This is a genomic window from Chlorogloeopsis sp. ULAP02 (genome assembly GCF_038404745.2).
In the GTDB taxonomy this organism is placed as follows: domain Bacteria; phylum Cyanobacteriota; class Cyanobacteriia; order Cyanobacteriales; family Nostocaceae; genus Chlorogloeopsis.
This window is the reverse complement of sequence record NZ_JAYKTT020000017.1, coordinates 1-57,671: the sequence shown is the minus strand read 5'-3', so window position 1 is coordinate 57,671 and position 57,671 is coordinate 1. Positions and strand designations below refer to the sequence as shown.

46 protein-coding genes and 1 pseudogene (1 of these 47 running past the window's edge) are annotated in these 57,671 nt (G+C 40.4%); 31 read left to right on the top strand and 16 right to left on the bottom strand.

All coding sequences use genetic code 11. The features are described 5' to 3' along the window. From U2718_RS08750 to U2718_RS08700, 11 genes are all read left to right on the top strand, one after another. A protein-coding gene (locus U2718_RS08750) for an aromatic ring-hydroxylating dioxygenase subunit alpha (RefSeq protein ID WP_341997342.1) crosses the window boundary here: on the top strand, nt 1–212 show its 3' portion. It extends 874 nt beyond the left edge of the window; 212 of the gene's 1,086 nt are visible here — the last part of the coding sequence; the start codon falls outside the window, past its left edge; it ends in the stop codon at nt 210–212. A gap of 76 nt (nt 213–288) precedes the next feature. Then, nucleotides 289–1,254, top strand: a complete 966-nt coding sequence (locus U2718_RS08745) for a ferritin-like domain-containing protein (RefSeq protein ID WP_341997340.1) — start codon at nt 289–291, stop codon at nt 1,252–1,254. 200 nt (nt 1,255–1,454) lie between these two features. Beyond that, entirely contained in the window at nt 1,455–1,703 is a 249-nt protein-coding gene (locus tag U2718_RS08740; RefSeq protein WP_341997338.1) for a UPF0175 family protein, read from the top strand. Nucleotides 1,704–1,763: 60 nt separating this feature from the next. Then, complete coding sequence (locus tag U2718_RS08735; RefSeq protein WP_341997336.1) at nt 1,764–2,213, top strand: DUF3368 domain-containing protein; 450 nt, start codon at nt 1,764–1,766, stop codon at nt 2,211–2,213. 20 nt (nt 2,214–2,233) lie between these two features. Next, nucleotides 2,234–3,418, top strand: a complete 1,185-nt coding sequence (locus U2718_RS08730) for a P-aminobenzoate N-oxygenase AurF (protein ID WP_341997334.1) — start codon at nt 2,234–2,236, stop codon at nt 3,416–3,418. Between the two features lie 31 nt (nt 3,419–3,449). Beyond that, on the top strand, nt 3,450–3,920 hold the full coding sequence (locus U2718_RS08725; protein WP_341997332.1) for a hypothetical protein: 471 nt from the start codon (nt 3,450–3,452) through the stop codon (nt 3,918–3,920). A 23-nt stretch (nt 3,921–3,943) separates the two neighbouring features. After that, entirely contained in the window at nt 3,944–4,987 is a 1,044-nt protein-coding gene (locus tag U2718_RS08720) for an aromatic ring-hydroxylating dioxygenase subunit alpha (protein ID WP_341997330.1), read from the top strand. Between the two features lie 227 nt (nt 4,988–5,214). Beyond that, nucleotides 5,215–5,508: a 2Fe-2S iron-sulfur cluster-binding protein gene (locus U2718_RS08715; protein WP_341997328.1), complete on the top strand. Its 294-nt coding sequence runs from the start codon at nt 5,215–5,217 to the stop codon at nt 5,506–5,508. Nucleotides 5,509–5,510: 2 nt separating this feature from the next. Further along, the gene (locus U2718_RS08710; RefSeq protein ID WP_341997326.1) at nt 5,511–6,533 is read left to right on the top strand and encodes an aromatic ring-hydroxylating dioxygenase subunit alpha; all 1,023 of its coding nucleotides are present in this window, start codon (nt 5,511–5,513) and stop codon (nt 6,531–6,533) included. A gap of 139 nt (nt 6,534–6,672) precedes the next feature. Then, nucleotides 6,673–7,398 carry a sterol desaturase family protein gene (locus U2718_RS08705; protein WP_341997324.1) on the top strand — a complete coding sequence of 242 codons (726 nt, stop codon included), beginning with the start codon at nt 6,673–6,675 and terminating at the stop codon, nt 7,396–7,398. Between the two features lie 90 nt (nt 7,399–7,488). Continuing rightward, nucleotides 7,489–8,136, top strand: coding sequence for an acyl transferase (locus tag U2718_RS08700; RefSeq protein WP_341997322.1), 648 nt, complete (start codon nt 7,489–7,491; stop codon nt 8,134–8,136). 99 nt (nt 8,137–8,235) lie between these two features. Here the strand turns inward: U2718_RS08700 and U2718_RS08695 are convergent, their stop codons facing one another. Continuing rightward, nucleotides 8,236–8,640, bottom strand: coding sequence for a response regulator (locus tag U2718_RS08695; RefSeq protein ID WP_341997320.1), 405 nt, complete (start codon nt 8,638–8,640; stop codon nt 8,236–8,238). 767 nt (nt 8,641–9,407) lie between these two features. Here U2718_RS08695 and U2718_RS08690 point away from each other — a divergent pair. From U2718_RS08690 to U2718_RS08665, 6 genes are all read left to right on the top strand, one after another. Continuing rightward, nucleotides 9,408–9,560: a hypothetical protein gene (locus U2718_RS08690; RefSeq protein WP_341997318.1), complete on the top strand. Its 153-nt coding sequence runs from the start codon at nt 9,408–9,410 to the stop codon at nt 9,558–9,560. Then, a complete protein-coding gene (leuA, locus tag U2718_RS08685; protein ID WP_341997316.1) occupies nt 9,554–11,260 on the top strand; it encodes a 2-isopropylmalate synthase in 1,707 nt (568 codons plus the stop codon). The genes U2718_RS08690 and leuA overlap by 7 nt, the downstream gene beginning before the upstream one ends. Nucleotides 11,261–11,583: 323 nt before the next feature. Next, nucleotides 11,584–12,918, top strand: coding sequence for an NAD(P)/FAD-dependent oxidoreductase (locus U2718_RS08680; RefSeq protein ID WP_341997314.1), 1,335 nt, complete (start codon nt 11,584–11,586; stop codon nt 12,916–12,918). 324 nt (nt 12,919–13,242) lie between these two features. Then, nucleotides 13,243–14,565 (top strand): FAD-binding oxidoreductase, encoded by a 1,323-nt coding sequence (locus U2718_RS08675; RefSeq protein WP_341997313.1) that lies wholly within the window; start codon nt 13,243–13,245, stop codon nt 14,563–14,565. A 57-nt stretch (nt 14,566–14,622) separates the two neighbouring features. Beyond that, nucleotides 14,623–15,978, top strand: coding sequence for a (Fe-S)-binding protein (locus U2718_RS08670; RefSeq protein WP_341997311.1), 1,356 nt, complete (start codon nt 14,623–14,625; stop codon nt 15,976–15,978). 652 nt (nt 15,979–16,630) lie between these two features. After that, entirely contained in the window at nt 16,631–19,282 is a 2,652-nt protein-coding gene (locus tag U2718_RS08665; RefSeq protein WP_341997647.1) for a PAS domain S-box protein, read from the top strand. Between the two features lie 60 nt (nt 19,283–19,342). On the opposite strand, the gene U2718_RS08660 is transcribed toward U2718_RS08665, so the two are convergent. Then, nucleotides 19,343–20,503 carry a glycosyltransferase family 4 protein gene (locus U2718_RS08660; protein WP_341997309.1) on the bottom strand — a complete coding sequence of 387 codons (1,161 nt, stop codon included), beginning with the start codon at nt 20,501–20,503 and terminating at the stop codon, nt 19,343–19,345. A 119-nt stretch (nt 20,504–20,622) separates the two neighbouring features. On the opposite strand from U2718_RS08660, the gene U2718_RS08655 reads away from it, so the two are divergent. Continuing rightward, nucleotides 20,623–21,921 carry a sodium:proton antiporter gene (locus U2718_RS08655; protein WP_341997307.1) on the top strand — a complete coding sequence of 433 codons (1,299 nt, stop codon included), beginning with the start codon at nt 20,623–20,625 and terminating at the stop codon, nt 21,919–21,921. A gap of 453 nt (nt 21,922–22,374) precedes the next feature. Here U2718_RS08655 and U2718_RS08650 read toward each other — a convergent pair whose 3' ends face one another. Continuing rightward, the gene (locus tag U2718_RS08650) at nt 22,375–23,736 is read right to left on the bottom strand and encodes an O-antigen ligase family protein (protein ID WP_341997305.1); all 1,362 of its coding nucleotides are present in this window, start codon (nt 23,734–23,736) and stop codon (nt 22,375–22,377) included. A 122-nt stretch (nt 23,737–23,858) separates the two neighbouring features. Continuing rightward, on the bottom strand, nt 23,859–24,701 hold the full coding sequence (locus U2718_RS08645) for a YaaW family protein (RefSeq protein ID WP_341997303.1): 843 nt from the start codon (nt 24,699–24,701) through the stop codon (nt 23,859–23,861). 878 nt (nt 24,702–25,579) lie between these two features. Here U2718_RS08645 and U2718_RS08640 point away from each other — a divergent pair. Further along, nucleotides 25,580–25,933 carry a hypothetical protein gene (locus tag U2718_RS08640; RefSeq protein ID WP_341997301.1) on the top strand — a complete coding sequence of 118 codons (354 nt, stop codon included), beginning with the start codon at nt 25,580–25,582 and terminating at the stop codon, nt 25,931–25,933. Nucleotides 25,934–26,012: 79 nt separating this feature from the next. On the opposite strand, the pseudogene U2718_RS08635 reads toward U2718_RS08640, so the two are convergent. The 3 genes and pseudogenes from U2718_RS08635 to U2718_RS08625 all read right to left on the bottom strand — a co-directional run. Next, a pseudogene (locus tag U2718_RS08635) lies at nt 26,013–26,138 on the bottom strand (DUF3140 domain-containing protein); the annotation flags it as partial. 55 nt (nt 26,139–26,193) lie between these two features. Then, complete coding sequence (locus U2718_RS08630; protein ID WP_341997299.1) at nt 26,194–26,409, bottom strand: DUF2945 domain-containing protein; 216 nt, start codon at nt 26,407–26,409, stop codon at nt 26,194–26,196. Between the two features lie 144 nt (nt 26,410–26,553). Continuing rightward, a complete protein-coding gene (locus tag U2718_RS08625) occupies nt 26,554–27,951 on the bottom strand; it encodes an amidohydrolase family protein (protein ID WP_341997297.1) in 1,398 nt (465 codons plus the stop codon). Nucleotides 27,952–28,491: 540 nt separating this feature from the next. On the opposite strand from U2718_RS08625, the gene U2718_RS08620 reads away from it, so the two are divergent. Beyond that, nucleotides 28,492–29,814 (top strand): hypothetical protein, encoded by a 1,323-nt coding sequence (locus tag U2718_RS08620; protein ID WP_341997295.1) that lies wholly within the window; start codon nt 28,492–28,494, stop codon nt 29,812–29,814. Nucleotides 29,815–30,036: 222 nt separating this feature from the next. On the opposite strand, the gene U2718_RS08615 is transcribed toward U2718_RS08620, so the two are convergent. The 6 genes from U2718_RS08615 to U2718_RS08590 form a co-directional block, all read right to left on the bottom strand. Then, nucleotides 30,037–30,489, bottom strand: a complete 453-nt coding sequence (locus tag U2718_RS08615) for a GNAT family N-acetyltransferase (protein WP_341997292.1) — start codon at nt 30,487–30,489, stop codon at nt 30,037–30,039. 318 nt (nt 30,490–30,807) lie between these two features. Beyond that, complete coding sequence (locus U2718_RS08610) at nt 30,808–31,719, bottom strand: putative selenate ABC transporter substrate-binding protein (protein ID WP_341997291.1); 912 nt, start codon at nt 31,717–31,719, stop codon at nt 30,808–30,810. A 161-nt stretch (nt 31,720–31,880) separates the two neighbouring features. After that, on the bottom strand, nt 31,881–33,266 hold the full coding sequence (locus tag U2718_RS08605; protein WP_341997289.1) for an AAA-like domain-containing protein: 1,386 nt from the start codon (nt 33,264–33,266) through the stop codon (nt 31,881–31,883). A gap of 214 nt (nt 33,267–33,480) precedes the next feature. Beyond that, complete coding sequence (locus tag U2718_RS08600; RefSeq protein WP_341997287.1) at nt 33,481–34,272, bottom strand: MinD/ParA family protein; 792 nt, start codon at nt 34,270–34,272, stop codon at nt 33,481–33,483. Nucleotides 34,273–34,281: 9 nt separating this feature from the next. Continuing rightward, on the bottom strand, nt 34,282–35,031 hold the full coding sequence (locus U2718_RS08595) for a PAS domain-containing protein (RefSeq protein WP_341997285.1): 750 nt from the start codon (nt 35,029–35,031) through the stop codon (nt 34,282–34,284). Nucleotides 35,032–35,358: 327 nt separating this feature from the next. Further along, nucleotides 35,359–36,267 carry a pyridoxamine 5'-phosphate oxidase family protein gene (locus U2718_RS08590; RefSeq protein ID WP_341997284.1) on the bottom strand — a complete coding sequence of 303 codons (909 nt, stop codon included), beginning with the start codon at nt 36,265–36,267 and terminating at the stop codon, nt 35,359–35,361. A 179-nt stretch (nt 36,268–36,446) separates the two neighbouring features. Here U2718_RS08590 and U2718_RS08585 point away from each other — a divergent pair, with 179 nt between their 5' ends. Then, on the top strand, nt 36,447–40,028 hold the full coding sequence (locus tag U2718_RS08585; protein WP_341997282.1) for an NB-ARC domain-containing protein: 3,582 nt from the start codon (nt 36,447–36,449) through the stop codon (nt 40,026–40,028). 60 nt (nt 40,029–40,088) lie between these two features. Here the strand turns inward: U2718_RS08585 and U2718_RS08580 are convergent, their stop codons facing one another. Then, complete coding sequence (locus U2718_RS08580; RefSeq protein WP_341997280.1) at nt 40,089–41,444, bottom strand: MAC/perforin domain-containing protein; 1,356 nt, start codon at nt 41,442–41,444, stop codon at nt 40,089–40,091. 239 nt (nt 41,445–41,683) lie between these two features. On the opposite strand from U2718_RS08580, the gene U2718_RS08575 reads away from it, so the two are divergent. Continuing rightward, the gene (locus U2718_RS08575; protein ID WP_341997278.1) at nt 41,684–41,875 is read left to right on the top strand and encodes a DUF4278 domain-containing protein; all 192 of its coding nucleotides are present in this window, start codon (nt 41,684–41,686) and stop codon (nt 41,873–41,875) included. 323 nt (nt 41,876–42,198) lie between these two features. On the opposite strand, the gene U2718_RS08570 is transcribed toward U2718_RS08575, so the two are convergent. Next, nucleotides 42,199–43,563, bottom strand: a complete 1,365-nt coding sequence (locus U2718_RS08570) for a hypothetical protein (protein WP_341997276.1) — start codon at nt 43,561–43,563, stop codon at nt 42,199–42,201. A gap of 515 nt (nt 43,564–44,078) precedes the next feature. Here U2718_RS08570 and U2718_RS08565 point away from each other — a divergent pair. Together U2718_RS08565 and U2718_RS08560 are read left to right on the top strand one after the other, a co-directional pair. Next, the gene (locus U2718_RS08565; RefSeq protein ID WP_411813253.1) at nt 44,079–47,675 is read left to right on the top strand and encodes an AAA-like domain-containing protein; all 3,597 of its coding nucleotides are present in this window, start codon (nt 44,079–44,081) and stop codon (nt 47,673–47,675) included. Between the two features lie 272 nt (nt 47,676–47,947). Continuing rightward, nucleotides 47,948–49,411 carry an amidohydrolase gene (locus U2718_RS08560; protein WP_341997274.1) on the top strand — a complete coding sequence of 488 codons (1,464 nt, stop codon included), beginning with the start codon at nt 47,948–47,950 and terminating at the stop codon, nt 49,409–49,411. A 231-nt stretch (nt 49,412–49,642) separates the two neighbouring features. On the opposite strand, the gene U2718_RS08555 is transcribed toward U2718_RS08560, so the two are convergent. Then, nucleotides 49,643–53,365, bottom strand: coding sequence for a CHAT domain-containing protein (locus U2718_RS08555; protein ID WP_341997272.1), 3,723 nt, complete (start codon nt 53,363–53,365; stop codon nt 49,643–49,645). A gap of 242 nt (nt 53,366–53,607) precedes the next feature. On the opposite strand from U2718_RS08555, the gene U2718_RS08550 reads away from it, so the two are divergent. From U2718_RS08550 to U2718_RS08520, 7 genes are all read left to right on the top strand, one after another. Then, nucleotides 53,608–53,907, top strand: coding sequence for an antibiotic biosynthesis monooxygenase (locus U2718_RS08550; protein WP_341997269.1), 300 nt, complete (start codon nt 53,608–53,610; stop codon nt 53,905–53,907). Between the two features lie 241 nt (nt 53,908–54,148). Continuing rightward, nucleotides 54,149–55,012 carry a CPBP family intramembrane glutamic endopeptidase gene (locus tag U2718_RS08545; protein WP_341997267.1) on the top strand — a complete coding sequence of 288 codons (864 nt, stop codon included), beginning with the start codon at nt 54,149–54,151 and terminating at the stop codon, nt 55,010–55,012. Nucleotides 55,013–55,304: 292 nt separating this feature from the next. Next, complete coding sequence (locus U2718_RS08540; RefSeq protein ID WP_289792758.1) at nt 55,305–55,505, top strand: hypothetical protein; 201 nt, start codon at nt 55,305–55,307, stop codon at nt 55,503–55,505. A gap of 306 nt (nt 55,506–55,811) precedes the next feature. Beyond that, nucleotides 55,812–55,946, top strand: coding sequence for a hypothetical protein (locus U2718_RS08535; protein WP_341997264.1), 135 nt, complete (start codon nt 55,812–55,814; stop codon nt 55,944–55,946). A 136-nt stretch (nt 55,947–56,082) separates the two neighbouring features. After that, nucleotides 56,083–56,346 (top strand): CopG family antitoxin, encoded by a 264-nt coding sequence (locus U2718_RS08530; protein ID WP_341997262.1) that lies wholly within the window; start codon nt 56,083–56,085, stop codon nt 56,344–56,346. 192 nt (nt 56,347–56,538) lie between these two features. Next, nucleotides 56,539–56,685, top strand: coding sequence for a hypothetical protein (locus U2718_RS08525; protein ID WP_341997260.1), 147 nt, complete (start codon nt 56,539–56,541; stop codon nt 56,683–56,685). A 129-nt stretch (nt 56,686–56,814) separates the two neighbouring features. After that, complete coding sequence (locus U2718_RS08520; protein ID WP_341997258.1) at nt 56,815–57,486, top strand: HAD-IA family hydrolase; 672 nt, start codon at nt 56,815–56,817, stop codon at nt 57,484–57,486. Nucleotides 57,487–57,671 lie beyond the last annotated feature (185 nt).

Here is a 57,671-nt window from a genome sequence, read left to right as displayed (position 1 = left end):
GCAACTACTTCGCCAAAGGTGACACCAGAATTTTCCAAACCATCAAGTTTGACTTAAAAACCCCGATTAAGGCAGACTTGTCCATTCTTCAGTTTATCCAACACGTTGAGAAACAGAAAGCCCTTGCTTGGGGAAACTGGCAGCTAGTGATGGCGAGATGGGGTGATGGGGAGACTTGGAGACAGGGAAAAGTAAGGGAGATGAATGATTAGGGAGCGGGGACGCGGGGACGCGGGGACACGGGGAGATAGGGAGACAAGCAACCTATTAGCTACTAACTAATGACCAATGACCAATCATAAAATTGCCGGATTTGATTTACCTCATGCACATACACAAGACAAGTTGTGTCGCGTACTATTTTCAGCACTCGAAAGTAGGTTAGGGAAAACAGACGCGGAGAATCTATCAAAAACATTCTCCATGTCCCCACCTCCCCACCTCCGCTTGTCCTCTTACTGGGATGCCAAACATTTTGGTTTAGATAAAGTCAGTATTTTTAGAGAAGCTTGCGCACAGGAACAAGCAGAGATTTTGCATCTCTGTAGTTATGGATTGTTGGCGGAAGCCTACTTTATCGAACAAGCTGGTGTAGGTTACATGGCAAAAATGGTAACGCTGGCAGAAACTACTGAGGAGCGGATGCTGTACGCTCTTTTCAGTAGTGATGAAGTTACACATTTGGCGCAGATTAGTCAATTTATAGATACTTCAGAACTTGTAGGAACGGATGAGCCATTCTTGCGCTTGCTTGGTGATTTAGTTGAAAGCTCTGATAAAACGGTGCTGCTATTTATACTGCAAGTTGTACTAGAAGGATGGGGTTTAAGCCATTACCGCAGTCTCGCCAAAAATTGTCGCAGTTCAGATTTAAGTGCAGTGTTGTGGGGATTTCTGCAAGACGAGAGTCGCCATCACAGTACGGGCGTGACTTTGTTTGATCGGGTAGCTGTGACTAAATCCAGCCAACAAACGATGATTGAAACGCTAGCATTATTTTTACAGATGGTGCAAGTGGGGCCTCAAAGTGTGGTATCAACAATTGAAAAAGTGAAAGGCTATCTCTCTACAGCACAGAAAGTCAAAATTTTTGAAGAACTAGAAACAGAAATTCAAAGTGGTACTCGTTTGCAACTTTTGCGATCGCTTATGCGTTCCCCAAATGCAGAAGTTATAGTTGAAGAACTAGAGGTGCGAGGAGCATTCCAGCCTTTCCCAGCAAACAAATGTATATTTTCAGGAGTTAGCAGTTAGTTGTATTTGATCGCCTGCCTATCTTTTTAATTGCTCCACAACTCCTATGTTCAGGTGACAGGAGTCAAGGTGAATCCTAGCGTAAAAATACAATAGATTTCTCAGGTCAACGCAGAGGGCGATCGCGAATTATGTAGTCTACGAGTTGGTAGATGAGCAATGAGCTACCCTAAAAATATGACTGGTGAGGCAATTCTGCTATGAGTGTCATAATTTCAGACGAAATCCTGCAAGCATCTGGGCTAACTAAGAGTGAGTTTCGCCAAGAGATTGCACTATACCTGTTCCAAACAGGTCGCTTAACCTTAGGCTATGCCAGCCAACTAGCGGATATGCAACCAAACGACTTTCGTCAACTTCTGAAGCAGCGAAATATCCCGCTTTATTCTTACGATTTTGAAGACTTTGAACTTGACTTGAAGAACCTGCGGGAGTTAGGACGGCTTTGATTGTTATTAGCGACACATCTGTTATTACGAATTTAGCACGCAATTCAGCACTTGCACCTTTTGCCTCAACTGTACAATCAAGTCATCATTCCCGAAGCAGCATATCTTGAACTTGCAGATATTGATCCCCCCGTTCCTGGAACCCTCGAAGTTCAAGCTGCTTCTTGGTTGGAAGTCAAACAAGTTATGAATCGTAATGTTGTTAAACGACTTCAGCACGAAGCCAGGTTAGATCCTGGGGAATCTGAAGCGATCGTCCTTGCCCTAGAACTCAATGCCGATTTACTATTGATTGATGAGCGTCGCGGCAGAGCAGAAGCTAATCGCTTAGGACTAAGGATTACTGGTTTGTTGGGTATTTTGGTTGAGGCGAAACACAAAAATCTAATTATGGCTATCAAGCCGTTAATGGATGCCCTCATTGCTACTTCGGAGTTTAGAGTATCTTCATCTCTATACAATCAGATTAGTGAATCAAGGTGTGTAAGACAAACAAGACTGCTATATTAGTTGCTTCTACCACTAAAAATATGATTGCAACAATCAACAAAACTAAACAAAACACACTTTTAGAAAATCAAAATATCTATAAAAAACTCCAAATTAACCACACCCGCAACAAACAGCAAGATCATACTAAATTACTAGACGAGGCTGCTGCGAGTTTCTGTTATGAAAGTTGCAAGGATGAATACTGGAACCCGGAGGAATTTTCTTTACTTCATGCCACTCCTCTGTGGGAACAAGCTAGTCCAACTCAAAGAATTATCCTAAACCAGCTTTACTGGGTAGCTTATTATTCACAGATTATCTCTGCTGAAATTGCCACGATCTACTTTAATCAAACTAGCGCTGCCGGGCTTTATGCCCAAGAGGATTTCCGCTTGGTATGCGATACGCTCGATTTGGAATCCTCCCAAGAACGCGCTCACATCAATGCTTTTCGGACAGTCGCCAACCAAGTAGAAATGGCTTTGTTTGGTAAGCGTGTCTTCAGCTACACAATGCGCGGCCCATTTACTGAAACAATGGTGTTTGCTGATACTAATATTTGGAAGCGTCGCTGGAAGAAATTACAATTGCAAGCCTTCGGACTTTTATCCTCAGATAATACCTTCTTAGCTTGCCAATACTTCACCGTGCGTGGAGTGCGCACACTCAACGGGAAATTAGTACAGCACAAACTCAGCAACTACTATCAAAAGCATCCCAACCAGGAAACTGCTCCGATTCCTGCCAAGATTTCCTACTATCACTTCATGGATGAAAGCTTTCATTTCAATAGTTCGACGATTATCTCCCATGATGTGATTCACTGCCTGGAACCACCGACGTCATTTGAGAAATTAGTAGCAAACTTGGGTATACGCGGTTGTCAACAAGACCATTATCATTTTTCTGCGGCTATTAATGGGATTTTTTGGTATGATCCCGCACTGTACTCAGCAGTTTATCAGATTTTGCGATCGCCTGTTTTTGATATGAGCGATGCTGAAGCCAAAGACATGATGCACCAGTGCTTTACACAAGAAACAGAAGGGCTGCACCGTAGCTACAAAACCCACACTGAAGCGAGGGAATCTTATAAAGTCTACCTTGAGAAGCTTGACTATCTTTGGGAAAATAACCGACAAATGTCAATCATGGCAGCCAATTCTATTCCCAAATATCTGGGAATTCAAAAGCAGGCTTTTGCTAATTTTTTACGTTCTTAACCCTAAACCTGAAGAATAAGCCGGGGGCATAATGAACACAAAAACAAAAATCGCTTTTAGCTGTTATTTTGTAGCTATTCTTTGTATTGCTTGTATTGCCCTAACTTACCTATTTACACCTCAGTTATTACCTTATCAAGAACAAGCAGTTGGTTTAAATTGGTCAGAAATTGAACATGGTTTTCAAATGCAGTTTTTATCTTTGATGAAGGTATCGGGAGGAGGATATTTATCTGTTGCTGCTGCCTTGGCAGTATTATTATTTATCCCCTTTAAAAAGGGAGAAAATTGGGCACGTTGGGCTATTCCAGCAATTGGCATACCTGCAATTACATTAGTGAATTATGCAGGTTTAATTATAATTTGGAATACACCGGGACGACCACCCGTTTTTTTAGGGCTGATAATTGACGTTTTTTTCATTACAGGTTTAATCCTATCGGCTGGCATGAATACAGTAACAGCAGTTAAACTTTCTGAAAAAGTTGAAACACAGTTGTAAATGTTTGTAGGGACTAGGGCGGAATGAACCAGTTTCAAAATCAAAATACACAACCCCTATCAAAGATGAAAATCTTCAACAATTGGGATGTTGTTGCTAAAGGCTGGTACGTTGCTTGTCCTAGTCGAGAATTGCCAATAGGCAAGGTAAAATCTGTAGATATTTATGAACAAAGAATTGTTATTTTTCGTGGAGAAGATGGCAAAGTTAGAGCCTTGGATGCATATTGCCCACATCTAGGAACTGATTTAGGAATTGGGCGAGTTGAAGGTAATTTTATTCGCTGCTTTTTCCATCATTGGGAATTTGATGGTGAGGGAAAATGCCAGCATATTCCTTGTCAATCAGAAATTCCTGAAAAAGCTAAACTACAAGCTTATGCCACTGAGGAAAAATATGGTTTTATTTGGATTTATCCAGATGTCAACCCTCCTCATGGTGTTGCCGAATTTGATGAACTGAAAGGTAAATCGCTTTTGACAATTTACGACAAAGTTTTTGAAAGAAATTGTCATCACCATATTTGCATGATGAATGGTATCGATACTCAACATCTGCAAACTGTACATAAATTAAATATAAAAATGGAATTATTTTTGCAGCAACATGAATCTAATCAAATTATTGATTTTACTCTCAGAGGACAATTTCCTAAAACTACACATAGAGAAAGACTGGGACAAAAAATTCTTGGAAATAATTACGAATATACGATGAGATATGCCAATGGCTGTCTTGGACTTTTAACTATCATGAAAAATGTGCGGTTAGTGCCGCCATTACACATGATTTACGCTTACACTCCTATCAAAGATGGTAAAACCCGAATTCAACCTATTTATGTAACTGAAAAAAGAACAGGTATTTGGGGTTGGCTTGTCAGTCGAACACTGCTCTTTTTCACCAAACTAGCTTATTATTTTTTGCGAGATGAAGATGGCATGATTTATGACAACATTCGTTATAATCCTAATGCGGTTATTAGTATTGATAAACCATTAATTAAATATATGAATTATGTAAATAGCTTAGAAACATCTATCTGGTCAAAAAAATTTGATATTTAGAAATCCAACTTAATTAAGAATTCACCTTGAGCCACACCAAGTCTATAAATTGATTACAAAATTCAATTTTATGTTAATAACAACCACAGATAAACACAGATGCACACGGATGATTTATCTGTGTTTATCTGTGTCCATCTGTGGTCGATTTATAAAATATGATTGAACCTCGTTATCAGGCTCCAAAATGATATTCAGAACTCCCAAATTTACTAATTTTTTAATTTATGAATAAACAATATTGTATTATTTCCTTCCCAGAAACAGATTATCAACCCATCATATTAGAAAAATATCAGCAACTTTCTGAACATCTCACTATAGAAAATTCTCCAGTTTTATTTGGTTGTCGTACTGGAATTTGTGGTACTTGCCTTGTCATAATAGCTGGTGATATACCACCACCTAGTAAAGAAGAACAAGAAATTTTAGATATATTTGCATCGGCAAATAAACAAGCAAGACTTGCCTGCCAAGTCGAATTGACTAGCGACATTGAGATTAGGCTTTGTGGGGAATAAAAGTGAAATTTGAGGATTTTTGGTACATTCTTGCTTTGAGTAAACAATTAAAGTCAAATACTGTTTTGCAACGTACAGTTTTAGGTGAGTGGCTGGTGGTTTTTCGCGGGGATGATGGTAAACCTGTAGCATTGCGCGATCGCTGCATCCACAGAAATAGTCGTCTTTCTCAAGGTAAAGTCTGTCAAGGCAAAATCCAATGTCTTTACCACGGCTGGGTATACGACAAAACTGGCAAGGTGATAGCTGTACCCTCTGAAGGAGAAAATTTCCAAGCAACCGAAGCACGGCGGGCTTTGCGATATGACACCAGAGAACAAGATGGGTTTGTTTACGTACGTCTAGCACAATACCCCACTGAGGAATTTGAACCTTTCGCCATGCCTTTCTATCAACAACCGGGATGGGAGACAGTGCGGGTAATTAATCGCTTCCGCAATAACGTTACCAACTGTGTCGAAAACTTCATTGATATTCCTCATACCGCTAGCGTTCATCCTGGAATTTTTCGCACACCTCGTCAACAAAAGTTAGAAATGACTGTAGAAAGACGGAATGGTTGTGTATTTGCGCAATACCGTAACGAAACTAATAATCTTGGTTGGTTTACGCGTTTCCTCAACACTAAAGGTTACGAGATTCGCCATACCGATAGCTTTCGTATGCCAAATATTACTAGCGTCGAGTATGATATGAAACCACACAGACGGCTATTTATCACCAGCCAATCAGTTCCTGAAGCAGAAGACTCAACTTTGGTTTACACTGATGTCACTTTTAACTATGGCATTTGGAACAAATTTGCAAGACTCTTTGTCCGTTGGACTGCTCAATATATTATTCATCAAGATGTGAAGGCTTTAGGTATTCAATGGGAGGCGATCAACAAGTACGGCAACCATTTTTCTAACACCCCTGCTGATACCATTCACATTTTTGTTGAATCTATCCGCAACAAAATAGCTGTTGGAGAAGATCCTAGAACCCTACCAGATAAGTCTGTAGATGTGAAATTTTGGGTATAGCAGACAAACCGAAATTTTTCTTAAACTTCAGAAAAAGAAGTGGCAGAGCCACTTCTAAGTAATTCCCAGGTAGAACCTGAAAGCTAGTATAACGGGCATAAAATATTCAAATAGTATAAAGTAACACTTATTAACTTATATGTTAGTTTTTACTGTCTTTGTAATTTTGTTGACGCTGACTGTAGCGAATGATAAAAAACTCACTATTTTTTTAATCAAGAATCATGAAGACTGGATTTTAGATATTGTTGGTTTGTGGTTTCAAGGAATAATTATTCCTGTTTTTCAAATTACTTTTGTTTATCAATTATATCAATTTTTACTACCAAATTTTCAGGGTGTGTTGAAACCGCATTTTCTTGTTGGGTTTGTGATCAGCTTTGTTTGTGTAGATTATCTATATTACTGGAATCACCGCCTATTTCATAGTAAGTGGTTATGGTCTATTCATCAAGTTCATCATACAATAACCTCAATGGATGTTTTGGGAACTTCTCGCAATACTTTGTGGACGAGTTTTTTTATTATTTACTTATGGATTCACTCACTATTTATTTATTTATTGCAAGATCCTAGCTGGTATATTTTGGGTATAAGTTTGACTTCAGCTTTGGATTTATGGCGTCATAGCAAATTTTCACTGCCACTAAATTCATTTTTATATCAATGGTTATCGCCTTGGCTGATTTTACCTTTAGATCATGCTTGGCATCATGCTAGCCAGAGTATTCCTGGCAACTATGGGGCAAACTGGAAAATTTGGGATAGGTTACATGGAACTTATCACACATCTGAACGAGCACCATGTTCTCTTGGTATTCAATCTAATTTTTCCTTAATTCAGAAATTATTGAGTCCGTTTTAATATTAAATCTGAAGCATTCATGTTTAAAAAATCTGGAGATTAAAAAATGCTAATTACCAGCCAAACTAGGATAAGGTAAATATCATAATTATGACTATTTTAAGTACTTTACTCTCTTTATTCCCTGCATTAGTAATATTAATGGCATTTATATCTTTCCTCTCTAATTGCATCAAACCAAGTATCTTTAGTGTTACTGCTTTCTTTTTTTCTTTATATGTGTTTCCCTTATTAGTATATAAATTACATGAAAAATTTTACCCTCTCCAAGAGGGAATCAGCTATTTAGTTGGTAAAAACTACTCTCCTTGGTGGGGTAGTCATCAAATACAAGTTATATATATTACCTTTCCGGCATTAGAGGCAGGATTGCGCCTTATCCCTGGAGTATTTTCTGTATGGCTAAGGTTGTGGGGGGCAAAAGTTGGTAAAGGTGTTTATTGGACACCACATTTGGAAATAGGCGATCGCTCTTTATTAGAAATAGGTAACAATGTAGTTTTTGGTCATAAAATTGGGATTTATTCTCATGTCATCAAACCTAAGAAACAAGACTTGATGTTATATGTTAAAAGAGTAAAAATTGGTAGTAATGTGTTCTTGGGGGCAGGTTCCTATATTGGCCCTGGCGTGCAAATTGCGGATGAAACTTTTATAGCGGTTGGTAGTAATTTATATCCAAATCAAGTAGTGAAAAATATCTCAAACAAAGCAGTAAATACACAAAATCTTTCTTAGTAATGAAGTCACCAGGTGTTGTGTTGGCTAGCTAGTTTACTAAAGCAAGATAAGTTTTAAGATGCACTGGATTTTGTATGAGTATTCAGCTTTGCACAATTACCAATGACAAGAAGCAACAACGCTAGCAACAATTTCGACAAGTTCTTCTGGAGCAATTGGTTTAGAGACATGAGTTTGAAAACCAGCCTCTAAGGCGCGAACACAACTATCACTATCACCATAGGCTGTTAAGGCAATAGCTGGAACTCGCCCACCAATATCAGGCTTGAGAGCACGTATTTTGCGGATTAGAGCGTAGCCATCTTCACCAGGCATACCTATATCACTAATTAGGACATCGGGTTGCAATTGAGGTAACACTTCTAGTGCTGGGGCTGCGAATGGAACCGCTGTAACAATAGCTCCATCTGCTTCTAACACGGTAGTGACGAAAAAGCGAGTATCATCATCATCTTCAACTACCAAAATATTCAAGCCAGCAAGAGGTAAAGAAGGTTGCATAACAAATGAATTTTTATTTAAAATCCAGTTACTTAAATGAAAGAGCACTCACTCAGGGGCAACTTACGAACTTTTAAATTAAATTTTTAAATATATGGTAAAATAAGAGCTTCAACTCAACAAACTGCCGATAGTTTATCAAAGATAAACTTATCAGCATTATTATTTTAACCTATTGTTCTAATCTCTAATCAATATATTGCTGCACTTGGTTTTGGTTCACAGTCTTAGACAACAGGTACTTAAGAAGTGAAGTTTATAGTTCAATATTGATTCATAACCTGAAATTTCTTTCAGGGTTGGCTTGACCTAGACATTCTCTGGGTTTAATATCATTATGTGTTGGTTTATCAAACTAAAAACTATGTTCACCAAGCAGCTACCTCTACAACTACTTGCTAGCCTTTTATTAGGGCTAGGGCTGCTACTGCGCCTTGGGCGCAAATAGATATTAGATATACCGAAGAAAGTTTTTACTAAGTTAGATAGGCGTTTAAATTCTAAAAGCTGATTGGCTTTGTTTAATGGTGCGGATAGTTCTTAGTAACTACATCTGAGACGCAAACAACCCGGAAATTAATTTCCCGGCAAATAGCCTAAGTCCGTTTTAACGGACTTTATCGCTACCCTCGTTACCAGGTTGAACCTAGTAACGAGAACTAAAACGGAATTTATCGCTTGTTGATAGTCGGTTTTAACCAACTTTAGATATGAGCCAGGAATTAAAATTCCTGGCAGGTTATTGAAACACTAACTTGGAGGTTCTTATGCAACTACATCTAGCACTTGAGGCGTTACTGCGACTTTTTGTGGGTTGTCAGGCTTGGAGAATTTGGCAACCTGGCAGCCCAATCCCTGTAACATCTTTCGCCACTACGCCTTATAAACATCAACAACAAAGGAATAGACGATCGTGTTGAAGAATCCTGCTACAAAATATCGCTCTTTTGCACCCATTAATTTAACTCATCGCACTTGGCCAAACAAAACAATTAGTCATCCACCTATTTGGTTGAGTACTGATCTACGAGATGGTAACCAAGCGTTGATTGAACCGATGAATGTTCAACGCAAGTTAAATTTGTTCAATCTGTTGATAAATGTTGGTTTCAAAGAAATTGAAGTCGCTTTTCCATCCGCTTCACAAACTGACTTCGATTTTGTTCAACACTTGATTGAGCAGCAATTAATTCCTGATGATGTGACGATTCAAGTTTTGACACAAGCAAGAGAAGATTTGATTCGCCGCACCTTTGCAGCTTTAAAAGGAGCAAAGCGAGCGATCGTGCATTTGTACAATGCAACTTCTCCTGTATTTCGTCGCACGGTTTTTGGTTTGGATCGGCAAGGAACGATTAATCTAGCAGTCTCGGCAGCCAAACTGTTTACGCAGTTGGCAGCACAGCAACCAGATACCCAATGGCAATTCCAATATTCACCCGAAACTTTCACTGCGACTGAACTCGATTTTGCAAAAGAAATTTGCGATGCAGTGTTGGATGTTTGGCAACCCACACCACAACATAAAGCTATTATTAATCTGCCTGCTACTGTGGAGGTAGCAACACCCAACATATTTGCCGATCAAGTAGAGTGGATGCACCGCAATTTAAAAAGCCGAGATAGTGTAATTCTCAGCGTGCATCCGCATAACGATCGCGGTTGTGGAGTAGCCGCAGCAGAATTTGCCCAAATGGCAGGAGCAGATAGGGTGGAGGGCTGTTTGTTTGGTAATGGTGAGCGTACTGGTAATGTGGATTTAGTGACGCTGGCTTTAAACCTCTACACCCAAGGTATCCATCCCGGCTTGGATTTTTCTGACATTAACGAAGTAGCAAGAATAATTGAAGATTGTACGCAACTACCTATTCATCCCCGCCATCCCTACGTCGGCGATTTAGTATTCACTGCTTTTTCGGGTTCCCATCAGGATGCAATCAAAAAAGGCTTTGCCGTTCAAAAACCAGATGCTATTTGGGAAGTTCCATACCTGCCACTCGATCCCGCAGATGTTGGGCGCAATTATGAATCTGTGGTGCGGGTAAACAGTCAGTCGGGGAAAGGAGGAATTGCTTTCTTGTTGGAACGAGATTACGATTTGGTGTTGCCTCGACGCTTGCAGATTGAGTTGAGCCAGATTGTACAAAGAGTAATGGATGCCACTGGTAAAGAATTGTCTTCTCAGGATCTTTGGCAGTTGTTTGAACAAGAGTATTTGCAGACTTCTACACCATTGAAGTACATGACTCACCAGTTATCTGAAACTGAATACGCTAGTGGTGTTTACAACCTGACGGCAAGATTACAACTGCATGAGAAAATTATCACAGTTAGTGGCACAGGCAATGGGCCGATTGATGCTTTTGTCAATACTCTTGGTTTAGGTGTGCGCATTCACCATTATGAAGAGCGATCGCGCAATTCTGGCAGTAGTGCCGATGCGATCGCCTGTATTGAGATTGCAGGTGATTTGATTCCAGGTTCGTTACATGGAGTCGGCATTCACCCCAATATTGTCACAGCCTCGTTGCTGGCGATTTTAAGTGCAGTTAATCGAGCTTGGCAGTCTATGAATGCAGAGGCTCAAGCAAAGTTCTTCTCGCAGTTGCAGGCAAACTAATTCTGAAAAGGTTGCACAAGAAAATGTATTAATCATTGAAGCCCATACCAATGGGCTTTATTTATAAACCTCTTGCACTGATTCTATTTTCAAATCAATCGACCACCGATGGACACAGATGGACACAGATTTTATCGGTGTTTATTGTTTGAGGGATATTCTGAGTTCTTTTTAATTAAATGTAATTAAATTTACTTTTAATTCGTATTATTTACTACTTTTACAAAACTTCATCTGTGAATAGTAAACAGAACCATCTGACGATTTTGGTAAAAATTTGTTAACAATGATGAAAGTTCTCTCAACACAAGGAAACAAAACTTATGGTGAACAAAGTTGAAAATCAACCACCCCATCAAGTAGTCATTGTCGGTGGTGGATTTGGTGGTCTTTATACCGCAAAAACACTTAATAGTGATAATATAAATGTTACTCTTATAGATAAACGTAACTTTCATTTATTTCAACCGCTTTTGTACCAAGTTGCGACAGGTACACTATCCCCTGCTGATATTTCTTCACCGCTACGTTCTGTACTTAGTAAAAGTAAGAATACAAAAGTCTTATTGGGAGAGGTTTATGACATCGATCCCCAAGCTCAAAAAGTCTTTATGGGTAGCGAAGCAATACCCTACGATACTTTAGTTATTGCTACAGGTGCCAAGCATTCCTATTTTGGAAAAGACGATTGGGAAACATATGCTCCTGGTTTGAAAACTGTTGAAGATGCAATAGAAATGCGTCGCCGTATTTTTATGGCTTTTGAAGCCGCAGAAAAGGAAACTGATCCCCAACTGCGCCGTGCTTGGTTAACTTTTGTAGTTGTTGGTGGTGGCCCTACTGGTGTGGAATTAGCAGGTGCGATCGCAGAATTAGCGTATCACACTATGAAGGAAGATTTCCGTAATATTGATACAACAGAAGCACAAGTTTTACTTTTGGAAGGTTTGGATCGGCTTCTGCCTCCCTTTGCACCGGAGTTATCAGCACAAGCAGAAGCATCATTGCAAAATTTGGGTGTGACAGTACAGACAAAAACTTTAGTAACCAATATTGAAGATGATATTGTTACCATCAAACAAGATGATGAAGTAACGCAGATTCACGCGAAGACAGTATTATGGGCAGCAGGTGTGAAAGCCTCACCGTTGGGGAAGGTATTAGCCCAAAGAACAAATGTGGAGTGCGATCGCGCCGGAAGAGTGATTGTTGAACCTGATTTAAGTATTAAAGATTATCCGAATATTTTTGTGATTGGTGACTTAGCACATTTTGCCCATCAAAATGGTAAACCTTTACCCGGTGTTGCACCAGTAGCAATGCAACAGGGAGAATACGTTGCCTCTGTAGTTAAACAACGGCTTCAAGGTAAAACAGTGCCAAGATTTTATTATGTTGATCGAGGTAGTTTAGCAGTTATTGGACAAAACTCTGCCGTGGTTGACTTGGGTTTTATGAAGTTAACAGGTTTTGTGGCGTGGTTAGTTTGGTTATTGATTCATATTTACTTCTTAATTGAATTTGATAACAAGTTAGTAGTGATGATTCAGTGGGGTTGGAATTATTTCACTCGTAAACGTGGTGCTAGGTTGATTACAGGTAAAGAAGCAATAGAATATTACGCAGCAACTAAAAATAAACAAATGATGAATGTATAGAGAATATTGGATAGTAGTTAGGGGTTAGTAGGGGAGGCAGCGCGTTGCGGAGCCAGTGCGCCCTTGCAGGTTAAGCGCGTTGTAGCAGCTGGCGTCGGGGCTCCCCCGGTTGTAGCGACTGCCGTGCGGGTTCGATTGATTAACTTTGGGTGAAAACCGACAATTTATCTTTTAAACCCGCCCGTACAGTGGATAGTGAAATAACCAATTTTCTGCAAATAGAGGTACTTAGGCTAGAGAAAAGGGCTTTTTTTTGCAGCGATCGCACTTTTTCAGTTAAGTTCACCAGTACATTATATGTAAGGAGTAAAACATAATAATGTAATGAAAGCAATATCTAGCAAACAGCTGCCGCCCCATATGTGTGCTTCTGAAATTGCATCTATTGTAGGCGAGGATGCTGTCTATCTTTGGGAAAATTTAACAGCGACTGAGCAAAAACCTTTATCACAAACAATATCTTCTCAAAATCCTCCTACTTGTATCGTTTATCCTCAAACTACAGAACAACTTGCTCGTGCGATCGCCCAAGCCCACCACAATAACTGGCGTGTTCTCGCCTGTGGCAGTGGCAGTAAACTCAGTTGGGGAGGGTTAATCAAGGAAGTTGATTTTGTTGTTAGTACAGAACGTCTCAATCAGTTAATCAATCATGCTGTCGGCGATCTGACGGTTACAGTCGAAGCGGGAATGAAGTTCAAAGAACTTCAGTCTATTTTGGCTAAAGCTAATCAATTTCTTGCCCTCGATCCAGTAGCATCAGAATCTGCAACCATCGGTGGTGTTGTTGCGACAGCTGATACAGGTTCTCTCAGGCAGCGTTATGGCAGTGTTCGCGATCAACTGTTGGGCTTCAGCTTTGTACGTGCCGATGGAGAAATCGCTAAAGCTGGAGGGCGAGTGGTAAAAAATGTTGCCGGTTATGACTTAATGAAGTTGTTTACAGGTTCTTACGGCACCTTGGGAGTTATTACTCAAGCCACATTTCGGGTTTATCCGTTGCCGCAAATATCGGGAACAGTGGTACTGACTGGCACGGCAGAGAATGTCTCCCAAGCGGCTGCAACTCTGCGGAATTCAGCGCTGACACCAACTCAAGCAGATTTACTTTCTTCTCAACTAGTATCTAGCTTGGGGTTGGGTAAAGGATTGGGATTAATCGCACGTTTCCAAAGCATAGCTGAGAGTGTGAGGGAACAGTCAAACCGACTTTTAGAAGTAGGGCAACAGTTGGGTTTACAAGGAAGTGTTTATTCGGTAACAGACGAGGTTGAGTTATGGCAAAGATTACGAGAATCAATGCATTCTCATGGCAATGAATCGGTAATTACTTGCAAAATAGGAGTATTACCCACCGCTGCGTTGAAAATTTTAACTCAGGCGGAAAAGGGTGTAATTCATATCGCTAGCGGTTTGGGGGTATTGCAGTTTGAAAATGAGGTGGGGGTTGAGCAAGTTTTACAGATGCGATCGCTCTGTGAGGCGAATAGGGGTTTTCTAACTATTTTGGAAGCGCCAGTAATGGTTAAACAAAGGTTAGATGTGTGGGGTTACACTGGCAATGCTTTGGAGATAATGAAGCGATTAAAAGCGCAGTTTGATAGTAAAAATATTTTAAGTTCTGGTCGTTTTGTGGGTGGGATTTAGAAAATTAACCACAAAGACGCAGGGAACGCAGAGTAAGAAGAGGGGAGAGGGGGAAATATGCAAGTTTCGGATGATTCTGTTCAGAACATAGCGAGTTTGAAGAATTTGAAGGGGTTTGATGCTAATCATCCGCCCGATCCAAAGTTGATTGATAGTTGTGTGCATTGTGGGTTTTGTCTTTCGACTTGCCCAAGTTATCGGGTAATTGGCAAGGAGATGGATTCTCCCAGAGGACGTATCTATTTAATGGATGCGATTAATGAGGGTGAAATTGCACTGAATACGGCAAGTGTTGAACATTTTGATACTTGTTTGGGTTGTCTTGCTTGTGTGACGACTTGTCCTTCTGGTGTGCAATACGATAAGTTAATTTCTGCTACTCGCCACCAAGTTGAGCGTAATTATCCGCGCAGTTTTTCTGATCAGTTATTGCGGCAATTAATATTTTCTTTGTTTCCCAGACCAGATATTTTAAGAATATTACTGGTGCCATTATTTTTTTATCAGAAGTTAGGTTTTTCTAAATTATTTCGCGCTACTGGTTTACTCAAGAAAATTTCTCCTCGGTTGGCGGCGATGGAATCGATTTTGCCGGAAATTACTTTGAAGTCTTTTCAGAATAATTTAGCGGATGTGATTCCTGCAAAAGGTAAAAAACGCTATCGAGTTGGAGTAATTTTGGGATGTGTGCAGCGTTTATTTTTCTCACCTGTAAATGAGGCAACGGTACGGGTTTTAACTGCAAATGGTTGTGAGGTGATAATTCCTAAATCTCAAGGTTGTTGTGCGGCGCTTCCCGAACATCAAGGGCAAACTGAACAAGCTAAAGCTTTGGCTCGGCAGATGATTGATAGTTTTGCTAATACTGGTGTAGATTTTGTGATTATCAATGCTGCTGGTTGCGGTCATACTTTAAAGGAATATGGTCACATATTAGAGGATGATCCAGAATATCGGGAAAAGGCGAAAGAGTTTGCTGCGAAAGTCAGAGATGCGCAAGAGTTTTTGGCGACAGTTGGGTTAACGACAAAACTTTTACCATTGCGTGAGAAAACTTTAAATTTGGTTTATCAAGATGCCTGCCACTTATTGCACGGACAAAAGATTAGTGTGCAACCACGGCAGTTGTTACAGCAAATTCCAGGGGTGAAATTGAAAGAACCTTTAGATGCTGCAATCTGTTGTGGCAGTGCTGGAGTATATAATATGCTCCAACCGGAAGTAGCAGAAGAATTAGGGAGGCAAAAAGTCCGGAATTTATTGAATACTGGTGCTGATTTGATTGCTTCACCTAATCCGGGTTGCACGTTGCAGATTAGTAAGCATTTAAAGTTGCAAGGTAAGGAAGTAGCGATCGCCCATCCAATGGAGTTGTTAGATTATTCGATTCGAGGTGAGAAGTTGAAAATTTAATACCAATTCTCTAAAATCTAGCAACACATTCAAACCTTGAAACCCACACCAGATCTGACTTTCTTAATTGCGTAGACGCGCAAAGCGCAGCTTCCCGTAAGGTATTACTAATTACGAATTGGTATAACTCTTACTCCTCCGTTTTCTCTGTGCCTGGAGCGATTTGATTTATCCATGACTCGTGCGTAAAGTTCTGAACACTTTCTGAGGCTGGAGCCTGGGAAAGAGGAAAGCTTTTGAGGTTCAAGTTTGAGATTCGGAAGGTAAAGTTTGAGCTTTTGAGGTTCAATATTGAGCTTCGGAAGGTAAAGTTTGAGCTTTTGAGGTTCAAGTTTGAGTTTCGGAAGGTAAAGTTTGAGCTTTTGAGGTTCAAGTTTGAGTTTCGGAAGTTAAAGTTTGAGCTTTCGAGGTTCAAGTTTGAGTTTCGGAAGGTAAAGTTTGAGCTTTTGAGGCTCAATCTTGAGATTCGGAAGGTGAAAGTTGAGTCTTTGAGGGTGCGATCGCATTCTTTCTGGGCGTATTGCTATCCAAAATTACGATTAGCTGTAGGATAAATTAAAGAATCATCTCAGTATGAACTAGAGCGATCACCTTTTATGAAAATTTTTGTATCTGCTGCTTACAAGGAAGCTTTTTCTAAAAATCCAAGATGATGAAAGATCAGAAAAAGACTAAAAAGCAGCTGATTAGAGAATTAGCTGCGCTGCGTCAAAACTTTTCTAACCTACAAAAATTAGTTATTCAGCAGCAGGCAAAAGCGGTACAACAACAAAAAATTCAACGGCAGCAACAACTCACAAATAGAGAGCATCCCATCCAGGGGGATTTTAACTTAGATATTGTGCTTCAACAAAGTCAACTGTACGAAAAAACTCAAGCTCTCCTTCAAAAAGAACAGGCTCTCAAGCAGGTGATTCAAAGTATTCGCAATTCTCTAGACTTAGAAACTATTTTTTCTACAGCCGTGCGTGAGATTGCTAGGCTTTTGGGAGCCGAGCGAGCTCATATTGTGCAGTATCTACCCGAACGACAACTGTGGTTGAATGTGATGGATTATTGCCAATCTCCAGAGTTTCCAAGTGCTTTAGGGCTAGAAATTCCTGATGTTGGTAACGAGATTGCCGCCCGACTCAAGCGCTTGGAAGTTGTGCAAATAGAAGACTCCAGCACTTGTACAGATGAAATTAATCGCAGCTATGCTCAAACTTACCCAGGCGCATGGTTGTTAGTACCATTGCACTTTGGCTCTTCGATTTGGGGCAGTCTCGGCTTAGTCAGAAATAAGCAACCGTTGTCTTGGCAACCAGAGGAGATAGAATTAATCTTGGCAGTAGCCGATCAAATAGCGATCGCGATTGAGCAATCTATACTCTTGTTGCAACTACAAGCCGAACTCACCGAACGCCAGCAAATAGAAACTGTGCTGCAACAAAAGCAGCATTTTCTACACAGAATTTTGGAAACGACTCCAGATATTATCTATGTTTATGATTTAGTAGAACAGCGCAATGTTTATATAAATCGTCAAATCTGGGAGATTCTTGGCTACACCTCGCATCAAATTCAATCAATGGCAGAGGCTTTATTATCGACTCTTGTTCATCCGGATGATATGCCAAGAGTTACAGAACACCTCAAAAGCTTTCATAGTCTCAATGAAGGTGAAGCCATTGAAATAGAATACAGAATGAAACGCGCTAATGGGGAGTGGCGTTGGTTGAGTAGTCGTGAAACTGTATTCACAAAAAATGCAGACGGTGTGCCAGTACAAATTTTAGGTGCGGCGAGTGATATTACTAAGCGCAAGCAGGCAGATGAACAAATCTGCGAACAAGCTGCTTTGCTTGATATTGCTACAGATGCAATTGTGATTCAAGATTTGGAAAACAAAATTTTATTCTGGAACAAAAGCGCAGAGCGAATTTATGGTTGGAGAGCACAAGAAGCTTTGGGTAAAAATGTCAACCAGCTCCTTTACAAGCAAAAATCGCTGCAATTGAAAGAAGCTTTAGACCAAGTTAACCTTGTAGGTGAATGGTATGGAGAATTATATCAACTGAGTAAAGATGGCAAAGAAATAATCGTTGCTAGCCACTGGACTCTTATATGTGATCAACAAGGTACTCCAAAGTCGATTCTAACTGTTAATAGTAATATCACACAAAAGAAACAACTCGAAGCCCAGTTTCTTCGCGCTCAAAGATTGGATAGCTTGGGTACCCTTGCAAGTGGCATTGCTCACGACCTCAATAATATCCTGACTCCAATGCTAATGTCTGCTCAACTTTTGCAAATGAAAATCTCTGATGAGCAATATCAGCCATTACTTCAAACCTTGACGAATAATACTCAACGTGGTGCAGCATTAGTTAAGCAAGTGTTATCGTTTGCTCGTGGTGTTGAAGGTAAGCGCACGATTTTGCAACTTCAACATTTAATATTAGAAATCAAGCAGTTTGCTCAACAAACTTTCCCCAAACACATCGAATTTAGTACAGAAATTGCACCAAGTCTTTGGACTATTTCTGGAAATGCCACACAACTCCATCAAATGTTAATGAATCTGGTAATTAATGCTCGCGATGCCATGCCCCATGGGGGTGTGTTGAGTATCACTGCTGAAAATTTCTATGTTGATGAAACCTATACCAAGATGAATCTTGATGCTTCTGTTGGCCCACATATTGTTATTAATGTCCAGGATACTGGAATTGGGATGCCTCCAGAAATATTGGATAAAATTTTCGAGCCTTTTTTCACAACTAAAGAAGTGGGACAAGGTACAGGATTGGGACTTTCCAGTGTGCTTGGTATTATTAAAAGCCACGACGGTTTTATTAATGTTTCTAGTGTTGTTGGCAAAGGAACGCAATTTCAAGTTTTTTTAAAAGCAGTAGTGCAAAAACCAACACAACAAACAGAAGATATAGAATTACTTGCAGGCAATGGAGAATTAATTTTAGTAGTAGATGATGAAATTGAAATTTTAGATATTACTAAAACAACACTTTTGAGATATAACTATAGGGTACTTACTGCTAAAAATGGTATTGAAGCAATAGATATTTACATTCAAAATCGAGGTGCAATCAGTGCAGTTTTGATTGATATGATGATGCCAATTATGGATGGTTTAACTACCATTCGTACTTTGCAAAAAATCAATCCACTTGTTAAGATTGTCCCTTCTAGCGGACTTTCGGAAAGCAAGCAAATTTGTCAAGTATGTGGCACAACGACATTTTTGTCAAAACCATACTCAATTAAGCAATTATTAGAAGTTTTACATAATACTATTAATTAAGGTAAAAGAGCGATCGCATTTTAGCCCTGACGACTTCTAGTCGCGGCTCTGAGCTCCTGTTTACTCCTTCGGTTGTGATACCCACACTCTAGAATGCTGGGGTTTGGCTACTAACTCTCGCCACAAATTCTCATATCGCTTCACCATCTGCTCAACTATAAAGTTACGCTTTGCCACCTCTTGAGCACGTCGCCCAAGGCGTAGGCGCAATTGGGGATCGTCTTGCAACCTTCGTAGTGCAGTAGCAAGCCCGTTAACATCATCTTTATTCACCAAAAACCCTGTTTCACCGTCTGTTACCGCTTCCGCCACACTACCCACACGAGTAGCAACGACAGGAAGCCCTGCCAGCATTGCTTCTACAATTGCTAAAGGAAAACCCTCCGAGCGAGAAGGCATTGCAAAGATGTCAAATTGTGGTAGGTAAGCGCGGGGATTGTCTACCCAGCCAAGAAAGGAGAGGCGATCGCTTACTCCTAATTCAGTTGCTAATTGTTTCAATGCCCTATGTTCACCACCTTCACCCAAAATTACAACTCGCACTCCTTCTAGTTGTGCTACTGCTCGGATGAGTACATCATGCCCCTTCATTGCATCAAGTCTACCCACACTACCAATAACTATTCCCTCTTCTCTATCTTGAAAATAGACGCGGGGAATTAGATTTTCATGCCTAGTGGTGAAACTGGTTTTATAGGGACTGCCTTCGGAGAGGGAGATGAAGTTATCCGGTACGCAATTGGGAATAGAAATCACCGTACCTCTACCAAGAGCGTAAAAGTCTTCCATCCGCCTAGCACTTGCTTCGCCAACAGCTACATGGGCATCGACTCGCAGTGATAGCATCCTCGTTCGCCACAACTTCAGGGCATCGGTGGTACGTAATGGTAGTTGATCGACTCGCACGACACGGACATGAGGTAAAGTTAGCGCCGCAAAGGTTGCGATCGCACATTCCCAAGGGGTGCAAGTGTTGATGTGTACCACATCTGGATGCAAGCGATGCAGTGCCTGAAGATGTGCAAATACTGACCTAATTCCTGTCGCAGGTAATACCACTCGTTTTGCTTGGTTTCTGTGGTGTGCGATTGTATCCACTACTAATTGGCAAGTACCGACTACTGTCACATCAAAATCACCCGCCACATTTGTAACTAAGTGTTTGAGGCTAATTTCTGCACCGCCAATTCCAGCAGAGTCAGTGTAGGCTACTACGTGCATAACTAGTCAAAATTGAATAGAAAATAACTTCCACAAATCTATCTGAAGGTAATTTTGACCCAAAAGCAATCGTCAGTAAACTTTCAATGCAAAGCCATTTTTTAGGCTGATAAATTCTTATGGTAGACATTTATATTATTGACTTATTTGTTCTTGGTTTGCTGTTATTATTTGTGACATTAGGGTCTGGTTGGATTTCGCGTTTACCCCTTTCTTTTGCCATTATTTATCTAGTAGTTGGCATTATTTTAGGCCCTTATGGTTTTGAACTAATTCAATTACGCCGTGCTGGAGTATTCAATGCTGAAGTGCTAGAGCGTTTAACAGAATTTGTTGTAATTATTTCAGTTTTTAGTTGTGGTTTAAAAATTGTTCGCCCTTTGGGTTGGCGTTCTTGGAGTATTACAACGCGGCTCATAGTATTTTTGATGCCCTTTTCTATTTTTGGTCTAGCTATTGTAGGCAGATTATTTTTAGGTATGAATTGGGGAGAGGCAATTTTATTGGGAGCAATTCTTGCTCCTACAGATCCAGTATTAGCTTCAGAAGTTCAATTAACTGATACAAATGATGAAGATGAGTTACGTTTTGGTTTAACTTCAGAAGGTGGATTAAATGATGCTTTAGCCTTTCCATTTGTTTATTTTGGGCTTTATGCTTTAAAAGATAACAACTGGAATAACTGGTTGAAAGATTGGGTAAGTATTGATTTAATTTGGGCTATTGCTGCTGGCATTGGCATGGGAATTTTTGTAGCTAAAGCCATAGTATGGATTGAGAAGAAAGTCCAAAAACGCCGTCGTCCCGATGAATTAATGGAGGATTTTGTAGCTATTAGTACAATCCTATTAACTTATTCACTCACAGAAATTGTTAACGGCTATGGATTTCTTGCAGTATTTGTAGCTGGGTTAGTTGTGCAAAGAAGTTACAAAAATCCAGATCATACTTTAGCGAAATTGGAATTCATAGAGCGTATGGAAAAGCTACTAGAAGTAGGAACAATCTTACTATTGGGTTCAATACTATTATTACAGCCCATGCTCACTTATTCGAGCCAATCTTTATTAGTGATAGTATTTTTGTTTCTTGTCATTCGACCTCTAGGTGCTTGGTTAAGTACAATTGGCAAACGTTCCCCTTCTTCACGCCGTCGTTATTTGCATCCATTTACTCGCTGGTTGTTTGGTTGGTTTGGCATTCGTGGTGTAGGCTCTTTATATTATCTTGCCTATGCTTTTGGTAATGGTTTAACAGGCAAAATTGGTGAAGAAATTTCTTGGATTACTTACACCACAGTTGTTGTTTCTGTAATTATCCACGGTATTAGCTCTACTCCATTAATGAATTGGTATGAGCGCTATATCTCTGAACGTAGAGATACTCATCCGCCTGCAACAATTAGTGAATTTGAGTAATTTTGTTTAATCGTTCTTAAAACTGAAGATAACTAAATCATTAAAAAAGAAATAAGGGCATCTTTTTATAGATGCCCATTTTGCAGGAGAACACCCACAAGGGGTGAACCTACGCTTCCCAACTATCAGCAACAGTGACTAATTTGCGATTAGCCACACTCACAATCACAGACGTGACTATAGTAATATTAATAACTACAAAATAAATTAACCACTGTATTAATACTTAAGAAAGTTATAATTTGCTAGGACAGTAAGTCAGCTAAAAAGAATAAGCTAATACGATTTCCCTAAATTTTGGTTACAGATGGAAAAAGGTTTGTAATTGCGCTTAAGCGCTACTACAAACTATGTGTAGCCTTAATTTGGAGAATTGGTATAAAAACACAGATTTCTAAAATCTTGGGAAAATTGGGGGTCTTATTAGCCACAAAACTTACAACTTTGCAATGGTTAATTACGCTTGACAATCAGTTCAAGTGAATATCGATGGTGATTAATTACACCAGGAATTGAACTTAAAAGTAGCCACGAAATCGTATTTAACCGAAAATCGAAGAGAGTTACATCAGCTGTATTAAATAGTATCCATGCTCCAAAGACTAACAAATAACTGAAAAAGATTAATTTATCTTCTTTTTCAAGATATTTTGAACTTTGTAAAAGTTTAGCTCCACTAATAAAAATCCAGCTTAGTAACGCACAAAATAAGAGGGTGGCTGGCAATCCAATCTCAGCACAGAGCATTAAAAACAGATTATGGGGATGACCTAACCAGATTTGGGTGTGGGTTTCATAAAGTTGAGTAAAATTGCGTAAACCCCAACCAGTCCAAGGACGCTTCTGAGTCATTGACCAAGCAAACTGCCATTGGGATTTGCGAAGCAGCCCTACCGGTCGATCTGGATATAATTGGTCGTTTAATCGCGCCCAAAAGTAAGCTGGAACTATTTTACGAAACCAACCACCTATTGATTGGGGAGCAAAAGCAGCTAAAAATATGCTCGTTACAAAGCCAGTGACGCCAGCGACAACAATATGCCAGCCTTGATATAGGGCATAGGCTAGACAAGCAAAACAAGCGATCGCCCATCCATTTCGAGAATTAGTCAAAATCAATGCCCCGAAATTAGCAATCACCACAACGGTTAGGAAAAGCAAGAAAAGGGTAGGAGAAATTCTCCCCTGTTCCCTATTTTTCTTCCGTTTCCTCAATCCTCGATAAGTATCTAGCCATAATCCCAACCCAAGAATAAAAACTATCACCAAGTAGGCAGCTAAGATATTTGCATACATAAAAATGGCAGCCATCCGCCCAGGTGGGTTTCCTCCTGGTGCGATCGCCCATCCCAAAAAGCCTTCCCATTGCTGGGTAGTATGCCAACCGTAAAATAGTTGCCCAAAGCCAATTACTACTATTGGGACAGAGGTGACTACCAAAATCGAAGATAGTCGTCGTAGTTGTTCTGGTGTCTGAATTAAAGTACTAAAGCCAGCAAAAAATAAAATGAAGGGTAAGAAATTAAATAAGCCAAGAATTGCTTCTTTTTTGTCAAAAGCAAAGATAGTGGAAATGAGCAACAATACAATGAAAAGCGCAAAACCTATATTTAGTGGATGATAGATAATTTTGCGACATTTTTGTAGCCATGTTACTAGCATTGCTAAACCTAGAATTACACCCCCAATCAATGGGGTGAATGGAAAGATAAACAATCCTAGCTCGGCACAATTCCAAGCAAATTGGAGCTTAGGGTCAGGATGTTGGAGAAAAGGCAATCTATATTTTGTCATTAGTCCTTTGTTATTAGTCATTAGCCATTAGTGTTTTGTCTTTTATCTTTTGTGATGTTGTCAGTTGTTTGTTGTTTGACACTGACGACTGACGAACGACCAATGACTCATGACTAATTACTCATGACTCATGACTATATTTGTTAAGCTAGTTCCCAACATTCTGTGCGGGTAAGGCGAATTTGAGCTATGGCAAAGATAGTTGGTATGATCCGACCATAGTTGGTAGCGATCGCTCTCCAACCTAAATCAGCCAGAAACCAAGCCCACATCATCGGCCCTAAAAAGGCAAAAACACTGCGGACAACTCCATACCGAGCTGCACTCACAGCCATTCCCTGCCGTGCCATTTGCAAAGCAACGTAATTTTGAAACTGGCTAGCTGCTGCTACTCCTCCTTGGAGCGTAGCTTGTTTTGTAACTTGATAGGTGGCAAAGTGCATCGCAAATTGACGGGCAATTTGTTTGAGCAATAATGGCTGAATTACGGAGGTAACAGCAAGAGCGCTACCCCCTTTAACCAGCAATCCCAAAGGATCACGCTGTAAAGACAAAGGCAGTGGTTCGCTCAGTTGCGATTTAGCTAAATGACGCTGTACCTGTACAGTCAGTTTTTGCTTCTCTTTTTCTGGTAGTTTTTTCCAAACTCGCCCCAGCAGATGTAAAAATACTTCGGCTTCTAAATCAATCGTTGACAAATCGTCAGAATAGTTGATTTTTAAATACTTACACACTTGAATTAGCGCTTGTCGGTATGTTATCTGGCTTGTACGTCCCCGCAATACAGTTACACCATCAGCTGCTAAAAATCGAAAACGCTGTTCTAATGCGTCTAACCAAGCTTCGCGCCCTTGGCTCTGTATTTCTATCGGTTCAGGTGTTTGAACATAATCTAGGGGATTGAACTTACGGCTAAACAGAATTGCCGTTAAGTCCTGCAATTCATCTTCTGTTGCCAGTTCAAGTGCCGCCCTTAGTTCATCCAATTTTCCTTCCTCCCTTCCATCAGCTTTTTCTGTACCTTATTCTACTATTAGCTTTTAGTAGTCTTTTGTCTGCTATGTAGTTGTCACTTAGGTATAAGAAATTGGGTATTGGATATTGGAAAGAGGACGCGGGGACGAACACACGCGGGGACACGGAGAGGATATTTCTCCCACTCTCCCCCTCTCCCCCTCTCCTCCTCCCCCACTCCTCTTCTTTGTCCCTAGTTCCCCTACTACATTTGCAGTTATTTACTGTGGCGATCGTCTGACAAAGGGTACTAACTGCTTTGGTTGAATATTCCCCACTAATAATTTTTATTACAATTTAGTTTCGATTGTCATCATTTTCAGAATTCTTTTAAAGAGTATTGTATTTCTTTATACACGATTTCTAATTTTCAAGGGTGTATATTTGCCCATTAAGCCTTGATTAATTAGCTAGGTATTTTTCTTAGCATTAGTAAATCAGGTTAATTTTTTATTGCTCAGAGTTAAAACAAATTTCTTTTACTATTTTTTTAGATTTTTAAGTGTTCGTATTATTGCTGACATTATTTACACCAGCTTATAATTATATTTGGTATTTTTCCGCCAAAATGTCAGGAAATTGAAATAATTAGCATTAAATACAAAACAGACAGCTGTAACCAGTGTATTTATGGTTGATTTAAGTATTTGTTAGCTAACAATTATTAAGTTTTGTTGAGATGATTTTATCTTAAATTTATCATGTTTTAGGTAGATTTCAGATTCAACTTCATAAATAAAGCATCGATTACTTAAATTATTTGCTGATTACTGGTTGTCATGACAATGGGCCAATAATACCGTTAGCTCGGTGACATAAATTTATTGGATAATAGAGGAGTTAATAACTGATGAAAACAGTACTCAATTTAACGCAGCAATCAGTAATAGCAGAAATTGAAAGTGTTTTAGACACTTATCCTTATCATCCTCATCAACAAGCTTTTGCTATTCCTGAGTTACGCCAAGATTTGATAATGTACGTCTTCAGCCGTATTCCTTGTCTTTACAGTGCGATTGAACCTGAACAAGCTTGCTGGTTGAGCTACAAATTACCTCGCAGTCCTTTGGAACATCAAATACATCTACAGAATTTGATTCACCAAGGAGTTTACTCAATCATGCAAGAGAAATCTGATTGGATTAGCCATCATCTTTGTGAAACAATTCAATCAGGCTGTGAACCATCTCACTGGTTTGGTTAAAAATAGTTAAGTAGGCAGTTGATAGTTAGCGGCTCTTAATGAACTACAAACTATTAACTACCATACTGACAGGTTTTATCTACAGTTTAACAATGCGTTTACCTGATTGATGTCCAACTGATTCTGAGTTTCTATTCTTTTGCCCAACTGATTGAGATTCCTCTGTTTTTAACCAAGTTTCTAATTCTTTAGTTTGCATATTAACTGAGGGATAAAACTACTCAATCACTGATTGAACTTCTTTATTCATAAGTTTGTATTTATTGATCTATTTTTTCAAGAGCATCAGGTTTATGAGCTGCTTCTTTTCCACTTTTGTCGCTTTCTACTAAGTACTCAGGATTATCCTCTGAGGCAGCGACGTGATGCCCTTTGATTTCTGTAGGTGATGTCAGCTTCTTTTTCACTTCACCAGTTGTTTCACCTTGAGAAGTATGCCAACTAACGCGATCGCCTTTTTTGAGTTCTTCAGTCATAGCTTGTGTGTCTTGAAAATTTGCTTTTTGTTAATTTTCTTGACAACAACACAGTAATTAATCAGTCTCTCGATAGAAAAATTTTTGACAATCCTTTCAACCACCTAGAGATCGTAGATCACCACATTATGTTTAAGTCTTTAATCAACTCAGGAGATTCTTGTAAACCTTACCGTCTTTGACGATCACAATGAAGTTCTTAGCTGGGTTCTCGATTAACTTGATGTTCTCTAGTGGATTACCGTTCACCAACAGCAAGTCAGCCAGCGCACCTTCTTCAACAACGCCCAACTTTCCGGGATAGGGATTGCGGGGGCCAGACAACGCTAGCAATTCAGCATTTGTACTCGTTGCCATCCTAAGCGCCTCAGCAGGCGTATACCAGCGTACCATTTTCGCAAGTTGTGCTCCTTGGCGAGCAGCTTTTTTAGCGCTGAATAACGTGTCGGTACCCCAAGCTGTTTTGAGATTATATTTCTTAGCCAGTTTATAGGCAGTGTCGGTACCCTGAGACACTTGCAGTTGTCTGCCGCGATTGGCCGAGCCTTCCGGATATGGATTTGCATCCTCATCATCAAGGAACGGCTGGAGACTTAACCAGATACCCTTTTCAGCCATTAACTTAGCGGTCTTCTCATCCATCAGTTGACCGTGTTCAATGCTTTTCACCCCAGCCCGAATCGCTGTCTGAATCGCAGTAGGCGTATAGGCGTGAACGGCGACGTAGGTGTTCCAATTCGCGGCTGCATCGACGGCGGCTTTAAACTCCGCTTCAGTGTATTGACTGACATCTATCGGGTCGTAGCTTGATGCTACACCACCACCTGCCGCCAGCTTAATCTGGCTAGCCCCCCGCATCAGTTGCTCACGGGTTCTGCGGAGTACCTCATCCACCCCATCGGCGATCGCACCCACTCCATATTGTTCGGCCGGACTAAGCTTAGAAGTCGGCGTTCTGGGCAGTTCTTCAAGTTTACGAAAGTCTCCATGACCTCCAGTTTGTGAGATCATCGCCCCCGAAGGCCAAATTCTCGGCCCAACGACCTTACCACTGTCAATTGCCTTCTTTAACTCAAACACCGGCCCCGCCATATCTCGCACACTGGTAAACCCACGCATGAGCATGGCCGTAGCATTTTTCTCTAATTGTCGAAACGCAAGCTCTGGCGAGCCACTGGCGGCCAACGCCATTAGGTCATCAACCTCAGTCGTCTCCATAAACAGGTGGGTATGGGCATCGATCAGTCCAGGCATCAGCACACGCCCCTTGCCGTTAATCCGGGTCACGCTACCTTCTGCTGGTGTAGGAATCGAAGCGGTAGAAATCGTCTGAATCTTGTTGCCCACCACTAATACGTTAGAAGGAGCAGACAGTTTCTCGGAGGTGCCGTCAAATATCCGTACATTTTCAAACAAGATGCTAGTGGGTTGCTGTCTGAGAGTATTAGGAGGTGACTGACCTTGAGCCAATCCCATTTGTGCTATAAATCCAATCAGCACCAGTAGCAAAGTTGCTAAGACGATCTGGTAGCGAAATCGCATATGCACATCTCCAAAATAGCAATTAAGTGTATTTGTTTAACGCTAAAATTCATCCTAGAAATCTAGTGCAAGAACTTTAAACTCCAGACACAGAATATCAGCAGGTCTTCGTACGCAGCGTATTCATACCAACGCGTGGATTTTGGATTAAAACCATTGACCTAGTAGGCTTGTCCAGAATTTTGAAACAAGACTTCCTACGCCATGTTGGTGTCATATTGGCTTGGCTATACTTCAACAGATTTATAATGAGTAGCGCTATTAAAATAAATAAACACAAAAAATAAGAAATTTATAAGCAAAAAATAAAGGTTTTGTTAGAAAAATAAGATTATTTACCAAATAATTTTTTGTCTTCAGTTCTGGATAATGGCTAGTACCTTTGAGCAATCTAAATTAAAGCTGCTGAATCCCTAATAAACTGCTAGAGATAATAATAAATTATCTGCTTTTTATCATTTTATTACTTTAATTCTCTATAATTTGCAGTACTAAATAATAGAAAAGCAGGCTAGAAAGTGTGTAGCTGAGTTGAAAACAATGGAATTAAGAAACAGCAAAAGCAATCAAAATAACCAAGCGAATCAGGCTCTTAATAATAACTCAAACAAGCTTTGCGAGCAGTTATTAAAGCAATTTTTTTTGTATTGCAGCAGTACGCTGTTAGTCGCGATCGCGCTTTTGGTTTCTCCTGTGCAAGCAGAAGATAGATTGGTTGTTATTCAAGATTCTGAAAGCGTTACTCCTGAACTCGAAACCTTGTTATTCAATGCAGAACCCTCAGCCTCAAGAGTAAGTATTTCAGTTTTAACAGTGATCATTCTCAACAATGAGCAACCTCACGCGTCTACAAAAGACTCGCTCTCGTCCGTTGCTTCAACGAAAGATATTCATTCAATGCGATCGCTCAATCAGGCTGCTAATTTATTGCCTGAACCGTCTATTGCATCTACAGAGTTAGCTTCCTGGCTCAATCATATTGTTCAGGCTGATGTCCCCACTCCACAGCCTTCCGAACCATTCTCTCAGCCTGCATCAAGCAATGCTCCAAGGGAGCCGCTAGGCGAGCCTTGGCAAATCTCGGTGGAACCCTATTTTTTTATACCCTTGGATGTACGTGCTGATGTAACGGCTGCCGGACGGAGTGCCTCCATTCGTGCAGGACTAGGAGAAATATTGAATCTTGATCGCGCCTTTGATGCTGGACTACGGTTGGAAGCACGAAAAAATCGATTTGGGTTGATACTGGACGGTTTCTATCTCTCTGCTGGACAGAGCGGAAATCTTGGGGTGACTTTTCCTCAAGGAAGTCTGCAAAACTTTGGAATCAATACCGATGTCAGATTGAGTACGGATGGAAGTGTGTCTGTCCGTCAAGGCACTATTAATTTAGCAGCATTTTATCGTGTGCTTGACACGCCTTTAAACAACTCGGCAAAATCATCCAATCTCTACCCTCGATTGGTCGTCGATCCAATTTTAGGACTCCGAACCAACATTCGGAAGCAAGAGATAGAAGTCGATAACATTCGCATCGGCAACACTACTGTTCCGGTTGATCGAGACTTTAGTTTCTCTAGAACTACCGTGGAACCATTGATTGGCGCACGGATTGAGTTAGATTTGTCTGAGTATTGGACGATAGGCATCCGAGGGGATGTATCTGGTTTTAATATCAATGCTGATCGAGACATTACCTGGAATCTGTTGATCGGTACTCGATATCGCCTATCTCCGACTACATCGCTTCAACTTGCCTATGGCTTCAACGATTTTGACTTTGAGGATGGAGAAGGGCTAAGACGAGCCAGATTAAATTTACATCAGCAAGGGGCATGGCTGAGTGTCATGTTTCAGTTCTGACGATTGCTTTGAGTCTTCATTGATAATTTCTACTCAATATAGCTAAGATTTTGTTTACAAATCAGCTTTTATTTTCAGTCTCCAATATTCAGATAAACGCGAGCATCATAAAAATCTTGAGAATCTTGCGCCGAGAGTCTAGCGTGCCATCTGAACCTCGCCTAAAATGAACACATTTTGGGCGATTTTTATCCGCTTTTTTTTAAAATTCAGTATTTCTGATTATAGGATAATCCATTTGGTGAGGAAATGACGATTTTTATCTGTGAAACCTGCCTGGCGATATAAGTTTTGTGCTTTTTGATTTTCTCTTTCAACTTCTAGATGAACTGCTTGAATTCCTAAACCTTGACAGACATTTTCTATAAATTGAATGGTCTTTTTCCCTACTCCTTTTCCTTGATAAGTTTCCCTAATATAAAATTCATCAATCATTGCGTCACGACCACGGTATTCCAAACTATAGCCAAAAGTCAGAACAATATATCCAACTGCTTGGTTATCTTGTTTAATCAACCAAACTCTTCCAAAAGAGTCATCTTTCAAAATTCCTGCTAGGGCAGTACGAACAATTGTTTCATCATAGGTAATACCCTCATATTCATAAAATTCTTGGATGAATTGAATGAGAATTTCAGTATCAGAGTTATCAGCAACTTTAAAATTTATTTCCATTGCTCTAAAAATTTTCGCGCCAGGGACTATTGTCCCCGGCGCTCCAACTACAACGCTATGTAGTTAAGAAAATACAATTACTATATTATGATTATTCAATGCAAAAATCAATGGGGTTTGCATAATTTTACATAATATAGAATGACTAAAATCAACTCAATAAAAGAATTTAAAATCTAGAATTCAGTGGTCAGAATCAACCCAAATAATGAGGTTTAAAAGCGAAAAAGTTTATGTTTAGTTTTGACCACAAGGGGAGAGGTATTAAACCTTTAGCCATAAGGAGTGCAGTATGCCATTCTGAATTCTGGCTTCTGACTACTTGATTTTGCCTATATCTCGACCAATTTTTTCAATTTGAGCATAGTTTTCATTTTTGGTAGGAATGAATTTACTTGCTTGCAATAGTTCGAGAATCTCCTTTTGTTCTGGCTCTTTTGGATCTAGTTTAAAGAAAGCATTCTGAATTTTTTTGGTAAAATCTTCCCCGTAGCGTTGCTTAACTTGTGGGTTTATTACCCAGTGGTAATCATAATAGGGAGGGGTGCGCCAAAGAACTTCAACTCTATTCAAATCGACTTCTTTGGCATCAACACGCTTCAACCAAACTTTTTCATTGACAGCACCAACATCATAGGTGCCTGCTTCTACCAGTTTGATAGTTTTATCATGATCACCAGAGAAGCCCGGTTGTCCTTTAAAATCTGTTAACTTAACACCAGCTTGTTCCAGGAAATATTGTGGCATTAGTCGCCCAGAGGTAGAAGACTCGCTGCCGAAGGTAAAAGTATATCCTTTGAGTTGTTTGAGATCAGCAATATCTTTAAATGGTTTCAATTTAGTTTTCTTATTAACAATGAAGACACTGTGGAACTTTTCATCTACATCACGTTGAGCGATCGCTTCTGCACCTGGTACTTGTAATCTTGCCTGTACGCCAGTCAATCCGCCAAACCAAACTAAGTCTAAATCTCCTACTTTAAAGGCAGTAACTGCTGCGGTGTAATCAGTAACAGGCTTGTATTCTACAGGTACACCTAATTCCTTCTGTAAATAGGCGGCAAGTTTAGTATATTGACGCTGCAACTTTTCTGGATCTTGATCGGGAATTGCACCTGTTATTAAAGGTTTTACTTGGTTTGTGTTAGTTGTCCTATCGGAATTAGTTGAGCAAGCCGCTAAAGGAAGTAAGAAGATTATTAACAATCCTGATAGCAAAAATTTTTTCATTGTTTCAAAACTAATTGTTTTTCTATCAAGATTAAAATCTTACAATTCCATGCCCAAAAATCCAACTATATACACAATTAAAACATATCTTTTTGTACAAACGTAACACGGTGCATCTTTACATGATTTATATGTATCGCTATTAATGTCAAATAGTATCACTATATGCGGTTGCTAAAATAGCGACAATATAACCCACAACTAGGTATAACCTGATTTCCTTGCAGCGTTACCAGTCCCATACTGTGTAGCTTAAATGCTAAAAGTTGTTCTATTTCTATAGGTATTGATGACTTCAACACTTGATCGTAAGTCATTGCTAATTGCGGATGTTCTTGTAAAATTCGTAAGTGCCGATGTAAGTGATTGCTATAAATGCCTGCATCTGTAGGGGCTGTTTGCACCAGTTGATTCAAACTTATGTCGCGCTGTGCTAGATGATAGAGAGCTTGCTGTACTAAGTATGGATGTCCACTAACGAGTTCCATCAGAGCAGACAGTTCGCTCTCCAAGAGATTAAGCCCATAACGTTGAGCTAAATCAATGACTTGCTCTTGAGTAAATGTTTGTAATTCAATTGCCAAACCTACATTAAAGGGCGATTTATTAATATCTAAAGGAATATAAACCTCAGTAGAATGAACAATAATTAGTCGGAGATTTTGCCACAAACAATTGCCACTATCTCCATAAGCTGCTTCTTCATACCAAGAGCGTAATAGCGTAAAAAAATCATCAGCAATTTCTGGATGTAAAAATACCTCATCAACCTGATCTAAAGCTAATACCAAAACACCATTAACATCAGGTAACAAACAGTCTTCAAAATAAGCAGTGCAGTTACTCTTACTGCCAAAGGTTTCACTCCAGTAATCCTCTACTTGATGCGGCAGATGCAACTTCCGCGTGATTGAAGCGCAAAACCAGCGCAAAAATTTATCTAAGTCGTTAAAAACTGCTCGATCTGCTTGCTGAAGGTTGAGTGCTACAGTGTATGTTCTCGGTATATCTCCACTGTAAGGGTGATGTTGCTTGGTATGAGCTAACATCCTCACCATTAAAGACGTTTTACCCATTTGGCTGGGTGCTTTAATGCGAATCAACGCGCCTAGTCTGGTAATCTCTTCATAACAGCGAGACTCAATTGGAGGACGTTCTATATAAAAAGCAGAATCTAGAGGTATCAGTCCAACTGGCGGCTCTAAGTCAGAAGATATTTTTGTGGTGACATTATTTTGCTTTTCTTCGTTTTTTTCCTGCCTATTTTGTTGTGCTAGAATTGCCATTAAATTAGATTTGCTAACTTTTTCTCCCAAACTTAATGAAAGAGTTTGCCACAATTTTGGCCCGACATCATGTTTAATATATTCAGGAGCATAACCACTGGTTGTGGCAATTTCGTCATATTTTTGACCTAGCCAAGCTCCTCGCAAAACAGCAATTTCTATGTTTTTTAAATGTCTAGATGTCTTAGCAAAAATAGCTGCATCTGCTACTTTTAAGGCTAATTCAAAAGATAGGGGTTGCTCTTGACTGGGGTTAGTCATTTTTCTGACTTAGGAATTAAGGAATTGATTGGCAGTTATTCAAATTGGTGATAACGAACACAGATGAACACAGATAAACACAGATAATTATTGGTGTGCATTTCGTGGTTTATTTATAGTCGATTTCAGAAATATGATTTTTGCTTGCCATTTTAATTCATATCAGACGTAAAGTTGTATTTTTATTTTTTACAGCAGTAATTTACTGAGTCACTCAACTATCTGCGTAAACTAAAGGAGATGACTGCTCAGGCATAATTGCTTTGTCTGCAATCTGTTTAATTATTCTAGTCAATGGATGATGGGGATATTGTAAGGAAAATAAACCACAACTACCCATTTGCACTATATCTTCTGATAGTGGCAATATACCTGCAACTAAAATTTTGTATGTCTTTTCTAATTTCTGTTGCAGTGCCAAAAAATCCATCTTACTAGGAATTTTATTAATTATTAACATCATATTATTAACTTTTAACTGGCGAGCAACATCGACTGTTACTGCTGTCCCTTGAAAATCTTGACGGTCGGGACGCAAAATTATAAACAGTAGGTCTGAAATAGCAATTGAAAGTAAAGTTTCTCTACCTATACCAGGGTGAGTATCGATAAATAAATAGTCTAATTCTAGCTCTTTAATTAAACGTTGAAATCCGCTATTTAATAAGCTAACGTTGTATCCTTCATATTCTATTCGCGCAATTTCATCAGCGTTGACGCTAGAAGGAATGAGGAAGACTCTACCTGCACCCTCAATTCTCAAATGGGAAGTGACATCGCAAGCTGTATCACTAATAGAAACACGATTCCACAAATAATCATTTAAAGTCTTGGTTGATGCTACCTCATCAATGCTAAATAAAGCATGAATTCCGGGTGATTGCAGATCGGTGTCAACTACTGCGACTCGATATCCTTTAAGCGCGATCGCTACTGCTATATTTGCTGTTAAGTTAGATTTGCCGGTGCCGCCACGAAAAGAGTGAATCGCGATAATTTTAGCCATAAAACACCTCTAACTCTCACAAGCTACTTCTAATTTCCTTAGACTTTCCACCTCCATCAACAGTTGTTGAAAATAATCAGTTGCAGTCACTTCTGCTACTTGGTTTGCTACTTTATGCAAATCGATTTCAATTTGCATTTCTTTGACTTGCAGTCTCAATGCTTCTTCTTCTAGCTTGCGATCGGTAATGTCACACAACGCAGTGAGGATAGTTGGTTCATGATTAAAAGTCCATTTCCTCAGAGAAGCCGCTACCCACAAGGGAGTGCCGTCAGCTCTTCGAGCACGGATCTCATAATTCTGTACATAACCAGTTTGTAAAACTCTATCGACTAACTGTTGACGCTCTGTTGGATTGTGACAAAAATCGGCGGCGCGACAACCAATTAATTTTGTAACTGGCACTTTTAATGTTAAAGTGGCTGCTGTATTGGCATAGAGAATCTCACCATCGGCAATCCGAGATATCAACACTGGTACTGGCATTGCTTCCGCTAGGATGTAAAATAGCTCTTCCTTCTGGCGCAGTACCTTTTTGACTTCATTTTGCAGTTTCGCCTTTTCCTGTGTCAGGGCTGCAATCTCTGCTCTTAATCTCGTTTCTGTTTTTTCATCTGTTGGCAATTGATTCCAAAGGTGGCTGGATGAAAAAGACTTCAGTGTAGAATTTCCCATATCCATAGCATCAGTGAAACTGACAATACGAACCATTGTCGAGAACAGGGTTTTGATGTCAGTGCGATCGCTGTTTTGGGGCATGATTTACTCTATTCCCATCAATACCAGTGTTAGGAGTATGCTGACATCTTGCACCAGCTTTTCATCCCGCCAAGAAATCAATTTCTTGGCCTATAGCATAAGTCAGATAAATCTGACTAGAACAGTCTTTGAGTTCGTTTGAACGGACTTGTGCTATAAGGTGTGTGTTAGAGGGGTAGGTGCAAGATACCAACTAAAGAACTTTATCCTTAGTCTTTTCTTAGCTTTACTTTCTTATGCCCACTCAGGAAAGATCAGTTTGGAGCAAATTAAAGTTCAGAAAAACTGAGCTTGACAAAAAAATAATTATATGTGTCTTAAATATCTCTACTCATCAAAGCTAGGATTTGCTGGCGAATAGCTCCCAAATCGCCAACGCAAAAGGGTAGCATTTTGGGTTTCGATAATTTGCTCAATGTCAAACTCTACCAAACGTTGCGCCCCAGCAAAACTAGTCAATCTTTCTCGCTCCCAAATCACTTTTACTGTTCCGGTGAGTTGCAGAATATGTCCCTCAGTAAAATTGATGAATAACAAACCTGCCTGAGGATTGACCGCAAAATTACCCAAGGTTTGGAACATATTGTTACCAGCGTAATCGGGAAATACCAGTTTGTTACTGTTTAAGACTTGCACAAACCCTGGATATCCTCCTCGGTGGGAAGCATCTGCACCGACTTTTTGAGCGTAACTACCGATAAAAAAGGTATCAGCTTGGGCAATCAAGTTTTGATGGGTTGTGCTCAAAGTCTGCGCGATCAATATTTGTAGTTCTGGCGATGATTCAGTAGTTTCTAGCTCTAAGTGACGGGCTTGAATGTATTTGGGACAGTTAAAAAATGCTTGCTCAATTGTAATGTTTATTTGTCTTTGGGGTTGAATTTCGGCTTGTCCATTGAGGCGCAAACGTTTGCGGTTTGTCAAATCAATTACCAATAAACCTATTTGATTATTGCCGTGCAGGTTGTGATGCAGTGGATCGCTTGGAACTGAGATAGCATCAACTTGTACTGTTTGTTGGTTCAATACTTTGACAAAACCAGGCTCCCCCGTGAGTAAGGATGCCCAAACTCTACCATTGGTGTCTACTGTACTGGCAATCGCTAATTGTTGGGTACTGAGGAAAATTTGAGCAGCTGGTTTAATCAAGTTACTAATGAGATGATGTAGAGTTTTTGCTTCTTCTCGCACTCCTGCTTGAGCTTGAACTGCGATTTCTCCAGCATGAAATTGCATTACTATTCTCCATCGTTTTATAACGATAATCTTACGAAGTATCTCAATTGCCCCAGATCAGTTTGATCTATATCCAATATTTGGTAAAACTGATCTTGGCATCTCGTGTCTATTATGGTATTGCAAAGAACATTTAATTTCTGCCAATATATTTTGTACCTAAGTCCCGATCGCAAAACGTGGCTACTCTTAAAGCTTCTCAACAAGGATTGGCAAAAATCAGGCAAGCTAGAATTGATAAGGGATGGTCTATCGATGATTTTAGATGGATAGAGTTAGCGAGCGAACTGCTCGGAGTTTATTGGCAAGAAAATGGAGTTCTTGCGGTTGGCATATCCGAAGGTACTTGGAAGCGTTTTTTAGCAGGAAAGCACCCAATTAATGCGGAGGCGTTTAAAGCCTATTGCCAAGTGCTGGAAATTGACTGGGAAGAAGTAATTGAAAAGCCAGACACAACTAACAAATCCCCATCTGTTTCCCCGCTCTCCACTTCCCAAGACTGGGGTGAGGCTCCTGATGTCTCGATTTTTTATGGTCGTGAGGCAGAATTAAATACTGTTAAAGGTTGGATAGTAGAGGACAAATGCCGCTTAGTTACATTGCTGGGGATGGGTGGAATTGGTAAAACCACTCTAGCAGTGAAGTTGGCACAGGAAATTATTCCGAGTTTTGAGTATGTGATCTGGCGGAGTTTGCGTAATCCTCCACCGATAGAAGATATTTTGGCAGAACTGATTCAATTTTTATCTGGGCAGCAAGAAACCAATTTACCCACTCATCTAGATGGTAGAATTTCGCGGTTGTTGAAGTGTTTGCGTGCTTCGCGCTGCTTGCTGATTTTAGACAACGTTGAGTCAATTTTACAAGCAGGCGATCGCACTGGTCGTTATCGTACAGGATATGAAGGTTACGGTCAATTATTGCAATGTATTGCTGATACTTCACACCAAAGCAGTCTTATCTTAACCTCGCGGGAGAAACCCCAAGGTATTGCTAAGTTTGAAGGGGAACTTTTACCTGTGCGTTATCTCCAACTTATGGGTTTACCAGACACTCCAGGGCGCGAATTATTCAAGCTCAAAGGCACATTTACAGCGACAGAAGATGAATGGCAAACACTTATTAACCGTTACGGTGGCAATCCTCTAGCTTTGAAAATTGTAGCTTCTTCTATTCATGATATTTTTGACGGCGATATTTCCCAATTTCTCGCCATTTCTCAACAAGGTAATTTTATCTTTGATGATATCCGCGATTTACTAAATCAACAGTTCCATCGCCTCACCAACTTGGAACAAGAAATTATGTATTGGCTGGCAATTAATCGGGAGCCAATTTCATTAGCACAATTGCAAGCAGATTTTGTTACTCACATACCACCGCGAGAAGTCATAGAATCACTCAGTTCTTTGCAGCGACGTTCTTTTATCGAAAAAAGTTCTTCTGGTTTTTCTCAGCAACCTGTGGTGATGGAATATGTCACCAATCAATTAATTGAGTGTGTTTGTCAAGAAATAGTTAGTCAAAAAATTTCTCTATTTAAAAGCCATGCCTTGATGAAAGCCCAAGCTAAAGATTATGTAAGAGAAACTCAAATTAGTTTAATTTTGCAACCAATAATTGATGAATTAATTGTCCAGCTTGGTAGTGCAGAAAAAATAGCAAATTATATCAGTGAAATCCTCACTCAACTGCGGATGCAATCAACTCAGACAACAGGTTATGCCGGGGGAAATGCTCTGAATTTGCTGCACCATGCCCAAGTTGATTTGAGTGGTTTTGATTTTTCTCAGTTAAATGTTTGGCAAGCTTACCTTCAGGGTGTGAATTTGCATAATCTGAATTTTGCAGGTTCAGATTTATCAAGTTGCGTTTTTACGGAAACTCTGGGCAATATTTTATCGGCTGCTTTTAGCCCAGATGGTGAACTTTTGGCAACCTGTGATACTGATTGTCACGTGCGTTTGTGGGAAGTGAAAACAGGTAAATTGCTATTTATTTGTCAGGGGCATAGCAATTGGGTACGTTGTGTAGTGTTTAGTCCGGATGGAGAAATATTAGCGAGTTGTGGTGCTGACAAAACGGTGAAGCTGTGGAGTGTGGGAGATGGAGTTTGTATTAAAACTTTGATTGGGCATGAACACGAGACATTTGCCGTTGCTTTTAGTCCAGATAGTCAAATTTTAGCTAGTGCTAGTGGCGATCGCACGATTAAATTATGGGATGTTGAAGATGGTAAATGCTTGAACACCCTCAACGGACATCAAGATTGGGTGCGTTGTGTGGCTTTTAGTGCGGATGGGCAAACCTTGGCAAGTGGCAGTAGCGATCGCACAATTAAGTTATGGAATGTGAGCAAAGGTAAATGTTCAACTACTCTAACAGAACATCAAGGTTGGGTGCGTTCAGTAGCATTTAGTCCGGATGGAGAAATTTTAGCCAGTGGCAGTGGCGATCGCACGATCAAAATTTGGAACTATCGCACAGGTAATTGCTTAAAAACTTACACTGGACACACCAACGGAGTCTACTCAGTAGCATTTTCTCCCCAAGGTGAAATACTTGCCAGTGGTAGCGGCGATAATACAGTTAAACTTTGGGATACGCAAACTCATACTTGCATCAAAACTTTACACGGGCATACAAACGAAGTCTGCTTTGTCGCCTTCAGCCCCGATAGTCAAACATTGGTTTGTGTAAGTCTAGACCAAACCGTGAGATTATGGAATTCGCACACCGGGCAATGCTTAAAAACATGGTATGGCAATACAGATTGGGCATTACCAGTAGCTTTTAGCCCAATCCCCCCCTGCATAAGGGGGGTTGGGGGGATCTTAGCCAGTGGCAGTAACGATAAAACAATCAAATTATGGAATTGGCAGACTGGGGAGTGCGTAAGAACATTACAGGGACACACAGACTTTATTTATGGTATCGCCTTTAGTCCAGACGGACAAATCTTGGCAAGTGGTAGTACAGATTCCTCAGTCAGATTGTGGAATGTTGACACAGGTAAATGTTTTCAAATTCTTCACGGACATTCCGATTGGATAGATGCAGTAGCCTATCATCCCCAAGGTAAAATAATCGCTAGTGGTAGTGCCGACTGTACGGTTAAGCTGTGGGATAACAGTACAGGTCAATGCCTCAAAACCTTGACTGGACATACAGAAAAAATCCTGGGAATTGCCTTTAGTCCTAGTGGAGAAATTATCGCTAGTGCCAGCGCCGACCAAACTGTAAAATTATGGGATTCGCAAACAGGTAACTGCATCAAAACAATTCTCGCCCATAATGCTCGAATTTACGCTACTGTTTTTAGTCCAGAGGGGAAAACCCTAGCCACCGCCAGCACAGATCAAACCATCAAACTGTGGGATATCTCCACTCTGAAATGTCTCAAAACCTTTACAGGGCATACCAATTGGGTATTTGCTATTGCTTTTAGTCCCGATGGCAAAACCCTGGCTAGTGCTTCCCACGATCAAACGGTGAGAATTTGGGATGTGAAGACAGGCAAATGTCGCCATGTCTGCATTGGACATACACATTTAGTATCTGGCATTGCCTTTAGTCCAGATGGACAATACATTGCCAGTGGTTCTCAAGACCAAACTGTGAGAATTTGGGATGTGAGAACAGGCGAATGCATCAGATTATTGAGGGCAAAAAGGCTATATGAGGGGATGAATATTGCTGGTGTGAAAGGGTTAACGGAAGCTACAGTTTTAACATTACAAGCTCTTGGTGCTGTGATTTAGTGTAGTTAAAAACACAGATCCCCGACTTTTGGTGAGAAGTCGGGAATCTTACAGCTTGAATTATAGAACCACAGTTATCTTGATCCGAAATTCATTAACTCCAACTTGAGTGAAAACATCTTTATGTTTGTATTCTTTATTAGTTTTAGGATCTCGATAACTTAAGCGACCGATATATAGCTTATTAGGATTAATAGTTGTCAGATGGGCATTTGATGTATCACCATTTTTGACATCATTTAATCGTGAGCGATCTGATACATTTGATTTGTCTTCCATAACAGTAAACCTAATATTTGGTTTAACTGAATCATGCACACCTTCTATATCCCAACGAACTCGAATATCGGGATAGTTGAGGAAAAAGTTTTGAGAAACACGACTTTTTTGACCATTAGCAGCAGCTAAACTAACTGTGACATCTTCTGCTACAACTTCCCAGTCTGATGGAGTCGTAGAACGAGATTGATGTCCTTGAGTTTGGATGTATTGCTCTACACTCTCTCTCATCAGTTTTTGCTTTTGAGCAATTGCTGAATCTTCAGGAAAACGTTCCTTAGTAAATAATTCGTATAAGGGGTACAATTGCAATTTAGTAGGCACTGGATCTTGTCTGATAGTTTGTAACCAAGTATTAAGGTCTCTATTAGGAGTTCCACCTATCCACTGAATGTTTTCTCGCCCACGTTCTACGGTAGAGCGAAATATTTTGCTTTTCTGTGTTTCAGTTCCAGAGCCTACTTGACCTGTTACATTCTTAAAAGTACCTTCAGCTTCAACACTGACATTAATACCTTCTAAAACCATGCGACGATAATCTTCACGGCTCATTTTGATAAACTGATAAGCTCGTCCACCAAATGCCACATTAGTAGAAAAATGAGTACCAAACTTGTCAATAAATTGTCGATATGCCTGCTTATTAGCAACACTAGGAAGAGCTAAAACAGCTTGGTATAATTCTTCTCCTATCGGTAAGAAATCAGTTTGATGCAAAAGCAATCTAAGTTCATGATCGATAAACTCAACTTGCGTATAACTATATAAATTAGTACGAGTTCTGGTTTCTTGCTCTACTTTGTTGTATGTTGTGCTGTTACTAAAAGCAAATCCTTGTGGAATTCCCACACCTAATGACACATTTTGACTAAACTTTTGCTGGAAATCGTAAGTTGATAACAGCATCAATGTTTCTTGAGCGTAACTCCCACTGGAGCCTGATTTATACTCTGTACCTTTAGGTTGAAGTGCGCTTTGATCGGGAATTGGTTCAAATTTTTCAGGAATGAATGTAACTGCTGAAAAATGTTTAGATGATTCTCCAATCCTCAAGGGGTCTAGTTGTAAGATATCATAACAACGACCCAAAGCATCTATATTTTTCAAAGGCAAAATTTTGGCAGCAATAGTTGTCATAATTGACTCTTTAATCTAGTGATTTTTATTTATTAAAATTGAACTATTTTTGTTATAATTCAAGTATGATTGTCCTGTCGATGTAGAAAAAGTATGTATTTATCTGGGGAATCATCGACTGAAATATTCTAAAGTTAAGTGGCTAAAATACTTAACTTTTCTGTATCGACTATTGTTTGTCTGCAACCTATAAGTAAAAGAATCAATCACAGATATCCTCAGGTCAGGAGAACAAAGTCATGCAATTAACTTATCGAGCTGCTAATTACGAATTGAACTCTACAGTTGTGAAAGTAGCCAATAGCGATCGCATAGGTATGTATCGGGGTACAAAAATTAAATTTTCCAGTCCTGCTGTTACACGTAAATCCCATGCCCATACTTCTAGTCAACTGAAGTATCGTGGTATAAATTACACTATCTGGCATTAAACTAATTCGTAATTTGGGTAGGCAAAATTAAAGTTACAGATGAAGGCGGGAGGAAACAAAATCTGTTTCCTGTCCCGCCTATTTTCTACGAAGAAAGTGTGTAATTAGTTTTATTTTAGTATCAGGAAATGAATATTCAACAAGAGCCAGAAGCTCTAGTTATCGTTACCAGGTTGAACCTGGTAACGAGGGTTTGTCGGCTAACACCTCTAAGCTGTCGGGATTAGTGCAAGATGTGAATAAAAGAAGAATTCAGACGTCAAAATAAAATTCCCCGAATTGTATTCGAGGAATTGACTCAAAAGTTAAAAGTAAATCTTTGTTTACGAAGCTGCTTCGATTGGTGTTCTAGTAGTCGTTAAGATGTTGGTCATAAATCTGCTGAAATCAACATATTTATAACTGTCATTTGCCGGATCGTATCTCAATATTGCAGCAAGCAAATAACCTTGATAAGTAAATGCTTTCTTGCCTGCTGGCACAGTGAACTCCATAGTTTCAGTTGTACTTTCACTCCATTGTTCTGTAAAGGTGATGTTGAATCCGATCTTGAAGCCAGCTTTTACCACCTCTGCACTAGCCTCAAACGAGAGTTCTGTGCTGAAAGATTGAGATGCTGTGAAAGTAAAACCACTAGTTACACTTTTGCTATACTTTGTGTCAGCGTCGGAATTGCTGTTGTCTAAAGAGCCAATATTATCTAAATCAGGAGAGTATAAAACAATAACCTCCACAAAGTCCTCTTTTGAAATTTTTGGTAAGCTTTTGCTAAATGTATCCTTAATTGCTGGAGGTAAACTAGGAAATATTTCTACTGTGCTAGGTTTTGCGGGTATCTTGAAAAGGAACAGATTGTTTTTGAAATGGGACTGGACAAATTCAACATCTGCGTTGAGAGCATCAATGCTATCGTATAGCACTGAGCGAGACCAGATAGTTAGAGTAGTATCATGTTTAAGCGAATCCTTTTTCTTTTTGTAATCTTTAATGACCAAATGCCAGTTGATTGTTAACACACCGATCGCATCAGCTTCACGTGTTTCTGGATTGTAATTTTCTACCAAAAATATGACTCTACTATCTGAGACATCGTAGTCTTGGACATTCGCATCATTAATGGGAGCGATCGCATTACTCAATACAGATTCTATAGAGTCTTTGTCGAGTCCTTTAACGAGACTTGCTGAAGCAATAGTGCCGACATTTACGAATAAACTTTTAATTGAGTCTACAGATGTAAATTTCCCCGTGTACGTAGTTGGCTGATATTTTATGCCAGTAAAACTCGATCTGTTCTTGACAAGATAATCAAAGTGAGACGGGAATTGAATATATTCCAATTCAGTACTATATCCCAAAGCTGAAGAATCAGGTTCCCAGTTTGCCTCTGAGGCTTTTTCCAAACCATTGTAGGATAAACTGCCAACATCAACTTGACCATCAAACTCATTTGTATAGAATGCTTTGCCGTCTTCACTTTGTTTATATGATTTAATGCCGTAAGTTTGTATAACTCCGCTGGGAAGTTTACTCTTTACTTCACTGATAGATGCACTAAGATTCTCTTTTTCTGTATAAATACAGGTCAACCCAATACTCGCTAGTTGTTTTTGTAATATCTCCGCTGTCAGTTTTGTTGGTTCAGTTTTATTCAGGCTAATTTTTACTTTTCTTTGAGGTATAGGCATTGTTATTCTCCTTTTGATTACCATTAATCGGTAGCTATGATTAATATTTTTAGTGATGTTATAGAGAATAGTCCATACAGAAAAATTAAGGATTTGATGGCTTAAATTTTAGCTAAAGTTGGGTTTTATTTAAGTAAAATTCTTGATTTTATATTTATGATTATTAAATATGCTCATCTAATTTTTGTAGACGCTAAATTCTTTATAGAAATACTCTTAAGTCACTCTTTCCTTGGTTTCTTAGCTTTTCTATGATTAGAGTCTCATATTATATTTTTGAAATATACGTAGTGGTCTATGTCATTAATTGCGAGCAGTTGTGAAAGTTTGTAGTTAGCGGTAGAGCCGCTGAAATTAATGAGCAATAAATCGCTGACTACAAACCCCTTAGAACTAATGACATGACACAGCTTTTACGCAAAGTTAAGTTTCTTCTCACTTCAAAATCCTTAACTTTTCTACATGGACAATTGACCGCTCAAACCTTAAAAATAAGTTCAGTCAAGCTTTGATAAATGACGCAGGCAACCCGAATGCACGAACTGTTGTCACCCTACGAGTATCAAGTTGGCGGTCGTCTCCCTGTAGATGCACCTAGCTATGTCATACGCCAAGCGGATAAAGAACTCTACCAGGCTTTGAAATCAGGTGCATTTTGTTACGTCCTCAACTGTCGCCAAATGGGAAAATCTAGCCTGCGGGTACAGGTGGCAAAGCAACTACAAGAGGATGGCTTTGCCTGTGCAACGGTTGATCTATCTGGAATAGGAAACAGAAATATTACGCCAGACCAGTGGTACGCTGACATTATTATGCGTCTGGTGCGAAGTTTGCGGCTATCTGGGCAAATTAATGTTCGCAATTGGTTCACAGAAAGACAATATTTATCGCCTGTCGGTCGTTTGGGTGAGTTACTCCAAAACTTACTGCCAGAGTTGATTGCTCAACCAATCGTGATTTTTTTCGACGAAATCGACAGTACCCTCAGCTTACCATTTAATTCTGATGATTTTTTTGCGTTAATCCGAGCTTGCCACGAACGCAAACGTCTCACTTTTGCCTTATTAGGAGTAGCAACCCCCTCAGATTTGATTGTAGATAAAACCCGGACACCTTTTAATATTGGTCGGGCAATTGAGTTGAATGGGTTTCATGTGGATGAAGTTAAACCGCTAGAGGTAGGATTGGCTGATTTGGTAGACAATCCCAAGGCAGTACTGAAGGAAATACTTGCTTGGACGGGAGGACAACCATTTCTCACTCAGAAGTTGTGTAATTTGATAGCACAGCAGGAGAAATGGGAGAGCGGGGTGCCAAGCCGCAGGGAAGAAAAATTTCCCACTCTTGAGTACCCGTTTTTGCAAAAACTGATGGGGGAAATATTAACGCAGCATGAAGAAATTGCCGATCGCGTGTCTGCAATTGTGCGATCGCATCTAATCGAAAATTGGGCAGCCCAAGACGAACCACCCCATCTCAGGACAATACGCGATCGCCTACTGAGCAACGAGCAACGTGCCAGCAGACTGCTAGGACTATATCAGCAAATTCTCCAAGATGGCAGTATTCTTGCTGATGATTCTCCAGAAAAAATTGAGTTACTCTTATCGGGATTGGTTGTCAAAAAACAGGGTTATTTGCGAGTTTACAACCGCATCTATCAGGAAGTTTTTAACTCTGAATGGGTGGAAAAGCAATTAAATAAATTACGACCTTACGCAGATTTACTGAATGCTTGGGTAGCTTCTAATTATCAAACTGAAACCTATCTCCTGCGGGGAGAAGCGCTCAAAGCAGCTCAAGCTTGGTCGAGAGGGAAGAGCTTAAGTAATCAAGATTACCGATTTTTAGCTGCTAGTGAAGAACTGGATAAACGAGAGGTACAGATTGCCCTCACTGCATCGGAGCAAGCAAATCAAATATTACTCAACGCTCAACAGCAAGCCAAGAAAACCATTCAGCGCGGACTAATGGGATTAACAGTACTTTCGGTAGCAGCTGCTACCTTAGTAGGATTATCGGGATTGTTGACATGGCAAACAACGCAACAAAAACGACAGGTAAATCTTGGCGAGATTAAAACACTGATTCTTTCATCAGAAGCTGCTTTTAAGTCTGATCAAAACTTAGATGCCTTGGCTGAAAGTATCAAAGCAAATATTAAATTGAACCAATTGGGATGGAATCATGCAAGTACAGACTTGAAAGTACAGTTAGAAAAGGCACTGCGACAGTCTATCTATTGGGTGCGCGAAAGCAATCGTTTAGTAGGGCATACAGATGTAGTTACGCGAGTGAAATTCAGTCCCGATGGGCAAAAGCTCGCCTCTGCTAGTTGGGACAAGACTGTGAAAATTTGGCGACGGGACGGAAAGCTACTTCATACCCTGCGGGGGCATACTGATGGTGTATGGAGTGTTAATTTTAGCCCTGATGGCAAGATGTTGGTTAGTGCCAGTCGGGATAAAACTGTTAAGGTTTGGCGGGTTGAGGATGGTCGAGCAATTCTGACTTTACCTCACAACGATTGGGTAGCGTGTGTAGGCTTCAGCCCCGATAGCAAGATGGTAGCAGGGATGGAGTGGAATAGCACAATGCGATTGTGGAATTTGGCAGGTAAAGAATTGCGATCATTTCATACGCATAATGCACCAGCTGTAGCAATTAGTTTCAGTCCCAAGGGGAATGCGATCGCTACCGCCAGCCGTGATGGTACTGCAAAACTCTGGAACCTGAACGGTGAAGAACTAGTGACACTCAAGGGGCATCGCGATTGGGTAATGTATGTTAATTTCAGTCGGGATGGCAAAACAATTGCTACTGCCAGTAAGGACAATACCGCGAAACTTTGGGATTTAGAAGGAAAAGAATTAGTGACCTTGCGTGGACATACTGACACCCTTGGTAGTGTAGTCTTTAATCGCGACAGTCAAACTATTGCTACAGCTGGTTGGGATCAAACCATCCGACTGTGGAACCGTCAAGGAAAACAATTACAAGTTCTCCAAGGTCATACAGATGCAATTTGGGGTGTCAATTTTAGCAATGATGGTCGCTTTCTGGCTAGTAGTGGTGAGGATGGGATGGTAAGATTGTGGAATTTAGGCAATAAATCCCACTCTTTCATACTCAATCTTGGCGATGCTGCGGCTGCTAGTGTCAGTTTTAGTCCTGATGGTCAGACCTTGGGTACTGCTGGTAGATATACGATGGCTAAACTGTGGAATCGACAAGGACAAGAACTAGCTAGATTGAGCGGTCATGACGATACCTTGAGAAATTTGCAATTTAGCCCGAATGGTAAACTTATTGCTACTACCAGTCGAGACAAAACCATTAAGTTGTGGAACCGACAAGGAAAAGAACTGGCAACACTGCGAGGGCATCAAGCAGATGTCAGGAGTGTGAGTTTCAGTCCTGACAGTCAAACTCTTGCTAGTGCAAGTTGGGATACAACTGCCAAATTGTGGAATCTGGCAGGTCAAGAAATTGCTATCCTGCAAGGGCATGAGGCTGCTGTTAGAAGTGTGAATTTCAGCCTTGATGGTCAAATTATCGCTACCGCCAGCGAAGATGGTACAGCCAAACTCTGGAGCACTCAAGGAAAAGAATTGTTAACCCTGCGAGGACATCAAGCAGGAGTAAATTCAGTTAGTTTCAGTCCCGATCACGACATAATTGCAACTGCGAGTAAAGATAAAACAGTCAAGCTTTGGAACCGAAAGGGTGAAGAATTGCTGACTCTCCGGGGACATAAAGGTGAAGTAAATGTTGTGATTTTCAGTTCTAATGGACAGATGATCGTCACTGCCAGTGAAGATATGACAGTTAAGCTTTGGAACCGCAAGGGCGAAGTATTGCAAACTCTTGGCGGACATAGCGCTGGAGTGAAAAGTCTGAGTTTTAGTGCTGATAGTCGGGTTTTAGCCTCATCAGATTCAATTGGTAACGTCATTCTTTGGAATTTAGATATTGATTCCAGCCCAGAGAAATTATTGCTGGAAGGGTGCAATTGGATCGGAGATTATTTAAAAAATAGTGCGAATGTCAAATTAGAAGACCGTCATTTGTGCGATCGCCTGAGCAGGAATGGCAACAAAAGTAGTACTTAGGCTGCGAGTTCAGTCTACTGGCGCGTCTTCTGCCTTGCTCGTTGACAACGTACTGAATTTCAGCCCGTCTAAAGACTAGTAACTCGATGCCATTCTAATTAATCTTCAATGAGAAGAAGCTCATACAGAAAAAACTGCCTAAAATTCCGTGTTGTTAAATTATCATTCAAATTTTCAGTTCAAAATTCCTTAGAGGGTACTATCAGGTAAAAATTTGTCTAGTTGCAGCTCGTAATTAGACAGATAGTAAAACCACGAATAAGGAGAATAGTGTGATACGCCAGTCTCCAAAATACTACAAGCTATTAGTTCTTTTCGTTTGTACAGCGTGTTTTATCTTTTTTAGTCCGATAGTCATTGCTCAGAGTAATCATAACTTCCATAACTTCAAGAATCGAGGGAAGCAGAATGTAGAACTGATTGTGGGTGGGGATTTTGTCGTTACCATGAACGAGGCACAACCCGTCATCCAGAATGGCGCGATCGCAATTCAGGACGGCAAAATTGTTGCAGTAGATACAAAAGACAAGATAGTGGCATCTTACAAAGCTGCCACGACATTACCAGGTGAGGGAATGGTACTAATGCCTGGTCTTATTAACGGCCACTCTCACTCGGCAATGGTGCTTTTTCGCGGTCTTGCGGACGATTTAGCGTTGGAGGATTGGCTTCAGAATTACATTTTCCCAGCGGAAGCAAAGTTCGTTGACGAAAATTTTGTCCGAGTTGGTGAGCAACTTGCCTGCTGGGAGATGATCCGTGGTGGAACAACGACTTTTGTTGATATGTATTTTGAGCCAGATGTTGCAGCAGAAGTGGTTAATGAATGTGGCTTACGCGCCGTTATTGCACCGTCATCTATAGATTTCCCCAGCCCTGGTTTCCAAGGATGGGATGATGCATTTGCCGCAGCGGTGGATTTTGTGAAACGCTGGAAAGGCAAGAACCCACGTATCATACCAGCTATTGCTGCCCATGCTCCCTACACCGTCTCACCGGAGAATCTGACACAGGCTATAGGAGCCGCGCGTCAATACGATGTCCCGCTGACAATTCACGTGGCGGAGACACAAACCGAAGTCAAAGATGTCGAACAACGCTATAACGCAACTCCAGTGCAACACCTGGAAAATCTTGGCTTTTTGGAGCCGCGCGTATTTGCTGCACATATGGTATGGCCTAACGAAAATGAAATTGATTTGCTGGCAAAACGCGGTGTTGGTGTTATTCACAACCCTGACTCGAATTTAAAGTTGGCTTCTGGCTTTGCACCGATACCAGCGATGCTAAAAGCAGGAGTTAAGGTTGGTTTAGGTACGGATGGAGCCGCATCCAACAACGATCTTGACATGTGGGAGGCAATCCGCCTTACCGCCCTGATCCATAAGGGAATAACTCTCAATCCCACAGTCGTACCAGCCAAGACAGTTTTGCGTATGGCAACACTCGGTGGTGCAGAAGCACTCAACTTAGCAGATAGAATAGGTGCGATTAAGGTGGGACTCCAGGCAGACGTGATTCAAGTCCAACTCACAGAACCACACCTGACACCACTTTACGATGTCATCTCGCATCTTGTTTACACAGCCGATGCTCAGGATGTTGATACCGTCATTGTAAACGGGCAAGTTTTAATGCATAGACGTAAGATGCTCACGGTTAATCCTGATCAGATTCGCTTGGAAGCTAACTCCATTGCTGAGAATATAAAAGCTGAGTTACGACTCTCCAATTAAAGCTTATTTATATCTAGCGACTTAGCACCGACTCGCCAGTAGTAGCGCTGTCTGAACAGAAGTTGACTACCTATATCATAGACTTCTTGCAGCAATAACGATCTAGGTTAATTACAACCACAGATGGACACCGATAAACACAGATAAAATCTGTGTCCATCTGTGTCCATCCGTGGTCGATTTATTTGAAAAATTTTAGCTGTGCCACACCACTACAATATAAATTATCTCTTAGCCCAAATTACCTATTAACTTAAATCCTGCCCAGTAGTAAGGATGATCGTAAACCTTTTTATCTGTTGACATTTGACTGCTTCTGTGTAATTCCGCTGCTAGATGCGTTCTAATTCTTAATTCCTCGGCAGGTAGTTGATTAATTACATCTTCGTACCATTTTGTCAATTGCCCGGCAGTTAATTCTCTCAGCCATGCTGTTGCTTCTAAAAAGGCAGTAGTTATCGATTGATTGAGCTTAATTCTTCGGTAAAATTCAATCATTACCAAAGCAGCGGCAGCTGAGTCTACAGTCCATAGATTATTTACTACATAAGGAACTCCCAGACTGAGAAAAGCGTGAGCTAAACTTACATATTCGGTGGTGATGCTTTGGGGGTAAGACATAGCTGCTTCAGCCGCTGACAGCGTAATCAGTTTGTAATTTACTAAGGAATTTTTACAAATTTCTTCTAGAGTGAGTTGATCGTGTGCTAATAATAATGCTGATTGATGTGGATGAATCAAATTTTCAGTTAATTGCCCAATAAAATGAAGCAGATTGCGACCGCCACTCAGGGCATTTTTGATTTGCTGTTTGGTTGCTTGGGATTCTGAGATGCGTTGGCAATTATTAAATAACTGGCTAATCAATTCAGCTTCGATTTTGGCAAATTTCTGTCTGGAATAATCGGTGCTGTTCGATTGTTCCACACTCAATAAACTCAGTTCGTCTGTCTGTCTTACAAATTTTGCTTTCAGAAATAATCCGATTTGAGCAGTTGGCAGGTAAGTAATTGTGAAATTTGCATTCAAATTAGACAATTCTTCCTGTGCAGCAAGATGGAAAAGGGCATGAAGAGGATAGGCGTGCAAATCGCGGTGGGGAATTAAAATCAGTTGGGTAATGTCTTCTAGTTCCTGTATGGTTGCAGAGATGTTGAGGATATTTTTGAGTTGTAAAAGCCTCCGTTCCATGTCTAAACGCCAGGAATGTTTGCTTTTGCTTTGTTCGTCTTCACCGACGCGGCGATATTCCTGATATTGTTGATTCCATTCTTGTACCCATTTTTCAAATTCAATCAAGCGTGCTACTGCTTCGGGTACAGGTAATTCATCAATAGAGTCAAAATTGAGTACGGGTGTAAAGATGGGGATGGGTTCTGGAGAATTGTATTTAATGACAAAGGTGCGTAGGGTGCAAGGGGTAATATGCCAGCACACGATCGCAGTTGTGGGATTGAGTAGTTGGTGAACGTCAGCGTAGGTGGGTGAGTAAATTTCATCAGTCCAACCATATAATAGCCAGTTCAAACAGGCATTTTTGCCTTGTTCCAAGATTTCCCAGCCAGGAGCTAAATCACCATACAAGATGGCGATATCAACGGTTAACTGGGCTATGCCTGCAAATTTCAAAACGAGTTGCTTTTTACTTTCATCTGTGCGATCGCTTTCGTTTAATAAGCTTTGCAACAAATAAATAGCGCGTTGCTGGTATTCGTGTGCTGGTGCTTTTTCTCCCAAAACCACTAGCGTTTTGATTAGATTTTGCAGCACCTCTAAATGCAATAGAGTCAATCCTTCTGCTGTGAAAACATAGAGCGCTTGTTCGTATGCAGTTGCAGCTTGCAGCCAATAATAGCGGGGTGGAGAATGTTGCTTACCTTGTTCGTAATGAGCATTACCGATCGCTAGAGAAAGTGTAGCCCAACCTTCAGGGTGAGTTGTTGGGCTAATATATCTCAACCCTTCTTGATAACTTGCTAATCTGCCATCATAGCCGCGCTCATTCAAGGCAGGATTGATATGAGATTGTTGTTGTACAAGCCCTTCAAAATTAACTGCACCTCCAGCAGCATTACCTCGCCCCAGCCAAGCTTCCCAAAAATCTGGTTGCAGAAGTAGAGCTTGATCGTAAGAGGCGATCGCTTCTTCAAATCGCTTCAGGTGAGATTGAGCTACGCCTAAGTTGTACCAGATCAGATGAAAATCGGGTTTAAGTTCTATCGCTTTGTAGTAGGAGGCGATCGCTTCTTCCCGACGCCCCAAATTATCTGAGGCGACACCACGGTTGAACCAGGTTAAATAAAAATCACTCTTGATCGTGATCGCTCGATCCCAAGAGGCGATCGCATCTTGCCAATTTCCCAAATTTGCTAGTGCTACTCCCCTGTCAACCCAAACGTCGTGGAAGTCAGGATTAATTTGCGTAGCGCGATCATAAGCTTTAACTGCATCTGCCCAATTTGCTACTTTCTCCAGTTCGCTTCCCAGGGCATACCAAGCTTCGTGACAGTCGGGATTGACTTCTGTGGCTTGGTAGTAATTGGCGATCGCATCTTCCCAACAACCTAAATTAGATAGTGCTAATCCCCGGTTGTACCAAGCTAAATCCAACTGGGGATCGGATTCTATTGCTCTATCATAGGAAGCGATCGCGTCATGATGTTGTCCATTCTCAGCGAATGCCACGCCTCGCCAATACCAACTTAGGGAGTCTTGAGGTTGCAGTAATAGTGCTTGATCTAAACCGAAAATTGCTTCCGGTAGATATCCTAGTTTCAACTGCATTAAACCCCATCCAGAGTAGGCTTGTTGATAGTCGGGTTTTAATTCTAATGCTCGGTGGAAGCAAGCAAGTGCATCGGCAAAATATCCTAGCTCGCTTAAGGCTGCACCTTTGTTGTACCAACCTTTGTAAAAGTCGGGTTTAATCTCCAGTATTTTGTCATAGGAGGCGATCGCTTCAGTGAAATTGCCTAAATAAAATAATGTCAAACCTCGATTCAACCAATATTCGTAGACATCAGGTTTCAGTTTTAGGGCTTTGTCGTAATGTGTCATCGCTGTTGCTAAATCGCCGTTCTTAGCTTGTTGCAGAGCTTGGTAAAAATATGCTTGTGCTTGAGTTGTAATGCGATCGCTTAGATCGCTTACTGCTCCAATAATTGGATCTGAGTTAGTTGGTGGAACTTCTAGCTCAACAGCTAATTGTTCGGCAATGTTATTACTTTGCTCCCAGCCCACTAAAAAATCATCCGTTGTTAGAGCTTCTTGTATCCAAGCTCCTTCCTCCTCACCAAAATTAATCAAGTTTGGAGATATGCTTGCAGTATCTTCTTTTACTGGTTGTAAAGCTGTTACAAAACTAGTCTGTGTTGTTTGTGATACATCTTCTTCGTCTTCCCATAATCTCTCGCCAAAATTGCGTATTAATTTTATTCCAGGACTACTGAAAGTTGTTGCAATTCCGACATCTTGCTGTTGCGGCAATTCCGTATTCGGTGGTGGAACAGGGATAGGTATAGCCTGGGTGGTTTCTAAATCTTCCCAATATTCTTCGCCTAAGTTCCGTGTTAGTAACCTTATACCCAAATCGTAAGCAAGATCTCCAACAGTCCCAATTCCCAACTCTCCTAGCTGCACCATCCTCTCCGCTAACTGATTGTTTTGAGCGGGTGAAGTTAGCAATTTTTCACCAAAGTCCAGCAACCATTCTATCCAACGGTCAACACTGATACGATCTTCCATCCGTTGCAAATACTTGATTGCCCAATGCTTGCCTCGTGCTTGATACACACCTTCTAACAATTGGGTAAACAAATATTCTAAATCCGCGTTAGTTAGTTCGGGCGGCTTTTTTACCACCTGATGTCCAATTACAGCCTTTGCAGAAGCATACCGCTTTTTTTTGGGAGACTGCCGGAACCTTTTAAGCCATCGCACCAGCCACTTGAGCATTTTGGGAACTCTTGGATGTTTTCCTGTAGATTTTAGCGATCGATGTCTAAAAAACTATTGACTACGTAAAAACCGATGTAATAAACAAGATAAATTTGATATATTGTTAAGCATATTTTGTAAATTTATACAGCTTTTATCTAAATAGATGGTCAATTTTATAACATACATTTTTGTCAATCAGGTTTTTAGCATCATAGATTGGTGTTAAGTTAAGCAATGTTGAGCTAGTATTTCAAACCATGATATTGGAAGTTGCGATTCTTGAGGTGAAACCTGATTTAACTGAAGAATTTGAAGCTGCCTTCAAAACAGCCTCAACTATTATTGCTTCTATGTCAGGCTATATCTCCCATGAGCTTCAACGATGTCTAGAAACTACAAATCGTTATATTCTGCTTGTACGTTGGCAGCAATTAGAAGACCATACTATTGGGTTTCGACAATCAGCAAAATATCAAGAGTGGCGATCGCTACTCCACCACTTCTACGATCCATTTCCGGTTGTCGAGCATTATGAAAGCCTTTTATTCAACTCTTGATCTGAGTTTTGCCATCTTTCCCAGAACGCAGGCTAACATAATGTCCTAAGTCTGATGGGGCTATAGTTAATACCTTACGAACTTGGTCTTCAATATAGTGTCTGTATTAGGCGTGTTATAAGGAAAATGTCTGTATAAATACCCTATACAGGGTGGTTATATGGAAGTATTCCGTATAATGTCTGTATTAGGCGTGTTATACGGAAAGTGTCTGTATAAATACCCCATACAGGGTGGTTATATGGAAAGTTTCAGTATAATCAATAGTTATGCCGAAAGTATCTTAGTAATAGAGTGTTTGAAGGGTAAATTCTGTTGGCTTTCGACGTGGAATCAGCGTATTAAAGTAAATATGTCAATGAAGGTATTTACAGTTTTGTGGCTAACGGGCATGGCAGGTGTGATCTCGCTTTGGTGGATGAACTTACCTATTCCTGAAAGTGAAGAATTACAACTGCCTCTTTGGGGCATCAAACTGCTTTCCTTGATTCAGCCAACCTTCCTTCTATCTATTGCTGTATTAGTCGGTGTTGTTCTGGCGCATAAAGTTGGATTGTCAGCACCATTAGCTGAGGCAATAGCCAATAGAACTTCAATGAGTCTAGCTATTCAACCTCAGGTGCTTCCAGGGATTATTGGTGGTTTGGTAGGAGGTATTGTGCTAACCGCCATCCAGTTCTGCGCCAAGTTCCTTCTGCCTTCAGATTTTGTCATGAAGGCTGAGACTCTATCAAGCAGCACCCCATTTTTAACTCGCATTCTTTATGGAGGTATCACCGAAGAGTTGCTGCTTCGATGGGGAATGATGACGCTTTTAGTATGGCTCGGTTGGCGAGTTTTTTCACAAGGTCAAGGTGAACCGTCTACATTGTGCTTTGTAGCAGCGATCGCCCTTTCAGCATTTCTCTTCGGCTTTGGCCATTTACCCCTTGTCTTCGTACTAGGAACACAGGTAACTATTTCAGTCATTACTTATGTAATTGTAGGTAATTCAGTTTTTGGCTTAATAGCAGGTTATCTCTACTGGCGTAAAGGTCTTGAAGCGGCAATGATTTCTCATATAGTGGTTCATGTGGTTATGCTAGTAGCCCGTTTAGCACGATGACACAAAGTTGGAAGCTCCGTATTAACAATTCATCATTAATCTCTGTCCTATGCGACGGCATAACAATCCCAATGCACACCGACCGCTGAGGGTTATTTGTGAGCATTGAGGTTATCTGCGGCGGGTGATGGGCAACGTTATGCGTTTAATTCTCGGTTGGGGCGCAGCCGTAAGTTTATCTGTTTGTGTTCAAGAGGTTTTCAGAGAAAGGCTCGATAGCCAAAATGCAGAGGCACCCTACCCTTTCCGGTGAAGCTATAATTTCCTTAAGGGCAGAGAGGTACAACTGGCTATGTCAAACCTTGACCAAATTGAAGCAGCAATTCTTTCATTGCCATCCAGTGAGTTTGAGCAGTTAAGGCTGTGGTTCCTTGATTTAGACTACGAACGCTGGGATAAACAGATAGAGCAAGATATTGAAGACGGTAAGTTAGAGGCATTTGCTCAGGAAGCGATCGCTGAGTTTGAAGCGGGTCATTGCCGAGAAATTTGATGCACTATACAACCCGGAAGTTTTGGCAATACTACGACGCATTACCTGAAAGTGTTCAACGAACGGCAGAGATGACCTAGATTCATTATCTGAGAAGCAACTGAATAATATTGATTCGCTTATAGACCTGTTAAACAAATCTTATGGCAAGAATATCGCTTTTTTGCATTCAGTAGACAGTTATGAAGAATTAACAAAAATGAATTTAATACGTGAAATTAGAGATAAAAACCACGCATAACTACATAGAATTAAATCAGTCGATAGTCTAAAATCAAGTTGCTACAGCAGTTTAGGGTTGGCAGTGTGAGAATCGAAGAAATCATCTGGCTAGACACAATTATAGAAAAGCTTGCTGTAAAGCACTGTGTTGAGCCTGATGAAGTAGAGGAGGTTCTTAGCAACAAACCCAAATTTCGATTTGTGGATAAAGGCGATTGAGAGGGGGAAGACGTATATCTTGCTTTGGGACAAACGGATGCTGGACTTTATCTAGCAGTGTTGTTGATTTATAAGCCTTTCGCTCAAGTTCTGATTTTAAGTGCAAGGGATATGGCAGATAAAGAGAGGAAACTGTATGGCAGAAAATAAGTCTAAGAAGTTACCTCAATTTAATACTAATCAGGAACTTGTAGAGTTCTTTGATACTCACGATCTGGGTGAGTATGAGGGTGAACTGCCAGAGGCGCATTTTGATGTTGACATCAAACGGAGCCATTATTTAGTTTCGATTAACAGAGATTTGATGAGTAAGCTTTTGGAAGTTGCTAAAGAGCAGCAAATTTCGGTTGAAATGCTTGTAGATTCCTGGTTGAAAGAGAAGCTTATAAAAGCAAGTTGAAGCGCGGTATAACAACCCCTATGCTTAATAAATTATCTCAGTATGTTTGGAGACGCTCAGGAGACGGTGTAGCACTTACATACAGAGAAGTTCTTTGAGTGTTTGAGTGAAATACAGCAGGTGTTATTTAAAGCTTATCTATTACCACCTAATGTGAGATTGTTTTGAATTGGTGGTAAAAATGGAGCCAGTATGAATCAGCAATTACCTCAGTTCATCCACCGCGTTGTCGATCGCTTGCAGTCGATACAGGGAATTACAGTGATCGCTCTAGCAATTCTGGAAAAAATTGAGCAGGATTTGAGTCAATGGTATGGCGATCGTCGGGTAATCGTGTAAAGACAAAAGAGCTTGTTTACAATGACAGATTTGAAAGTGGCGGTAGCATAAATTCCGTTAGATGGCGATCGCATCAAGGGTGGTTGGGTTTGGGAGTTATTTCGAGATGATCGGGTGTTGGTTGAACCAATGGTAAAGGCAGTTTTTTTTGATTTAGATGGGACGCTGCTCGATCGTGATGCGTCGGTAAAACAATTTATCGCAGCGCAGTACGATAGGCTGACTGTCCACTTAAGCCATATTCCCAAAATCGACTATATCACTAGATTCATCGAGCTAGACTGCCGCGGTCATGTTTGGAAAGATAAAGTTTATCAAATGCTGGTTGCAGAATTTGAAATAGAAAGAATGAGTTGGCAGGCGTTACTTGAAGATTACGAAACACAATTTCAGCTTCATTGTGTTCCATTCAATTTCCTCTTTGAGATGCTAAATGTTTTAAAACAGCAAGGCTATTTGTTGGGTATTGTTACGAATGGGTTAGGACAGTTTCAAACTCGTTCAATTGAAGGGCTAGGGATTCGAGATTACTTTGATATCATTCTCATTTCTGAAGTCGAGCAAGTTAGGAAACCGCAAGCAGAAATTTTTCAGAGAGCCATGACTCGATTGGGTGTATCAGCACCGGATAGCGTTTTTGTTGGCGATCATGCCGAAGCAGATATTGCGGGGGCAAAAAGAGTACAGATGAGGACAATTTGGAAACGCAGTTTGCATTGGCTAGAAGCAAAAGAGGCAGATGCAATCATCGACGAACTAAGTGAAATTCCCTTGATCCTTGAACAGTTCAAATGTAATTAACAGTTCGGCGGCATAATAACCCCTGTACTTAAAAAACACCTCAGCATATTTGCGAGTGTAATTGCCATCCTTTCCAGAAACGTAGGCTAACATAATGTCCTAAGTCTGATGGGGCTATAGTTAATGCCTTACGAACTTGGTCTTCAATATAGTGTCTGTATTAGGCGTGTTATAAGGAAAATGTC

Excerpts from the sequence above, each read along its gene's own strand:
- U2718_RS08745 (WP_341997340.1), top strand. The coding sequence starts at position 289 with ATGACCAATCATAAAATTGCCGGATTTGATTTACCTCATGCACATACA.
- U2718_RS08740 (WP_341997338.1), top strand. The coding sequence starts at position 1,455 with ATGAGTGTCATAATTTCAGACGAAATCCTGCAAGCATCTGGGCTAACT.
- U2718_RS08730 (WP_341997334.1), top strand. The coding sequence starts at position 2,234 with ATGATTGCAACAATCAACAAAACTAAACAAAACACACTTTTAGAAAAT.
- U2718_RS08725 (WP_341997332.1), top strand. The coding sequence starts at position 3,450 with ATGAACACAAAAACAAAAATCGCTTTTAGCTGTTATTTTGTAGCTATT.
- U2718_RS08720 (WP_341997330.1), top strand. The coding sequence starts at position 3,944 with ATGAACCAGTTTCAAAATCAAAATACACAACCCCTATCAAAGATGAAA.
- U2718_RS08715 (WP_341997328.1), top strand. The coding sequence starts at position 5,215 with ATGAATAAACAATATTGTATTATTTCCTTCCCAGAAACAGATTATCAA.
- U2718_RS08705 (WP_341997324.1), top strand. The coding sequence starts at position 6,673 with ATGTTAGTTTTTACTGTCTTTGTAATTTTGTTGACGCTGACTGTAGCG.
- U2718_RS08700 (WP_341997322.1), top strand. The coding sequence starts at position 7,489 with ATGACTATTTTAAGTACTTTACTCTCTTTATTCCCTGCATTAGTAATA.
- U2718_RS08695 (WP_341997320.1), bottom strand. The coding sequence starts at position 8,640 with ATGCAACCTTCTTTACCTCTTGCTGGCTTGAATATTTTGGTAGTTGAA.
- U2718_RS08690 (WP_341997318.1), top strand. The coding sequence starts at position 9,408 with ATGCAACTACATCTAGCACTTGAGGCGTTACTGCGACTTTTTGTGGGT.
- U2718_RS08680 (WP_341997314.1), top strand. The coding sequence starts at position 11,584 with ATGGTGAACAAAGTTGAAAATCAACCACCCCATCAAGTAGTCATTGTC.
- U2718_RS08675 (WP_341997313.1), top strand. The coding sequence starts at position 13,243 with ATGAAAGCAATATCTAGCAAACAGCTGCCGCCCCATATGTGTGCTTCT.
- U2718_RS08670 (WP_341997311.1), top strand. The coding sequence starts at position 14,623 with ATGCAAGTTTCGGATGATTCTGTTCAGAACATAGCGAGTTTGAAGAAT.
- U2718_RS08665 (WP_341997647.1), top strand. The coding sequence starts at position 16,631 with ATGAAAGATCAGAAAAAGACTAAAAAGCAGCTGATTAGAGAATTAGCT.
- U2718_RS08660 (WP_341997309.1), bottom strand. The coding sequence starts at position 20,503 with ATGCACGTAGTAGCCTACACTGACTCTGCTGGAATTGGCGGTGCAGAA.
- U2718_RS08655 (WP_341997307.1), top strand. The coding sequence starts at position 20,623 with ATGGTAGACATTTATATTATTGACTTATTTGTTCTTGGTTTGCTGTTA.
- U2718_RS08650 (WP_341997305.1), bottom strand. The coding sequence starts at position 23,736 with ATGACTAATAACAAAGGACTAATGACAAAATATAGATTGCCTTTTCTC.
- U2718_RS08640 (WP_341997301.1), top strand. The coding sequence starts at position 25,580 with ATGAAAACAGTACTCAATTTAACGCAGCAATCAGTAATAGCAGAAATT.
- U2718_RS08630 (WP_341997299.1), bottom strand. The coding sequence starts at position 26,409 with ATGACTGAAGAACTCAAAAAAGGCGATCGCGTTAGTTGGCATACTTCT.
- U2718_RS08625 (WP_341997297.1), bottom strand. The coding sequence starts at position 27,951 with ATGCGATTTCGCTACCAGATCGTCTTAGCAACTTTGCTACTGGTGCTG.
- U2718_RS08620 (WP_341997295.1), top strand. The coding sequence starts at position 28,492 with ATGGAATTAAGAAACAGCAAAAGCAATCAAAATAACCAAGCGAATCAG.
- U2718_RS08615 (WP_341997292.1), bottom strand. The coding sequence starts at position 30,489 with ATGGAAATAAATTTTAAAGTTGCTGATAACTCTGATACTGAAATTCTC.
- U2718_RS08610 (WP_341997291.1), bottom strand. The coding sequence starts at position 31,719 with ATGAAAAAATTTTTGCTATCAGGATTGTTAATAATCTTCTTACTTCCT.
- U2718_RS08605 (WP_341997289.1), bottom strand. The coding sequence starts at position 33,266 with ATGACTAACCCCAGTCAAGAGCAACCCCTATCTTTTGAATTAGCCTTA.
- U2718_RS08600 (WP_341997287.1), bottom strand. The coding sequence starts at position 34,272 with ATGGCTAAAATTATCGCGATTCACTCTTTTCGTGGCGGCACCGGCAAA.
- U2718_RS08595 (WP_341997285.1), bottom strand. The coding sequence starts at position 35,031 with ATGCCCCAAAACAGCGATCGCACTGACATCAAAACCCTGTTCTCGACA.
- U2718_RS08590 (WP_341997284.1), bottom strand. The coding sequence starts at position 36,267 with ATGCAATTTCATGCTGGAGAAATCGCAGTTCAAGCTCAAGCAGGAGTG.
- U2718_RS08580 (WP_341997280.1), bottom strand. The coding sequence starts at position 41,444 with ATGACAACTATTGCTGCCAAAATTTTGCCTTTGAAAAATATAGATGCT.
- U2718_RS08575 (WP_341997278.1), top strand. The coding sequence starts at position 41,684 with ATGCAATTAACTTATCGAGCTGCTAATTACGAATTGAACTCTACAGTT.
- U2718_RS08570 (WP_341997276.1), bottom strand. The coding sequence starts at position 43,563 with ATGCCTATACCTCAAAGAAAAGTAAAAATTAGCCTGAATAAAACTGAA.
- U2718_RS08565 (WP_411813253.1), top strand. The coding sequence starts at position 44,079 with ATGACGCAGGCAACCCGAATGCACGAACTGTTGTCACCCTACGAGTAT.
- U2718_RS08555 (WP_341997272.1), bottom strand. The coding sequence starts at position 53,365 with ATGCTCAAGTGGCTGGTGCGATGGCTTAAAAGGTTCCGGCAGTCTCCC.
- U2718_RS08550 (WP_341997269.1), top strand. The coding sequence starts at position 53,608 with ATGATATTGGAAGTTGCGATTCTTGAGGTGAAACCTGATTTAACTGAA.
- U2718_RS08545 (WP_341997267.1), top strand. The coding sequence starts at position 54,149 with ATGGAAAGTTTCAGTATAATCAATAGTTATGCCGAAAGTATCTTAGTA.
- U2718_RS08540 (WP_289792758.1), top strand. The coding sequence starts at position 55,305 with ATGTCAAACCTTGACCAAATTGAAGCAGCAATTCTTTCATTGCCATCC.
- U2718_RS08530 (WP_341997262.1), top strand. The coding sequence starts at position 56,083 with ATGGCAGAAAATAAGTCTAAGAAGTTACCTCAATTTAATACTAATCAG.
- U2718_RS08525 (WP_341997260.1), top strand. The coding sequence starts at position 56,539 with ATGAATCAGCAATTACCTCAGTTCATCCACCGCGTTGTCGATCGCTTG.
- U2718_RS08520 (WP_341997258.1), top strand. The coding sequence starts at position 56,815 with ATGGTAAAGGCAGTTTTTTTTGATTTAGATGGGACGCTGCTCGATCGT.